Origin of the sequence: Actinomadura verrucosospora, from assembly GCF_039540335.1 — a bacterium.
Classification (GTDB): Bacteria; Actinomycetota; Actinomycetes; order Streptosporangiales; family Streptosporangiaceae; genus Spirillospora; species Spirillospora verrucosospora.
Genome location: NZ_BAABEV010000005.1, coordinates 283,843 through 325,233, shown reverse-complemented (window position 1 = coordinate 325,233; position 41,391 = coordinate 283,843). Strand labels below are relative to the sequence as shown.

At 69.8% G+C, this 41,391-nt stretch carries 38 protein-coding genes, 3 pseudogenes and 1 other annotated feature (1 of these 42 only partly in view); of the genes and pseudogenes, 21 read left to right on the top strand and 20 right to left on the bottom strand.

Annotation, left to right across the window (positions count from 1 at the left end):
- Positions 1-124: 124 nt before the first annotated feature.
- Positions 125-363 (bottom strand): annotated as a pseudogene (locus ABD944_RS08820) (IS3 family transposase); the annotation flags it as partial.
- Positions 179-310 (bottom strand) — a sequence feature (AL1L pseudoknot). (Overlaps the previous pseudogene by 132 nt.)
- 176 nt (positions 364-539) lie before the next feature.
- On the opposite strand from ABD944_RS08820, the gene ABD944_RS08815 reads away from it, so the two are divergent.
- Both ABD944_RS08815 and ABD944_RS08810 read left to right on the top strand, forming a co-directional pair.
- Complete coding sequence (locus tag ABD944_RS08815; RefSeq protein ID WP_345174182.1) at positions 540-1,739, top strand: PI-PLC domain-containing protein; 1,200 nt, start codon at positions 540-542, stop codon at positions 1,737-1,739.
- Positions 1,740-2,077: 338 nt separating this feature from the next.
- On the top strand, positions 2,078-2,473 hold the full coding sequence (locus tag ABD944_RS08810; protein ID WP_345174181.1) for a hypothetical protein: 396 nt from the start codon (positions 2,078-2,080) through the stop codon (positions 2,471-2,473).
- A 317-nt stretch (positions 2,474-2,790) separates the two neighbouring features.
- Here ABD944_RS08810 and ABD944_RS08805 read toward each other — a convergent pair whose 3' ends face one another.
- A complete protein-coding gene (locus ABD944_RS08805) occupies positions 2,791-3,840 on the bottom strand; it encodes a CPBP family glutamic-type intramembrane protease (protein ID WP_345174180.1) in 1,050 nt (349 codons plus the stop codon).
- 263 nt (positions 3,841-4,103) lie between these two features.
- On the opposite strand from ABD944_RS08805, the pseudogene ABD944_RS42410 reads away from it, so the two are divergent.
- Positions 4,104-4,551, top strand: a pseudogene (locus ABD944_RS42410) (transposase); the annotation flags it as partial.
- 634 nt (positions 4,552-5,185) lie between these two features.
- Positions 5,186-5,314, top strand: a pseudogene (locus tag ABD944_RS08800) (IS3 family transposase); the annotation flags it as partial.
- 16 nt (positions 5,315-5,330) lie between these two features.
- Here the strand turns inward: ABD944_RS08800 and ABD944_RS08795 are convergent.
- Positions 5,331-6,065: a helix-turn-helix transcriptional regulator gene (locus ABD944_RS08795; RefSeq protein WP_345174179.1), complete on the bottom strand. Its 735-nt coding sequence runs from the start codon at positions 6,063-6,065 to the stop codon at positions 5,331-5,333.
- Positions 6,066-6,127: 62 nt separating this feature from the next.
- Between ABD944_RS08795 and ABD944_RS08790 the strand changes: the two genes are divergently transcribed.
- Positions 6,128-7,483 carry an MFS transporter gene (locus ABD944_RS08790; protein ID WP_345174178.1) on the top strand — a complete coding sequence of 452 codons (1,356 nt, stop codon included), beginning with the start codon at positions 6,128-6,130 and terminating at the stop codon, positions 7,481-7,483.
- Positions 7,484-8,245: 762 nt separating this feature from the next.
- Positions 8,246-8,512 carry a hypothetical protein gene (locus ABD944_RS08785; protein WP_345174176.1) on the top strand — a complete coding sequence of 89 codons (267 nt, stop codon included), beginning with the start codon at positions 8,246-8,248 and terminating at the stop codon, positions 8,510-8,512.
- 213 nt (positions 8,513-8,725) lie between these two features.
- On the opposite strand, the gene ABD944_RS08780 is transcribed toward ABD944_RS08785, so the two are convergent.
- Together ABD944_RS08780 and ABD944_RS08775 are read right to left on the bottom strand one after the other, a co-directional pair.
- Positions 8,726-9,376, bottom strand: a complete 651-nt coding sequence (locus tag ABD944_RS08780) for a response regulator transcription factor (protein ID WP_345174174.1) — start codon at positions 9,374-9,376, stop codon at positions 8,726-8,728.
- Entirely contained in the window at positions 9,364-10,617 is a 1,254-nt protein-coding gene (locus ABD944_RS08775; RefSeq protein ID WP_345174172.1) for a sensor histidine kinase, read from the bottom strand. Before ABD944_RS08775 ends, ABD944_RS08780 begins: the two co-directional genes overlap by 13 nt.
- A 415-nt stretch (positions 10,618-11,032) precedes the next feature.
- On the opposite strand from ABD944_RS08775, the gene ABD944_RS08770 reads away from it, so the two are divergent.
- Positions 11,033-11,566, top strand: coding sequence for an SDR family oxidoreductase (locus ABD944_RS08770; RefSeq protein WP_345174196.1), 534 nt, complete (start codon positions 11,033-11,035; stop codon positions 11,564-11,566).
- A 36-nt stretch (positions 11,567-11,602) separates the two neighbouring features.
- Here the strand turns inward: ABD944_RS08770 and ABD944_RS08765 are convergent, their stop codons facing one another.
- Positions 11,603-11,842: a hypothetical protein gene (locus ABD944_RS08765; protein ID WP_345174171.1), complete on the bottom strand. Its 240-nt coding sequence runs from the start codon at positions 11,840-11,842 to the stop codon at positions 11,603-11,605.
- A gap of 80 nt (positions 11,843-11,922) precedes the next feature.
- Between ABD944_RS08765 and ABD944_RS08760 the strand changes: the two genes are divergently transcribed.
- The gene (locus ABD944_RS08760) at positions 11,923-12,324 is read left to right on the top strand and encodes a pyridoxamine 5'-phosphate oxidase family protein (RefSeq protein WP_446678595.1); all 402 of its coding nucleotides are present in this window, start codon (positions 11,923-11,925) and stop codon (positions 12,322-12,324) included.
- Positions 12,325-12,790: 466 nt separating this feature from the next.
- On the opposite strand, the gene ABD944_RS08755 is transcribed toward ABD944_RS08760, so the two are convergent.
- Positions 12,791-14,263 (bottom strand): MFS transporter, encoded by a 1,473-nt coding sequence (locus tag ABD944_RS08755; protein ID WP_345174170.1) that lies wholly within the window; start codon positions 14,261-14,263, stop codon positions 12,791-12,793.
- Positions 14,264-14,414: 151 nt separating this feature from the next.
- Between ABD944_RS08755 and ABD944_RS08750 the strand changes: the two genes are divergently transcribed.
- Positions 14,415-15,077 carry a TetR/AcrR family transcriptional regulator gene (locus tag ABD944_RS08750; protein WP_345174168.1) on the top strand — a complete coding sequence of 221 codons (663 nt, stop codon included), beginning with the start codon at positions 14,415-14,417 and terminating at the stop codon, positions 15,075-15,077.
- Positions 15,078-15,089: 12 nt separating this feature from the next.
- Here ABD944_RS08750 and ABD944_RS08745 read toward each other — a convergent pair whose 3' ends face one another.
- Positions 15,090-15,215, bottom strand: a complete 126-nt coding sequence (locus tag ABD944_RS08745; protein WP_345174167.1) for a hypothetical protein — start codon at positions 15,213-15,215, stop codon at positions 15,090-15,092.
- Between the two features lie 88 nt (positions 15,216-15,303).
- On the opposite strand from ABD944_RS08745, the gene ABD944_RS08740 reads away from it, so the two are divergent.
- Entirely contained in the window at positions 15,304-15,540 is a 237-nt protein-coding gene (locus tag ABD944_RS08740; protein ID WP_345174166.1) for a hypothetical protein, read from the top strand.
- A gap of 85 nt (positions 15,541-15,625) precedes the next feature.
- Positions 15,626-16,069 carry a group II truncated hemoglobin gene (locus tag ABD944_RS08735; protein ID WP_345174164.1) on the top strand — a complete coding sequence of 148 codons (444 nt, stop codon included), beginning with the start codon at positions 15,626-15,628 and terminating at the stop codon, positions 16,067-16,069.
- A gap of 360 nt (positions 16,070-16,429) precedes the next feature.
- Here the strand turns inward: ABD944_RS08735 and ABD944_RS08730 are convergent, their stop codons facing one another.
- Both ABD944_RS08730 and ABD944_RS08725 read right to left on the bottom strand, forming a co-directional pair.
- Complete coding sequence (locus ABD944_RS08730; RefSeq protein WP_345174162.1) at positions 16,430-16,597, bottom strand: LLM class flavin-dependent oxidoreductase; 168 nt, start codon at positions 16,595-16,597, stop codon at positions 16,430-16,432.
- Positions 16,594-16,800, bottom strand: a complete 207-nt coding sequence (locus ABD944_RS08725; RefSeq protein ID WP_345174159.1) for a hypothetical protein — start codon at positions 16,798-16,800, stop codon at positions 16,594-16,596. Before ABD944_RS08725 ends, ABD944_RS08730 begins: the two co-directional genes overlap by 4 nt.
- A 376-nt stretch (positions 16,801-17,176) precedes the next feature.
- Between ABD944_RS08725 and ABD944_RS08720 the strand changes: the two genes are divergently transcribed.
- The gene (locus tag ABD944_RS08720; protein ID WP_345174157.1) at positions 17,177-18,049 is read left to right on the top strand and encodes a helix-turn-helix domain-containing protein; all 873 of its coding nucleotides are present in this window, start codon (positions 17,177-17,179) and stop codon (positions 18,047-18,049) included.
- Positions 18,021-18,974, top strand: coding sequence for an SDR family NAD(P)-dependent oxidoreductase (locus ABD944_RS08715; protein WP_345174155.1), 954 nt, complete (start codon positions 18,021-18,023; stop codon positions 18,972-18,974). Before ABD944_RS08720 ends, ABD944_RS08715 begins: the two co-directional genes overlap by 29 nt.
- Before the next feature lie 408 nt (positions 18,975-19,382).
- Here the strand turns inward: ABD944_RS08715 and ABD944_RS08710 are convergent, their stop codons facing one another.
- The 4 genes from ABD944_RS08710 to ABD944_RS08695 are packed head-to-tail and all read right to left on the bottom strand — an operon-like array spanning position 19,383 to position 24,785.
- Entirely contained in the window at positions 19,383-20,780 is a 1,398-nt protein-coding gene (locus ABD944_RS08710) for an aldehyde dehydrogenase family protein (protein WP_345174153.1), read from the bottom strand.
- Positions 20,777-21,634 (bottom strand): arginase family protein, encoded by an 858-nt coding sequence (locus tag ABD944_RS08705; RefSeq protein WP_345174151.1) that lies wholly within the window; start codon positions 21,632-21,634, stop codon positions 20,777-20,779. The genes ABD944_RS08710 and ABD944_RS08705 overlap by 4 nt, the downstream gene beginning before the upstream one ends.
- Positions 21,631-23,073 (bottom strand): diaminopimelate decarboxylase family protein, encoded by a 1,443-nt coding sequence (locus tag ABD944_RS08700; RefSeq protein ID WP_345174149.1) that lies wholly within the window; start codon positions 23,071-23,073, stop codon positions 21,631-21,633. The genes ABD944_RS08705 and ABD944_RS08700 overlap by 4 nt, the downstream gene beginning before the upstream one ends.
- Positions 23,073-24,785: a thiamine pyrophosphate-binding protein gene (locus ABD944_RS08695; protein ID WP_345174147.1), complete on the bottom strand. Its 1,713-nt coding sequence runs from the start codon at positions 24,783-24,785 to the stop codon at positions 23,073-23,075. The genes ABD944_RS08700 and ABD944_RS08695 overlap by 1 nt, the downstream gene beginning before the upstream one ends.
- Before the next feature lie 122 nt (positions 24,786-24,907).
- On the opposite strand from ABD944_RS08695, the gene ABD944_RS08690 reads away from it, so the two are divergent.
- A complete protein-coding gene (locus tag ABD944_RS08690) occupies positions 24,908-26,866 on the top strand; it encodes a primary-amine oxidase (protein ID WP_345174145.1) in 1,959 nt (652 codons plus the stop codon).
- Here the strand turns inward: ABD944_RS08690 and ABD944_RS08685 are convergent.
- From ABD944_RS08685 to ABD944_RS08660, 6 genes are read right to left on the bottom strand one after another with little or no spacing between them, the layout of a single operon-like run.
- On the bottom strand, positions 26,818-27,495 hold the full coding sequence (locus ABD944_RS08685; RefSeq protein WP_345174143.1) for a GntR family transcriptional regulator: 678 nt from the start codon (positions 27,493-27,495) through the stop codon (positions 26,818-26,820). The genes ABD944_RS08690 and ABD944_RS08685 overlap by 49 nt on opposite strands.
- Before the next feature lie 41 nt (positions 27,496-27,536).
- Positions 27,537-29,747, bottom strand: a complete 2,211-nt coding sequence (locus ABD944_RS08680) for a N,N-dimethylformamidase beta subunit family domain-containing protein (RefSeq protein ID WP_345174141.1) — start codon at positions 29,745-29,747, stop codon at positions 27,537-27,539.
- Positions 29,740-30,897, bottom strand: coding sequence for an ABC transporter ATP-binding protein (locus ABD944_RS08675; RefSeq protein ID WP_345174195.1), 1,158 nt, complete (start codon positions 30,895-30,897; stop codon positions 29,740-29,742). Before ABD944_RS08675 ends, ABD944_RS08680 begins: the two co-directional genes overlap by 8 nt.
- Positions 30,898-30,902: 5 nt before the next feature.
- Complete coding sequence (locus ABD944_RS08670) at positions 30,903-31,697, bottom strand: ABC transporter permease (RefSeq protein WP_345174140.1); 795 nt, start codon at positions 31,695-31,697, stop codon at positions 30,903-30,905.
- Positions 31,694-32,533, bottom strand: coding sequence for an ABC transporter permease (locus ABD944_RS08665; RefSeq protein ID WP_345174138.1), 840 nt, complete (start codon positions 32,531-32,533; stop codon positions 31,694-31,696). Before ABD944_RS08665 ends, ABD944_RS08670 begins: the two co-directional genes overlap by 4 nt.
- Positions 32,530-33,576, bottom strand: coding sequence for an ABC transporter substrate-binding protein (locus ABD944_RS08660; RefSeq protein WP_345174137.1), 1,047 nt, complete (start codon positions 33,574-33,576; stop codon positions 32,530-32,532). The genes ABD944_RS08665 and ABD944_RS08660 overlap by 4 nt, the downstream gene beginning before the upstream one ends.
- Before the next feature lie 193 nt (positions 33,577-33,769).
- Between ABD944_RS08660 and ABD944_RS08655 the strand changes: the two genes are divergently transcribed.
- From ABD944_RS08655 to ABD944_RS08625, 7 genes are all read left to right on the top strand, one after another.
- The gene (locus ABD944_RS08655; RefSeq protein WP_345174134.1) at positions 33,770-34,480 is read left to right on the top strand and encodes an SDR family NAD(P)-dependent oxidoreductase; all 711 of its coding nucleotides are present in this window, start codon (positions 33,770-33,772) and stop codon (positions 34,478-34,480) included.
- Complete coding sequence (locus ABD944_RS08650) at positions 34,480-35,265, top strand: SDR family NAD(P)-dependent oxidoreductase (RefSeq protein ID WP_345174133.1); 786 nt, start codon at positions 34,480-34,482, stop codon at positions 35,263-35,265. The genes ABD944_RS08655 and ABD944_RS08650 overlap by 1 nt, the downstream gene beginning before the upstream one ends.
- A 125-nt stretch (positions 35,266-35,390) precedes the next feature.
- Entirely contained in the window at positions 35,391-36,956 is a 1,566-nt protein-coding gene (locus ABD944_RS08645) for an amidohydrolase (RefSeq protein ID WP_345174132.1), read from the top strand.
- A 23-nt stretch (positions 36,957-36,979) separates the two neighbouring features.
- Positions 36,980-38,605: a phytoene desaturase family protein gene (locus ABD944_RS08640; RefSeq protein ID WP_345174131.1), complete on the top strand. Its 1,626-nt coding sequence runs from the start codon at positions 36,980-36,982 to the stop codon at positions 38,603-38,605.
- Entirely contained in the window at positions 38,602-39,012 is a 411-nt protein-coding gene (locus ABD944_RS08635) for a Rid family hydrolase (protein ID WP_345174129.1), read from the top strand. The genes ABD944_RS08640 and ABD944_RS08635 overlap by 4 nt, the downstream gene beginning before the upstream one ends.
- Positions 39,009-40,607, top strand: a complete 1,599-nt coding sequence (locus ABD944_RS08630) for an FAD-dependent monooxygenase (protein WP_345174128.1) — start codon at positions 39,009-39,011, stop codon at positions 40,605-40,607. The genes ABD944_RS08635 and ABD944_RS08630 overlap by 4 nt, the downstream gene beginning before the upstream one ends.
- A gap of 1 nt (position 40,608) precedes the next feature.
- Positions 40,609-41,391, top strand: partial view of an MBL fold metallo-hydrolase gene (locus tag ABD944_RS08625; RefSeq protein ID WP_345174126.1) — the 5' portion only. It continues 180 nt past the right edge of the window; the window shows 783 of its 963 coding nt (coding positions 1-783); the start codon lies at positions 40,609-40,611; the stop codon falls past the right edge of the window.

Here is a 41,391-nt window from a genome sequence, read left to right as displayed (position 1 = left end):
CGGTGCGCTGGCCGTAGAGCCGATCACCGGGGACGAGGACACCGATGAGAACCGGCTCTACCCCCGCCACGAATTTAGCCCGGTGTGCGGTCGGCCGGAACTGATGCATCGCCCGGCGCGACAGCTCACGGACCGCCCGGGCCGAGGCCGGACGCGACTTGGCGGCGTAATAGGTGGACGGTGCGATCTTGGTGCCGTGCGCAGACAGCACCCGGCAGATCGGCTCGACCCCGAACACCTTGCGGAACGCGTCGATGAACGCGATCAGTACGTGTGTGGCCGGTCGAGCTCGGCCGCGAAGAAACCCGCAGCGGCCCTCAGGATCTCGTTCGCCCGCCGCAGCTCGGCGTTCTCCCGCTTGAGCTCGCTTCCTCGGAGGGGGTTCGCGGGCGCACGTGAGAAGCATCCGGTGCCGGAGTCGTTGGACCCGCGAACCCTGGGGCCCGGCTCCCTGGCACTGGGGCCGGGCTCTCGGGCGGGTGGGAGGTTGGGCCGGTGGGCCCTGGACGCCGGGAGCGGGCGGTCTCATCCTCAGAAGCATGATCTCTCGGGATTCGGGGGCGTCGGCGATCGAGTACGGCGCGCTTCTTCTGGTTGTCGCCGTGGCCGTCACCGGCCTTGTCGAAACGGTCGGCGAGAGGCCCGCCCGGGCATGCCAGGCGGCGCTGTGCCGGATGTTCGGCGGGGACTGCGGAAGGCCGCGGACGGTGAGCGGGAGCGCCGGTGGAGCGTCCCCGCGTCCCTTGATGGCGCCCCGTGCTCCGAGGGCCGGGGCGGCGCGGGATGCGGTGCCGGGGGTGCCGCTGACGGCCAAGGCTCCGATCCCGCCGCGGGTGTGCGCGCCGAACCCTGGCGCGAAGTGGGTCGACGGGCTCAACGCGCACAACGACTACCAGAACCGCCGGCCGCTCAAGAGCGCGCTGAGCAACGGGGCCACGAGTGTGGAGGTGGATCTGGCGTTCGATCCCTCCGGCCGCCTCATGGTGACCCATGAGGCGATCGGCGATCCCGAGGGGAGGGAGTTCCGCGCCACGTACGTCAAGCCGCTCATCGACCGGGCGAAGAAGAACGGCGGGCAGATCTATCCGGGGCAGAACGGGAAGTTCCAGCTCTTCGTGGAGGTCAAGTCCAAGAATGGCGTGAAGCAGCGCAAAGAAGCCTACGAGAAGATCGTCAAGGCGGTGAAGGACCTTCCCGACAGCGTGGAGGTCGTCCTTCCGGTGAGTCTCATCGTGGGCCTTCCCGGCCAGAACCCGGTGGAGAATCCGCCGCCGCACATCACGTTCTCGCAGGGGTTCACGGCGTGCACGTCGACCGCCGAGCGGGGATGTGAGAACGGCGAGAGGTGCAAGGTCCCGGACCACCTCGACCCCGTGACTCCCAAGGATCCCCACCTCACCGCGTACGCGGAGCACGTCACCGTGCTCAACGGCAGTTTCAGCGACTGCGTCTCCTCGAACGGCTCCCTCACCGAGGACGAGAAGCGCAAGTACCAGAAACTGGTTGATCGTGCGCATGCCGCGGGCCTCAAGGTGCGCCTCTATGAGGGCCCGGACGGTTCGAAGCGCGGGCTGTCATCGGGGAAGTTCTTCCAGTGCGCCATCGTGGCCTGCAACAACGATCAGCGGCACGACTGGTGGAACCTGCAGATAGCGGCCGGTGCCGACTACCTGGTGACCAACCACCTCGGGACCGGCGCCGACTGGCTGACGCACTGCGGATCTCCCAAGAAGAAGTGATCCGGAAGAGACGGCCTCCGTCCAGAAAGATCTTTCCGGCGAGCCGCTGCGCTGGGACGGATACTCGCCGATCTCAGGTGAGCGCTTTCCAGCTTGATCGTGCTGGTCACAAGGTGGATGCGGTGGGCTGAGGTGGCCGGTGACGCGGCGAGGCCCCTGGTAGGAGCGAAGTCGACCAAAACAACCGCCCCTGCCAGGAGCCTCTGATGTTGTTCTACCGTGCTGCGCTGGATCTGTCGCCCGCTACCCGTGCCTTCGTGGCCGAGCTGATCGCCGGCCACCGCGACCGGATCGGCTAGCGCTGGCGTGCATTGAACCCCGGCCGCCAGGCGCTGCTGGTGCTGGTGCACCTGTGCTGCAACGAGACCTTCGCGGTGCTGCCGGGCTCGACGCACGATCTCACCGCCGCCCGCACGCACGGCATCAGCGACCCGCTCACCAGCTGGGCGATTGCCTGCTACGCCGACGCCGCTCATCGAATTCATTCCAATGAAGCGGATGCTTGGCAACTCTATGAGAGATGGGCTGCTCGAGTAAATAGTGTCACAGGAGACCCTCTTCGTGTGATCGCGGCTTTGGGGTATATTTTTACTGTGGAACTGAAAATGCTGGGGAGATTTTGCCTCGATGATCCTTGGCGGCGAAGGTTTGCAAATGTTGTCTTCTTGTCAATTTTCGTGGTGTTGTTTGGGCTCGGGGCTCAGTCTGCGCGAGTTGCTGTGCACATGACTTGACTTGCGCTGCCCCTGAGCCAGATCCCGCCGAAACCGACACGGTTGACCGTCTCCGAGCCTCGGTGGTGGCGACGCTGATCGTTTCGGAACTCGTCACGGGACGCTGTCACTCTTACCGGACACCACGATTGCCTCACCGGGCGACGATGGCGGGCGCCAGGGGCTCGGCCAGGTGGAGGCCGTTCTCGCGAGGCGAGGTAGCGGAGTCGCGTCCTGCATTGTCGGCCTGATCATCGGCGGCATCGCCGCCCTACTCGCCTGAATTCGGTGGCGTGCAGTCTGGCTGCCGACCACGACCTGCTTTGCACCACGATCCTTCACAGTCGACCGTCACCCTCCGACGGCTCTCTCCCGTGAAGTGGGGCAAAGCCCGTTCTGTCTGGCTGGGCGACGTCAAGGCGGGGGCCGAGGCCGCGCCGGCCCACCCGTCGGCACACGGTGAAACCGGCGAGTGCGAGCAGCAGGAACGCAGGAACGAGCAGGGAGGCGCTCGGTGTCGTGTCCACCGGCCAGCCGGTGTCGCGTCGGTCGCCGTCCAGCAGGATCCGGCTGGCGGTCAGGAACGTGACGTGCGTGCCGATGGAGGTCCACAAAGAGGCCTGGCGCAGCGCTGTCCGGGCCGCGACCAAGGTCAGCCCGAACACCACCAGCAAGATCGCGTAGTCTGCGGGGTTCTGCCCGTTCGGCGCGATGCCGATCGGGTCGGCCTTGACGCCGATCAGATGCGCTGTCGCTGATCCGGCCACGGTCGAGGCGCCCGGGACCAGGAGGAACACCATTGTGGTGCCGAACGCCGCGCCCGCGCCTCCCAGCTGTCCGCGCAAGGACGCCCAGGTGTAGCCGCGCAGCGTCGTCTCTTCCGGCCACGCTTCGAGCAGGAACGCCACCACCGCGTTGGAGACGAGGAACCAGCCGAGAGTGACGATGTCGGGCGACGACCAGCGCATCATCCCCGCCGCCGTCCCCGCACTCAGGACGAGGGCCGCCGCCGTCGCGGTCACGGCGACACCGGTCAGCAACGCCCGCGCGCTCGCTCTCGCGCCGCCGTACCCCAGCCACTCCGCGCGACGACGATCGCTGCAAGCAGCGAAGGCGACGAGCGGTACGGCGATGGCGCTGACGAGCGCGGCCGGAACGAGCCGCCCCGGGAAACCGTCGAGCCCGGCGCTGTCGGTGAGCGCCGACCCGACGGTGGTACCGACGCCGAGCGCCGTCGCCATGACGAGCCCGCCGAACAGAGCCCGCCCAAGGACACGCGCGAAAGAAAAAGGAGCATCGGCCAATTGAGTATCCTCGAACAATCGTCCAACTGCACGCTTGGAAAGGCGAGGCGACCAGAACACCGGCACCTCGTGCTCCATCCTCATGCCGCCGGTCCGCCGCCGGCGTCGTCGCGACTGATGAATCACTCGTACATCCTTCGATGTACCACTCGGCCCGAGCGAGAACATTGGATGTCGTCGCGGATCTCCCAGCGGATGCGCAGGCCGCGGAACCAGGGAGTGTCTAATGAACGGCGGATCCGATGATCAAGGAGCCGCCCGGTGACTGACATCGGCGTCGAAGAGAGTCCGCTGAGCAGCCGGTCCAGGCGCCGCAGGGTGCGGTGCCGGACGAGCAGCTGATCGCGATGCTGGGGGATCGTGCTCGGCCCCAGGGGCTGCAGTCGACCGGTGGGGGCGGGCTGTTGCAGCGGCTGACCAAGCGGGTGCTGGAGTCCGCGCTGGAAGGCGAGATCACGGCCACGTCGGCTACGACAAGCACGACGCTGCCGGACGGGGGAGCGACAACAGCCATAACGGGACGCCAGTCAGGACCGTGCTCACCGACGTCGCCTGGTCGAGGTCAAAGTGCCCCGGGACATCGCCGGCAGGTTCGAGCCACAACTGGTCCGCAAGCGGCAGCGCCAGTTGACCGGGGTGGGATGAGATGGTGCTGTCGCTGTCCGGCGAAGGGCCTGACGCATGCGGAGATCAGCGCGCACCTGGCCGAGGTCTATGGCGCGAGTGTGTCCAAGCAGACTATCTCCACCATCACCGACAAAGGTGATGGTGGGCATGGCCGAATGGCAGAACCGGACATCGAACGCCGAACTCTGACACGCACTGGATTCCCTGCGCAGCAGAATCAGCAAGGGCTCGACCCCGACCGATCTCATGGGCAACCCCGCGCATCCGGCGTCCCGGATCTCCATTGACCGCCGAGCTGACCGATCAACCGCGAGCCCTTTTCGTGCCGGGGCTGAGGTAGCCAGGAACAGACCGACAACGCTGAGCGCGAAACGGCCGGTTAGCCTCATCACCATCGGCTTTGGAACGGCACGCGTTCCTCTCCTGCAGTCATGGAGCCACGGGAGCTTTGAGAACCTTGTCGGCCCGCTCTGAATCGGCGTTCTCCGTCCGCATCGCTTCCGCTGTCTTCGCTTGATCAAGTAGTGCCCGCGGCCTTAGCGCTGATCGCAATGACTGTCCGAGACGCTCAGCCGGCCTGGCTGAGCTGATGTCGAGGCCTGCCCGCGCTCGCTGTATAAGGAAGACGGCTGACCTGGAGTCACGGGAGGACCTGCAGTCGAGTTGCTCGTGCGCACGGCACCAAGATCGCACTGTCCACCTACTTTGCCGCCAAGTCGCGTCTGGCCTCGCCCTGGGCGATCCGTGACGAGTGGCTCAAGACCGAGATCACCCGCATCTACACCGACTGCTACCGGTCTATGGCGCTCGCAAGATCTGGCGGCACCTTCAGCGCGAGGGCCATGTCGTGGCGCGTTGCACGGTGGAACGGCTGATGCGCGAGCTGGGTCTGCAATGTGCCCGCCGCGGCCGCAGGATCCGCACCACCGTCCAACTGGATCGGAACGTCAAACTCTGAGCAGGTAGCGCTTGGGTGTGGTGCCGACCGTGCGGCGGAAGGCGGCTAGGAACGCGCTCGCCGTGGCGTACCCCACGCTGTGGGCCACCCGCGATACCGGCTGCCCCTCGGCCAGCAGCGGCAGGGCGGCACGCAGCCGTACCTGCGTGCGCCAATGGTCGAAGCTCATGCCCGTGTCGCGCACGAACAGCCGCGTCAACGTCCGCCGGCTCACCCCCGCCGCGCGGGCGTGAGCCTCCAGGCTGCGCGGGTCTGCCGGGTCTGCCAGCAGGGCTGCCGCGACTACCTGGACGCGCTCGTCGGTCGGTTGCGGCACGTTGATGGGTCGGGTGGGCAGAGGACGCAGCAGGTCGGGCACTACCGCCTCGGCACGCGACCGTGCTTCGTCGGTGAGGTCGGCGCGGTCCAGATACCCGATGAGCTCGGCCAGCAGTCCGTCGACGCCGACCGCCGTCGGTTCGGACCAGTCCACCGGGCAGTGGTCAGGCGCGAGATAGAGGCTGCACAGGACCGCGTCGCGGGTCGCGCCGGTGGTGTGGGTTACGCCAGCGGGCAGCCATAGCGCCCTGGTAGGCGGCAGGACCCAGTACACCTCGTCCACACCGACGCTCAGGACGCCGCGGCGGGTCCAGGCGAGTTGGTGGTAGGTGTGCTCGTGCGGGGGGATCCACTCTCCGGAGGCCAGCGGGAAGTGACCGACGGTGATCGCGCCCATGTCCTCCATGCGACACAGTCTGGCCCCATCGCGGATTGTGGCCAAATGCGGCGGAAAATAGCGTCGTTCAGATGCCGATGATCGTGTTGTGCCTTGTCCAGTTCATGCTCGTGCTCGACGACACCGTCGTGAACGTCGCCCTGCCCAGCATCCGCGATGACCTGGGCTTCGGCGCGTCCGGGTTGCCGTGGGTCGTCAACGCCTACTTCCTGGCCTTCGGCGGGCTGCTTCTGCTGTGCGGCCGGATGGCGGACCTGCTGGGCCGCCGCCGCGTCTTCCTCATCGGTGTCGCCCTGTTCGGGGCGGCCAGCCTGGCGTGCGGGCTCGCGCAACAGCCATGGCAGCTCGTGGCCGGGCGGTTCGTGCAGGGCACGGGCTCGGCTATGGCCGGTCCGGCGGCGATGTCGATGATCACGTTGCTGCATCCGGGGCCGAAAGAGCGGGCCAAGGCACTGGGCATCTGGGGCGGCATCGCGGCCCTGGGCGCAACCTCGGGCCTGGTGATCTCCGGGGCGCTGACCGACCTGGTGTCCTGGCGCTGGATCTTCCTGATCAACCTGCCCGTCGTCGCTGTGGCGCTGGCGCTACTTCCCCGCCTGGTCCCCGAGTCCCGCGCCCCCGGGCGGCACCGCCTCGACGTTCCCGGCGCGGTCCTGGTCACCGGTGCCGCGGTGACGCTGGTGTACGGGCTGCTGCGCGCGGGTGAGACCGGCTGGACCGATCCGGTCGTCGGTGGCGTCGTCGTGTTGTCCGCCGCTTTGGCAGTGGCGTTCCTGGCGGCAGAGTCGCGGGCGGTCGCGCCGCTGGTGCCGACGGCGTTCCTGGCTTCGCGGACGCGGGCGGTGGCCAACGGCGCGACCCTGCTGTTCTCGATGGCGATGTACGCGATGTCGTTCCTGCTGATGATCCAGGTGCAGACCGTCTTGGGGTACAGCCCGCTCCTGGCCGGCATCGCCTACCTGCCCTACGGCGCCGGCATCCTGTCGGGCATGTGGCTGTCCTCCCGAGTCTCACCCAGAATCGGGACGCGCTGGACGCTCCTGCTGGCGTTCCTGGTCAACATCGCCGGCCTGCTGCTGCTATCCGGCCTGGTGGCGGGCGACTCCTACCCCGTCCACGTTCTGCCCGGCATGCTCGTGTTGAGCGTGGGCAACGGGCTGGGCCTGCCCGTCATGGCCACGGCCGCGGTCGACGGCACCACCGAGGACGACGCCGGTCTCGGCTCGGCCCTGTTCACCTCTGTCCAGCAGATCGGCGGAGCCGTCGGAGTGGCCGCGCTCGCCATGATGGGCTACTCGAGCGGGATCATGGCGGGCGCGGTCTGCATGGCGCTCGGCGCCGTGCTCATCGTCGCGCTATTGCCGCCGCAGGCCGGCGGCTCGCGGCAGCCCGCCGACATGGAGGCGGCAGCCGAAGCGCGCCGATAACCGCTCCACGGCCAAGACGACCTCGGCGAGGCCGCCGCTCTCCCCGCGTTCAGGATGCGGCGGGAACCGACGCACCGCGGGCTCGCCGCTCGCCGGTCTCCGCCACCTCAGAGCGTCACTGAAACTCGTCGATATCACGCCCGCAACGAGGCCGTCCAGCACGTGACGGCGGTCACCGCGGTCTGCATGGGACTGCTGCTCAGCGAGGCTTCCCTCACAGGCGGTGCTCCCCATGACCTGCTTGCGGCTCGCACCTGGCGGGCGGTCAAGGAGCGGGTCGCGGGGGCGCAGACGGACATTGCCGCGGATCTGCTCATCCCGCCCAGGCTGGCGCACGCGCACGTGCTGGGCAGCTCCGGATGGGAACGGCTACTCGACCTGGCGCACTCGGACGATCCGGTGGCTCTCATCGCCGCCGAATTCGCCGAGGAGGAACTGACGCTGGAATCCGACCACGGGATCCACCGGGTCACCGGGAGGTTCAGCAACCCGGTCCCGGTCGCGGCCCGCGTCACCACCCTCCTCGGACGGCACCCGCGCTCACAGCCAAGGTGCTGGTCATCTCGGCTACCAGGGCGACCTGCAGCACGGTCTTGGCGATCCCGGCCAGCAGCACGTCCGGCCAACCAGCGACGCGCCCTCGGCTCGTTCAGCAGTTTCGTGGCGAAGGTGTGGCGGACGCGGTAGCCCTTCACCGCCGCCTCGGTACCCAGCGCGATGAGCTTGTGGGACTTGCCGGTGCCGGAGTCACCGATCCGCAGAGTGGCTGGCTCTCCATTCACCTTGGCCTACGCCAACCCGCGCGCCAACGCCGACTTCGCCCGAAGCCGGATCGCCACCCACCTCACCGCCGCTCGCACCGCGCTGGCCGAAGCCACCGGCATGCTGGGCAGCGCCGCCACGAGCGCGGACCTAACCGAGCAGCGCCTTCTCGCCGCCCGAAAGCGCAGCTCGCAGGCGGCCTCGACCGCTCCCGGCTCCGGCCGACTCCCCACCCCCGCACCGCCGAACCCGGGACGAAGGCGCTGACGCGACGACCGCCCTGACATCGCATCTGCTCCGGACAACAGCCGACCGACCAGCGCGAGCCCCACCCATGCCATTGGCCCTGCGCATGACGGCCACCGCCTTCGACTCCCAGCGCGGCAAAGCCCGGTGGAGAGCGACTGTCCGAAGGTGCCGCATTCCCCACCAAATGGCGATCAGTACCGTTGTCGACTCGGCATACGGGAAGGCCGCGTACTAAGCGGTCGCAAGGCCCAAGAAGCGCAACACCGCCAGGACGCGGCGGTGGTCGGCGTCGGCCTTGGGCAGGTCGAGCTTGGTGAAGATGCTGTTGATGTGCTTGGCGACAGCGCTCTCGCTCACCACCAGCTCGGCGGCGACGCCGGAGTTGGACCGGCCGCCCGCCATCAGCTCCAGCACCTCCCGCTCGCGCGGTGTCAGCCGGTCGAGCGGATCGCTGTGTCGGCGCACCAGCAGCTGGGCGACGACCTGCGGGTCGAGCGCGGTGCCGCCGGCCGCCACCCGGCGTACCGCCTCGGCGAACTCCTCGACGTCGGCGACCCGTTGCTTGAGCAGATAGCCGACGCCCGAAGTGTTGGCGGCGAGCAGATCGGCGGCGTACCGCTCCTCCACGTACTGCGACAGCAGGAGCACGGCGGTACGCGGATACTGGCGGCGGATCACCAGCGCGGCACGTACTCCCTCGTCGGTGAAGCCGGGCGGCATCCGCACGTCGACCACGGCGATGTCGGGACGGTGCTCCTCGACGGCCGCCAGCAGCCCTTCTGCGTCGGTGACCTGCGCGCACATCTCGAAGCCGGCCGATTCCAGCACCTTGACCACGCCGATGCGCAGCAAGAGGGAATCCTCGGCGATCACGGCGCGCACGGCAGCTCCACGGTGATGACGGTCGGGCCCCCGGCGGGGCTGTGGCAGGAGAACGTGCCGTCGACGGACGCGACGCGCTTGGCGAGCCCGGCGTGCCCGGTGCCGCCGGCCGCTGCGAGATCCGCGCCGCCCGCGCCGTCGTCCGCGACGACCACCAACAGTGTCTCCCCGATCCGCTCCACGGTCACATCCGCCCGGGTCGCCTGGGCGTGTTTGACCACGTTCGTCAGGGCCTCGGAAACCACGAAGTACGCGACGGCCTCGACCGTGGGTGACGGGCGCCGCGGCAGGTCCACCGCCACGCGCACCGGGATCGGGAGGCGGGCGGCGATCCCGGACAGCGCGGCGTCGAGACCGCGATCCTCAAGGACGGCCGGATGCAGGCCACGCACCAGGCTGTTCAGTTCGGCGATCGCCTCCTTCGCCTCGCGGTGCGCCTCGTCGATCACCTTGCGGGCATCGGCCGGCAGGTCGCCGAGGGTGGCCCTGGCCAGCCCCAGGTTGACGGCGAGTGAGACGAGGCGCTGCTGCGCGCCGTCGTGCAGGTCGCGCTCGATCCGCCGCCGCTCGGCGTCGGCGGCGTCGAGCACGCCGGCCCGGCTCTCGGCGAGGTCGGCGACCCGGCGGGTCAGCTTCTCCGTGCGGCTGGGGCCGAGCAGGACCTCGGCCGCCCGGGTGTCCAGCCGCACCAGAGCGCTGGTCAGCCGGGGCCCGAGGAACAGCAGGGCGAGGCCGCCGGCGGTGATGTACGCGGCCTGCGTGGTGTACCCGAGGTCGGTGATCCGCCATTGCGGGGGCAGCGCCCAGATCCACACGTAGAGGGAGGCGGCCACGAGAGCGGCGGCCCAGACGGCGAGGACGGCGAGGTCCAGGACGGCCAGCAGGGGCCCCGCGACGGCGTGGTAGCAGACCTGCCGCCACAGGGCCCGCGTGGTCAGCCGGCGTACCACCGACCTCCAGTTGCGTCCGGGCCCGGGTGCGGCGGGGCGGGGGAGGTCCTCGCCGACGAGCGCCCGGTAGCGCCGCCGCTGCCCGGCGGTCAGCAGGGGTGTCACCACGAGCGTGAGCAGCACGGGCAGCGCGATCACGGCCGGCGCCCCCGCCATCGCGCCGGCCAGCCAGAGCCACAGTGGCACCACGGCGAGGTGGAGCGGCAGGCCGGCGGCGACGAGCGCGGTCCGGTGTCCCGTCCCGCGGAACGGCCGGCCCAGCACCAGCTGCAGCCACGTCGTGAGTTGCATGCGTCAAACGGTAAAGCCGCAGGCCATCCCCATGCCATGACGCTGCCGCCCGCTTCGGGGGTGTACTTTGCTCCAGCCAAGGTCGGAACCCTGCGTGACTGACGGCGCCCCAGTGCACGCCGGAGGCTGGAGTACGTGAAGGGGACAGCCGACGGGGAGCGGGGGAAGGGGATGCGTCAACTGGCGTCGTGCGATGAAGAAGGGGCCAGCGCCGAGATGATCCCGTGCTACGAAGAGGCGGAGGAGCCGCGCCCGGCGCGGGGCATGCGGCGGGCCGCGGGGGCTGCTGGTCGCCTGCGGGCTCGGCCTGCTGCCGTGGCTGCCCCAAGTTCTCGCAGGTCACAGCGTTGTCCATGGCGCGAGCTCGTGTGTCTCGATGACCGCTTCGTAGTCTCGGGAGCCAGTCGGGGAGCCAATCCGTACGCTTCGCAGTTTCCCGAAACGCTCACACAGGCCGGTCGATCATTGTGACTGCGTCGTCCCCGGACTCCGTCGACGTCGAGGCCTTCGTCACGCTGGCCGCGGCCGGCTCGACGCGGTCGTATGCGGCCGGTATCGAGCCGCCGCAAGACTGGCCGAGATCGATGCGGCGTCGTGGGATCGCATGCAGGCCGTCAACCTGCGCGGACCCGCCCTGATCGCGAAAGCGGCTCTGGCCTGGTGGACCAGGCAGCGCTCGGGCTCGCTGGTCAACATCGGGTCCCGCACCTGGCTCGGGGGCGGCCACCCCGGCTACGCCGCTTCGAAGGCCGGCCTGGTCGGCCTCACCAGGTCCCTGGCCCTGACCCCGATCGGAGTCCGCTCCAAAGCGGTCGCCTTCCTGGTCTCCGACCAGTCGCCCGCATCACCGGCGTGGTCCTCCACGTCTGTGCCGGCTCCCAACTCCCCCTCTTCCTCACCTGACGACCCGGCCGGAGGCGGGTCGTCCAGGAGTCGGGGTCGTGCATGAACGGCAGCAGTCGGCGTTGACCAGGCCCGTAGGCGATCACATGGGGCGAGCTTCGCCGCAGGACACGGTCACCCCGCCGAGGTGGGTGAACTCGGCGGTGACCGGGCGATCCGGTTCCAGGGGGACGGCGTCGGTCATCCCGCCGGTGAGGACCATCCAGCCCTCTTCCAGGGCCAGTCCTCGCTCGGCGAGGGAGTTGGCGGCGAGCGCGAGTGCCCGTGCCGGGTGGCCCTGGAGGGCCGCGCCTGTCGCGGTGTCGACCACTGTGCTCCCCACGCTGACTACGCAGGTTTCGAGGGCGAGGTCCCCGCCGGCTCGCCTACACCGGTCTCGACCGCACCCCGCGGGTTGTGCCGGTGGGGTACAACTGGGACGGCGCCCGCATCACGGTCGCCAGCGCTGTCAGCTCGGCGAGGACCAAGGCTCTGCGGGCGACCCCCAACGTCGCGCTGATCATCGACAGCGAGGACTTCCCGCCGAAGGTGCTCCTGCTCCGCGGCACCGCGCAGGTCGACGTCGTCGCCGGCGTGCCGGACATCTTCCTCCGGGCATCGAGGAGGCGGATGTCGGACGACCAATGGCCCGATTGGAAGACAGGCGTGCACGCTCTGTACGACCAGATGGCGGTCATCACGATCACGCCCACATGGGTCAAGCTGCTCGACTTCGAAACCACCATCCCCAAGGCCGAACACGACATGATGCACGCTCGCAGCCACGATGCATCAGCCACCGAAGGGGCTATCTACCAAGGCTGACATCAGGCCGCCGCCGGCCATAGTCGGCGCCCGGCGGCGACCTGATGACCGGTGACACCAGTCCGACCAAGGCGAAGGCCCCGACCTCTGGCGTACCAACACCAGACTCCCCGCAGCGCACCCTTGATGGGCTCGCCCCAATCTGTGCTGGACGCCGGTCATCGACCAGTTCGCTTCCTGGCTGGCACTCAGCCCCATCCAGGGCTGCCCGAAAGGTGCCTCCACTGCTTCCTAACCACCTACGGCCCGACCGGGGTCGCCTCCAAGGTGCGACGGGCGGCGGAGTTGGCGCGGCTGTGGATCCGACCCGACGAGTCCGACCGTCGAGCCCCGGCGAACCACCGTTTCAGACCCCGGCGGCAGGAGAAGCGAATGACGTCAGGCCCTCGATTCGGGGGCACGTCCGCGAGCCGGTCGCCTGCGTCGACTGCGGCAGGGGGCGCATACGTGCGGCTCGCCATGCCGACTACCTCGACGCGGTGGAGTCGGCCTGGGATCGGTGCGGGCGGTCGGAGGAATCGCGAAGGTTGAGCGCGACGAGGAGGGTGAGGACGATCCCTCCGGCGATGACGAGAACGGCGGTGCGTATGCCTTCGGCGGTGGCGACGCGCAGTTCTTCACCGCTGAGCCCCTCGGTACCGGCGTTCGCGACGAGAACAAGTGCGGCAAGGCCGACGACGGCGCCGACCCCGGAACTGGTGGAGGCCATACCGGAGGCGACCCCCTGCCGGTGGTCGGCCACCCCCGTACCGGCGGCGATGAACATCAGGGTGAACACGACACCGTCCCCCAGGCTGACCGCGACGAGACCCGGCACGAGCGCGACATAGGAGCCGTCGGCCGACAGGGCTAGGCCGACGCCGACCGCCCCGGCCGCACCGATCGCGAGCGCGGCGACGAGAGTACGCCTCAGCCCGAAGCGCGTCACCGTCTGACCGGCGAACGTCGAACCCGCCACCACCACCGCGGTGGGGAGCAGGAAGGCCGCGCCGGTCTGCAGAGGGTCATAGCCGCGGACGTCCTGGAAGTAGATGGACAGGAAATACAGGAGGGCTCCGAATGTCGCCGTGAACATGAAAGCGACTATCAATGCCACGCCCAGAACCCGGTTGGCGAGAAGCTTCACGGGGACAAGGGGGTCGGGACTGCGCCGCTCGACAAGGGCGAACACCGCGAATAGCAGGAGCCCCGCGGCCGCCATGCCGACGGTCCAGGGCGAGTCCCAGCCGAGAGCCGGTCCCTGGACCAGGGAGAACATCAGCAGCGTGACCGCGCCGGTGGAGCCCAGAGCACCCGGCAGATCGAACACCCGTCCCACCGTCCGCGACCCGTCCGGTGCGAGAAGCCGAAAGGCCGCGATGAGCGCTCCACCCGCCAGGGGGACGTTGACGAAGAACACCGCCTCCCACCCGAGCATGCGGGTGAGCGCTCCGCCGAGCAGCACACCGATCACCAGCCCAGCCGCGCCGGAGCCGCCCCAGACGCCCAGCGCGCGGTTGCGGTCGCGCCCCTCCGCGAAGGCGGTGTTGATGATCGCCAGCGTGCTGGGAAAGACCAGTGCCCCGCCGAGCCCCTGAACCGCTCGGGCCGCCAGTTGCGGCGCCGGTCCGGTCGCGAGCCCGCCGGCCAGCGAGGCCACCGCGTACAGCGCGAGCCCGGTGACCAGCATCCGGCGCCTGCCGAGCAGGTCGGCGGCGCGCCCGCCCAGCAGCAGGAATCCGCTGGAGGCGACGGCGTAAGCGCTGACCACCAACTGCAGTGTCTGCGCCGAGTACCCGAGCTCGCGGCCGATATCCGGCAGCGCGACGACGACGATGTACTGATCGAGAGAAACGATCAGCATCGCGAACGACAGCAAGGCCAGCGCAGCCGTCTTGGAGCGACCAGGACGCCGAGCGTTCCGGTCGCGGACTCGTGGTCGATCAAAGGTGTCATGCATGGCGGCACTCCCGTGGTCCGCTCTGGTCGCCCACGATCACGGGTGGTGACGCGGTGCGGTCGATCCCCTGTACTGTACGCACCAGTTCAGTTGAACTCAACCGTACAGTTCATATTTCGGTAGGCTGGACGTCGACGACGAAGGAGCGACGATGCCAGCACCCTCTCAGCGCAGCGAGTCTCCGCGCGTTCTCACCGGGGACCGGGCGGCGCGCAAGCGACAGGTGATCATTCAGGCGGCCCGGTCGGCATTCGTCCGGGATGGGTTCGATGCGGCGATGGACGCCATCGCCGCCGAGGCGGGTGTTTCCAAGGTCACCGTCTACAACCACTACGGCAGCAAGGAGACCCTCTTCATCGCCGTCATCGGCGACGCCCTGCAGGAAGCCCTCGCCGACGCCATCTCAGGCACCGCGCAGCGGCTGGGAGAGTCCGATGACCTGCGGAGCGCACTCAAATGGACCGCCCGGGCCTGGGTGGACAGCATGACCTCCCCCGACATGGTGGCCCTGCGCCGCCTCGTCGCCGGCGAAGTCCGCCGATTCCCGGAACTCGGCGAAGCCTGGCGCCATCACGGCCCCGACCGCGCTCGCCCTGCCCTGGTGGCGGCGTTCGAACGCCTCATCGCCGCCGGTCGGCTGACCATGCCGGACGTGGAGACCGCCATCCTCCAGCTCTATTCGCTCGTCCTCTATCCGCATCTGGTCCACGGCACCTACGGAACGACGCTCGACCCGCACACGACCGAACGACTGATCGACTCCGGAGTCGACATGTTCCTGGCTTACTACGCCTACCGCGCCGCCACAGCCTGAGCACGTCGACGGTCACGGGCTCCTCCCGAACAGCACACTCAACGCCTGCGGGTCGCAGCCGGGCGCGGGCGGCGGAGGCGCCGCCTTCTCCCGCTGCTCGGCGGCGCGGGCGTGACGGGCCAGGACACCGGCGATCACCTGGTCTTGTCCGGTTCGGATCTATCCACCAGCGCTCCTCACCGGTGCCGCCCGCGGCGGCGATGCGGGCCGTGTGCTCGGAGCGGCGGTGCGCCCGGATCACGCCGGTGAGCTGGTCGATCTCAAGCGCGTACTCGACGGCGGTGCTGTCGGGGACGTCGGTGTCGGACCAGCCGATCGGGTCGACCTTGGCCACGGTGAGGCCGACCTGCATCGCGAGCTCCTTGTACTCGGTGTTGTGGTCGCGGACCTGACCGCCCGCGCCACTGCGATGCTCGAAGGATCTAGCCGCTTGGACGACTACATCACCGACCCGGCCCCTTGACCACAACCGGCACTGGGCCTCGACAGGCCGGCGGCCGCCTGCGATAAACGAACCCGACCGTCGTCAAGCAAGTAATGGTGTAATCATGGAAACCCTTTTCGAGCACGCCGGCGGGCACGAAGGCCTCCGCAGGTTCATCGACCTGTTCTATTCCAGCCTCCTGGCCGACCCCCTGCTCCAGCCCCTCTTCGGCGAGGGCCAGCCGACCCACGTCGATCGCCTGACCGCCTTCACCGCCGAGACTTTCGGCGGCCCCGACACCTTCACGCGCGAGATGGGCGGCTTCTCCCACCTCATCGACGTCCACCGCCACCTGAAGATCACCGAGGAGCAGCGGCTCCGGTTCGTCGAGCTGTACATGGCGGCCGCCGACGCCGCCGGGCTCCCCGCCGACGCCCCCTTCCGGCAGGCGCTGCGCGAGCACGTGGAGTTCGGCACCGAGGTCGCCATGCGCAACTCCCACGCCCGTACCGACGACGAACTGCACCCGCTGCGCGAGGTCCCCCGCTGGGACTGGCCCACCCCCTGACAGCCGGCGGCCATGGGCATCCGGCACACGCCTGGTTATCGTGACCGCATGCCAGGTTGACGCTAGAGACACCGTGGTTCTCCGCGGCCCCCGCGCCCCGCCGCCTTCGTCCGCACCTCGATCCGGACGAAGACCAGTAGCAGGGAAGAGCCATGGAGATCAGGAGAATAAGATTGCAATTTCGCCAGGCGCGGCGTTTGCTCGGATCGCCCTGTTACTCAGGGCAGCCGATCGACTTAGTTCGTGGCAGACCTGGCACGTCGATTCCGAGTGCCGTCCCTCGGACCTCATCGCCACCCATCATGGTGTGCCTGGTGAACTCGCCGCTGAAATCGAGCGGGGTGCCGTCCTGCCAGGCGCTCAGAATCGCCTTCCCCGCGAGGACCGCTCGCGCATCCGGGCGGCCGGCCTGCTCCAGGTCGAGCCGTACCGGTTCTCGATGTGCGACCTGACCTGCGAGCCCAGCCCGAGCCGGAACCGGCCCTTGCTGAGCAGTTGCAGGTCGTAGGCCATGTTGGCCAGGTTCATCGGGCTGCGGGGATCGCGATCGCGACGGTGGTCATCAGGTCGGGCGGCGGTAGGTCCGACGAGCCGGCCGCGACGATCAGCGGCAGGAACACATCGTGCGGGCCCTCGAACGTGAACAGGCCGTCCACCCCGGCGGCGATCAGCGTGCGGGTGCGCTGCGCCGCCTCGTCCGGCGGCCCGTTCAGTTGCACATCCAGCTTCACTGGCCGATCTCCATTCCGCGCAGAGCCGAGTGTTCACCGGTGAGGGTCGAGGACGCCGCAACAAGCTTCGCCCCCAAGCGAGCCGGCGGGAAGAGGCCGGGCTCGCCCCTCGGGTGGAGTTGAACGCCTCGCCGGCAACGTTGTCCGACGCGCACCCGGTTCCGCCCATCGGCTGGACCACGCCCAAGGTGCGGCAGGCCGCCGCCGTCCCTGACCTGCTCTTCGGCGTGCCAAGAGTGGGCCTGATCCGGCCAGCGGACTCCGTGATGGCACGGTGGTCCCCGATGTCGGCCGTAAATACGCTGAGTCCCGTTGTGAGGTGACCAGCGTACGGAGGGACATGTTCTCCCACGGACACGCCGATGATCCTGTGGCGATGCGACGCGATCTGGTCAAGCAGTTGGCCCTCCTCCTCATCGACTGGGAGCACCGGCAGGGGCGGGCGGTGGACCGCGCGGACCTGGCCCGGCGGATCAACGTCTCCCGGAGCAGCCTCTACGCCTACCTGAACGGCACGACGCTGCCGTCCACCGCCGTCTTCGACCAGCTGCTCACCGCGCTGGGCGCGGATGCCGAGCGGCAGCGCCGGCTGAGCACGCTGCGCGACGACATCGAGGCGGCGCCGCAGCGCGGAGCGCGCGGTGCCGTGCCTCCCGCACCGCGCCAGCTCCCGTGCGTGACGGAACGGTTCGCCGGGCGCGGCGCCGAACTCGACCGGCTTGCGCACCTCCTGGACAAGCCCGGCGGCGTGGCGACGGTCATCGTCGCCATCGATGGAGCGCCCGGGGTCGGGAAGACCACGTTGGCCTTGTGGTGGGCGCACCAACTGAAGGAGCGCTACCCGGACGGCCAACTCCACGTCGACCTGCACGGTTTCGAGCAGGATGGACCGCTCGACCCGGGCGAGGCGCTGCATCGGTTCTTGCATGCTCTGGGCGCCGCCCCGGAGGCGATTCCGGACGACCTGGACGGCAAGAGCGCGCTCTACCGCACCCTGCTGGCCGACCGGAAGATGCTGGTCGTGCTGGACGACGCGAGGTCGTCCGACCAGGTCCGGCCGCTGCTGCCCGGCGCCGGCCACTGCCTGGTGATCGTCACCAGCCGGGACCGGCTCGACGGCAACCGGTCGGCGGCCCGTCCTGACGGCCCCCCGCCCAGTCTGAGCATCCCTCGGTGCGCTCGCGCACACGAACGCGAATACTGCCCGCAGGTAAAGCGTGGTGGCGCAGGTCACACTGTCGCCGCGTAACGGGGACCGGGTTGTCGGTGTCTGGTGGCCGACAGACACATCGAAGGAACGGAACGTCATCATGAGCAAGGTATGGTTCGTCACCGGTTCGTCCCGTGGTCTGGGCCGCAACTTCGTCGAGGCCGCACTGTCCCGCGGTGACAGGGTCGCTGCGACCGCTCGGAACACCGGGAGCCTTGAAGGGCTGGTCGCCACTTATGGCGACGCGGTGCTGCCGGTCGCGCTGGACGTGACCGACAGGGCCGCGGTCTTCGCGGGGGTGAAGCGGGCCGCGGAGCACTTCGGCCGCCTGGACGTCATCGTCAACAACGCCGGGTACGCCCAGGTCGGCGCGGTCGAGGAGCTGACCGAGCAGGATCTGCGCGACCAGATGGAGACCAACCTTTTCGGCGCAGTGTGGGTCGTCCAGGCCGCGTTGCCCTACCTGCGTGAGCAAGGCTCGGGGCACATCATTCAGTTGTCTTCGGCCGCTGGCCTCATCGCGATGCCGCTCGGCGGCGCCTACCACGCCTCCAAGTGGGCGGTGGAGGGCCTGAACGAAGCTCTCGCGAGTGAGGTCGCCGGCTTCGGCGTCAAGGTGACCTTGGTCGAGCCCGGCGGGTTCGCCACCAGGTCCGGTAAGAACCCCGACCCTCTCGCCAACGGTCACATGGCCGAGCCCGACCCGGCCTACGAGAGCCTCCGCCGGCACCTCGCCCAGGTCGCGGGCAAGCAGCCCGCCGGCGATCCGGCCGCCGCTGCCCGTACCCTCCTCAAGATCGTCGATTCCGACGCCCCGCCCCTGCGGGTGCTGTTCGGCCAGGGCTTCTATCCGATGATCCAGCAGGCCTACGCCGACCGGCTCAAAACCTGGGCCGACGGCCAGGACCTTTCGGCCGAAGCCCACGGCAACCTCGATCAACCGGCCGCTGACCCCCGGCACTGATCCCACGAGACCTGAGCCGCGTCGTTCCAGTCGGCCTGCCGCGCTCTCCGGCTGACGTTCGACGCATCCCTGCCGCTCTGCGCGGCAAGTTCGTCGTCGACGCGATGAACTACTGATGGGAGACCGACGGCATCCGCGACGACCTCACCGACCCGCGCACCTCCTCCAGCGAGACCGTGCGGGCATTCCTGTCCGAATCCGTGTGATCAAGGCGTTCAACCACACGGGCTACCACGATCTCGAGAACGAAGCCCGTCCCGCCGCGACGCCCGGACGCAAAGCACTCGCCATCTCGGGCGGCGATCCTGCCGACGGCGCCGTTCAGGTGGGGGCGGAGGTGGGCGGGTTCGAGCACGCGAGGAGGACAAAGCTGGTTGGCGCCGCACGAGGCCAGGGGTGGGGGAGTGGTCACTGGGTGTTCAGCATGACGCTCCTGGTCTCGGTGTAGAGGTCGATGGCCGCGGCCCCCATCTCGCGTCCCCAGCCGGAGGACTTGAAGCCGCCCCAGGGGGCCGCGGCGTCGGGCGGGTTGGGCATGTTGATCCACACCGTGCCGGCCTCCAGCGCCGCAGCCGTCCGGTGGGCCCGGCCGACGTCGCGGGTCCACACCGAGGCGGACAGGCCGTAGCGGGAGTCGTTCGCGCGAGCGGTGACCTCGTCGGCGTCGTCGAACGGGAGGACGGCCACGACGGGGCCGAATATTTCCTCACGCGCGATCCGCATGGTGTCGGTGACGTCGGTGAAGACCGCAGGGGTCAGGAAATGGCCGTCGGAGAGATGGTCAGGGCGCTCCCCACCGGCCACCAGGGTCGCCCCGTCCTCGAGGCCGCTGCGGACATATCTCTCTACCCGGGTGAGGTGGTCAGCGGACACCAGAGGCCCGAGGTCGGTCTCGGGCGACATGCCGTCGCCCAGCCGCATGGCAGAGACAGCCGCAGCCAGGCCATCGGCGAACTCGTCGACGATCCTGCGCTGGACGTAGACACGGGAGTACGCCGCGCACACCTGGCCGGAGTTCAAGAAGGCGCCCTGCACGATTCCGGTCACGGCCTCGGTCACCGGCGTGTCGTCGAAGACGACTACCGGTGTCTTGCCGCCCAGTTCGAGCGAGACGCGCTTGAAGTGGTCGGCGCTCGCGCGGACGATCTCGCGGCCGACGTCGGTCGAGCCGGTGAACGAGATCTTGGCGATGCCGGGGTGGCTCACCATCGCCCTGCCCACCTCCGGGCCTCCGGACACGACGGTGACGACGCCCGTCGGCACGCCGGCCTCGGCCATCAGGTCCACCAGCCGCATCGTGGTGAGCGGGGTCTGCTCCGCCGCCTTGATGACGCAGGTGTTGCCGCAGGCCAGCGCCGGAGCCAGTTTCCACGCCGCGATCATCAGCGGGAAGTTCCACGGGGTGATGAGGCCGCAGACTCCGACCGGTTCGCGCGTCGTGTAGTTGAGCACGCCGGGAATGGACACCGGGTTGGTCTCGCCGGTGATCTTGGTGACCCAGCCCGCGAAGTAGCGGAAGTGCTCGGCGGTCGCGGCGACGGAGACGTGTCGAGCGATGCCGAGGGGCTGTCCCTGGTCACGGGTCTCGAGCTCGGCGAGCTCAGCGGCGTGGGCCTCGACGAGCTCGGCGATCCGCCAGAGCACCCGGGCCCGCGCGGCGGGTGTCATGATGCGCCAGGCGCTACCGTGCCTCAGCGCCTCGGTCGCGGCGTCCACCGCGTTGTCCAGGTCGTTCTCAGAGGTGAGGGCCACGTCTGCAAGGTGCTCGCCGGTGGCGGGGTTGAAGGTCGCGAACGTGGAGTTCATGCCACACCGCCCGGGGCGTCGACGCCGAGGAGGGTGCAGACGCAGTCGGCTTCGAACTCGGTCACCCGACGCCGCCACCCCAGGTCGTCCGGGCTGTGCAGCGCGGTCATCTCGACCCCGATGACGTCCGAGGCGTCGGCGATCCCCCGGAGCACCGTGAGGACCTGTTCGTAGTCGAAGCCCCGGTCGCGGCCGTACCAGATGGGGTTGACGCTCACGTCGAGCACGTCCGGGTCGATGTGCACGTAGACGGGAGCACCGCCGATCGCAGCCACGACCCTCTCGGCCGTGTTCTCGGCGACCGGGACCATGGTGAGCGCGCTCGCCTCCGCTTGGCGCTGGCCCGCGATGTCGAAGTCGTCGTCGAGCGAGCGGGCACCGACGAGGATGGCCTGCTCGAGCGGGAACTCCCCGTGCCCGGTGTCCCACACGCCGCAGGCACCGGAGAGGCTCATGCAGCCCAGGAAGCCGCCGCTGGTGGTGACCGGGGTGTCGAAGTCGGAGTGGGAGTCGAACCACACGACCTTGGCCTCGGGGCGGGCTGCGTGGACGGCGGGAAAGGTGCCGATCGCGATGGAGCAGTCGGTCGACAGAACAACCGAGCGCCGGCCACTGGTCAGCGCGGTCCGGACGTGGTCGGCCGCCTGTTGGAAGACGGCCACGGAGTCGCGCAGGTCGTCCTCCCAGTCGGTCTTGCGGTACGGGCCGTCGCGGCCCTCCACACGTTCGGCGACGATCCCGCGCTCCGCGAGCGCGTCGCTCAGCAGGTTGACCCCGCGCCGGTCACGCGGGGTCTCCTCGGAGATGCGGACGGCGAAGGCGCGAGCACTGACCTCATCCTGCAGCACTGTCATGGGTGGTCTCCCGGGGTGATGGAGTGGGTGTCGGGTTCGAGTGGGGGGAGCAGCTCGCGGGAGAAGACGTCCGCGGCCTCCTCGCGACGACGGGCGAGCACCGGCTTCGGTCCGCGGACGAGGACGGTGGCGGGTCGGGGGATCGCGTTGAACTGGGTCGAGGCCGTCTCGCAGTAGGCGCCCTGGTTGAGGACCAGCAGGAGATCCCCCGGTGTTACGTCGGGAAGTTCGATGTCCTCGGCGATGGAGTCGTACGAGCACGTGGGGCCGACGACTTCGACCGGCGTCGGATGCGGGGCCGGCGACGTGGCCCCGACAACGACGATGCCGTGACCTGCCCGGGTCAGCGACCGGGTCATGAACATGGTGGCCGCGGAGTCGACGGTGACGAAGCGGCGGCTGCTGAACCAGTCGACGTCCTTGACGTCCTGGACCCGCGTCAGCAGGGTGACCGCGTCACCTACGTGAAAGCCGCCGGACTCCAGTTGTACGACGACGTCGGGCCAGCCGCCCTCGTGGAGCCCTGCGGCCAGGGCCTGCGCGTGCTCACGCACGTCCGGCAGGTCGCGCAGCTCGGCATCGGTTGCGTTGCCCGGGGTGCTGAGCAGGACACGTCTACCCTGGCGCAGGCCGCCCCCCAGGTTGATGCGCCGGGTCGTGATATCCCGCGCTGCCTTGAGGTGCGCCGCGAACGCGGCGAGTTCGCGGGCGCATTCCCGGACGTGCATGACTTGGCGCTGCGCATCGAAGTCGGCGCGGTAGCCGGCGAACCCGGCGTGGTGGGAGAGCCCGACATAGTCGAGCCATTGGTCTTCCGCGATCCGGGTGACGAGGGTCTCGGCGGCTCCGGTCGGGATGCTCGACCCGAACTTGGCCTCCGCCACCCGCAGCGTGCGCTCGTACGCGGGGTCCTGGGCCAGCAGGCGGCTGTACCGCAACTTGGCGCGCACCACGCATGGCACGACGCGACCGTGGCGTCGTCCGGCCTCGGAGAGTCGCTCGGCCTCGGCGAGGGAGTCGACGTTGACCTGGTGCACGCCGATCCGGGCGACGAGGTCGAGGTACGTCGCCGACTTGCCATTGCCGTTGACGATGATGTTCGCGGCCGGGATACCTGCGTCGAGTGCCGCCATCACTTCGAACTCCGAGCTCGCGTCGATGAGGGCACCGCTGCGGCAGAGGGTGGTGATGACGGCCCGGTTGTTGTTCGCCTTCATCGAGAACGCGATCTCGACCCGCTGGTCGATGGCGTCGTACGCCGCGCGCAGGGCGCCGTGGTTGTGCTCGAGCTGGCGCTCGGAGACGACCCAGGTCGGTGTGCCGAACTCCGCGGCGATGTCGGCCAGCGGGGTCTCCTCTATGTGCGTGACGCCGCTGCCCGACGGGGGAACGGTGGCCGGAAGAAGGCTCAAGGCGGAGTCGTAGGTCAGGCGCGTCATCAGACCCCCACGTGGCGCATCATGTCGAAGGGAGGCAGGGTGTCGACCGGGACGACGACGTCAACGAGCGTCGGTCCATCGGTTGAGAGTGCGGCGACGAGGGCAGGTCGCAGATCCTCCGCGGCCTCGACGCGGTGCCCGGACACCCCCACGGCCTCGGCCAGCAGGTCGTGACGGACGTCCACGAAGTCCAGGTCGCGAGAGGTGCCCTCGTTGAGGTCGTGCCAGAGCCGCTGGTAGGCGAAGGCCCCGTTGTTCAGCACGATGCAGGTGACGTCGCAGTCGTGGCGCCGGGCCGTCTCGAGCTCGCCCCAGCCGAAACCGAACCCGCCATCGCCGACCAGGGCGACCACCCGACGGCCCGGGTGGGCCCTGGCAAGCCCGATCGCGCCGGGGAAGCCGAAGCCCAGCGTCCCGGCGGCGCGCCCGTAGACGATCTGGTCGAAGTGCTCGCCCTGGGCGAGATAGCTCAACGCCCAGACGCTGCTGTACGCGGCGTCGCACACGACCAGGTCCTCGGGCCGGAGCAGGGCGCCGAGCTCACGGAACAGCCGGGCCGGGTGGAGGCCGACGTCCACGGGATCCGCGGCCACGGCCTGCTGGCGGGCCCGCACCTGGTCCCAGCGTGCCGGCAGGTCCATCCAGGGGGCGCGCGGGGTCGTCGCGAGCCGCTCGAGGAACTGGGGCAGCGTCTTCTCGACGAGGTCACGCACCAGAGTCACGTCCTGCGCGGCGAATCGTGAGCCGACGTCCTCGACGTCGACCCGGACCACCCTGCATGCGGGGCCGGGCAGCCGGCCGAGGTCGGTGGTGGCCCCGTCCATGGCCGAGCCGAGAACCACGACCACGTCGGCGGAACGCAGGGCCTCGTTGGCCACCCAGCCGGACCCGTCCTCGCGGTACGACATGAAGCCGGCGACCCCGGCGTACAGCGGGTGCCGCTCGGGGAAGCAGCCACGACCCATCGCGGTCGTGCAGACGGGGGCTCCGAGCCGCTCGGCGAGCTCGGTGACACCGGCACCGACGCCGGCCTGGCGCGCACCGTTGCCGACGAGGAGGACGGGCCGAGCAGCCGCTTCGATGAGGGTGACCGCCTGGTCGAGAGTGGACGCCGCGGCCACGGGGGAGGCTGCCACGGCCGGCTCATCGACCGGTTGTGCCCGGTGCGCATCGGCCTTCATCACGTCGTTGGGAAGCTCGACCAGGACCGGGCCTCGAGGGGCGGTCATGGCGACGTCGATGGCCTGCTGGAGCGTCGGCTCGACATCCTCCGGCCGGGCGGCTCGTGCCGCGAACTTCACCAACGGTGTGACGATGCCGACCTGGTCGGTCTCCTGGAAGGCGCCCGTCCCGTGGAGGTGCGTCTCCACGCCGCTGACGAGCGCGATGACCGGGCTCTGTGCGGCCTTCGCCTCGAGCAGGGCGATCGGAAGGTTCATCGCGCCGGGCCCGTGGATGCCGGTGGCGACGGTCGGTCGCCCGGTGGCGCGGGCGACGGCGTCCGCCGCGAAGCCGGCGCTGCGTTCGTCGCGCATGACCGTCGCCGTGACCGGGCTGTCCCCGAGGGCCTCGAACAGCCACTCCGGAGAGTCCTGGCCGAACACGTGGGTCACGCCGTTGCGCTCGAGGATCTCGGCCACGAGGTGCCCGCCGTGACGCGTGGGCGCGGGGGGCGGGGCTGCGGGTTCGGCTGGTCGCGTCTCGGAACTCATGGCCAGAGACACTAGCCCAAGCCTTGGCAACTTGGATACATTGATGCGAGATTCAGTGTCCGAACTGCGCGAATGCGAGACCGGATGCCGAAAATGTATCCAACGCACCGGAGGAGGTCATCGTGACCGTTCACGACGCGGCGCAGCCCCATCCGCTCGACCCGCTGACGGAGGACGAACTGCGTGAGGTCACCCGGACGCTGCTCGAGACGGGCCTGCTGACCGCCTCGGTGCGCGTGGCCTACGTCGGACTCGACGAGCCGACGCGCGGCGAGTTCGAGGCCGAGGTTCGCCCCGAGCGCCGGGCACGGGTTGTGCTGCACGAGACCACGCGGGTGGAGGACCGCGATGTGCTGGTGTCGGTCACCGACGCGGAAGTGCTCAGCGATCGCATCCTCGACGCGGCAACGGAGGGACAGTCGCCGGTGCTCGACGAGGAGTACGAGCTCGCGGAGCGCGTCCTGGCCGAGGACGACCGGTGGGTGACGGCACTGGCCCGCCGGGGCCTGCGACCCGACCAGGTGCGCGCGGCGGCCCTGTCCGCCGGCGTCTTCGACGATCTTGAGGAGGAGGAGGGGCGACGGATCCTGCGTGCGCTGGCGTTCCAGCAGCGGCATCCCGACGACCACGCCTGGGCGCATCCGGTGGACGGCCTGGTCGCCTTCGTCGACATCGTCGCGCGCCGGGTCACCGAGGTACTGGACGAGGGCGCCGTCGACGTCCCCGACGGCGACGACGGGAATTACCATCTCCGCGAGGAGCCGCCGCGCAGTTCACAACGTCCTTTGCTGATCACTCAGCCCGAAGGCCCGAGCTTCACCCTGGCCGGCCGGCACCTGCAGTGGGAGAACTGGGACCTGCGGCTCGGGTTCGACGCCCGCGAGGGACTGATCCTGCACCAGGTCGGGTTCCGCGACGAGGGCCGGTTGCGACCCGTGCTGCACCGCGCGTCCATCAGCGAGATGGTCGTCCCCTACGGCGACCCCTCGCCGGTCCGGTCCTGGCAGAACTACTTCGACACCGGCGAGTACCTGGTGGGCCGCTACGCGAACTCACTCGAGCTGGGCTGCGACTGCCTCGGGGAGATCACTTACCTCGACGCGGTCGTGGCGGACGCGCAGGGCGAGCCGCACGTCATCAAGAACGCGATCTGTCTCCACGAGGAGGATTACGGGGTGCTGTGGAAGCACAGCGACCCGTGGGCCCTGTCGAGCGAGACGCGCAGGAACCGGCGGATGGTCGTCTCCTTCTTCACCACCGTCGGGAACTACGACTACGGCTTCTACTTCTACCTTTACCTGGACGGGACGATCGCGTTCGAGGCCAAGGCGACCGGCATCGTGTTCACGTCGGCCGTGCGGGACCCGGACTGCCGCCACACGGCACAGATCGCACCGGGCCTGGGCGCGCCGTTCCACCAGCACCTGTTCTGCGCGCGTCTCCACATGGCGGTCGACGGGCCGACCAACCGGGTCGAGGAGGTCGAGGCCGTGCGGATGCCGGTCGGCCCCGGCAACCCTCGTGGCAACGCCTTCACCCGGTCCCGGACTCCGCTGACGCGGGAGTCCGAGGCGCAGCGGTTCGCCGACGCCTCCACCGGCAGGACCTGGCACGTGGTGAACCCGAACTCCCTCAACCGGGTGGGCGAGCCGGTGGCCTACGCCCTGCACCCCGAAGGCCAACCGACGCTCCTCGCCGACCCGTCGTCGTCCATCGCCCGGCGAGCGGCCTTCGCGACGCGGCACCTGTGGGTGACCCGCGCGGCGCCCGGCGAGAAGTACGCGGCCGGAGACTTCGTCAACAGGCACCCGGGCGGTGCCGGGCTCCCGGCGTACGCCGCGGCCGACCGCGACATCGACGGCCGGGACATCGTGGTGTGGCACACCTTCGGACTGACGCACTTCCCGCGCACCGAGGACTGGCCGGTGATGCCGGTGGACCACACCGGGTTCACGCTCAGGCCCGCCGGGTTCTTCGACAGGAACCCCACCTTGGACGTCCCGTCGGGACGCGGGCGGCGCGCCGCCGAGGGTCAGTCGTCCGAAGAGGGCTCCTGCGGTTGCCCGGTGGCGGAGAGGTGACGGATCAGCGCGACCCGGGTGTAGCGGATGTGCTGGCGCAGCAGGGTGCCGGCCCGCTCACCGTCGCGGTGGCGCAGGGCGTCGATCAACAAGTTGTGTTCGGCGATCACGACCTCACGGTCGATGGGCGTCGCCACCCCCATGTAGGCGCGCCGGAAGTGCTGCGAGGAGTTCCAGAAGTCCTGGACCAGGCGCTGCAGGCGCGGCATGCCGGCAGCCTTGATGCTGGCGAGGTGGAACGCCCGGTCGCTCGACAGGGCGCGCTCCAGATCGCGGCTGCCGTGCTCCGGCATCACGGCCTGCTCGAACTCGCGGCAGTGCTCCTCGAGTTCGGCGATGTCGGCATCGGTCAGGTTGACCGCGCTGTGCTCGATCGCGAGCGGCTCGAGGCGTTCGCGCATGAGGTAGACCTCGACGAACTCCTGGAGGTCCATGTCGGCTACGCGGGCCGAGACGTTGGGGGAGAGCCGGACCAGTCCCTCGCTCTCCAGATTCCTCAGCGCGTCCCGTACCGGGATGCGGCTGACGCCGAGCGCCTCGGCGACCCATTCCTGGCCGATCCGTGCGCCGGCGGCGAGACGGCCCTCGAGGATGGCTGTGCGGAGAGCCCGCGTGGCGTAGGTGGCCATCGTCTCGCCCGGCTCGCGGGGAGGGAACTCGGCCGACTCACTCACAGGGCCTCACCGGCGGCGCGCTGACGAAAGTCGTCGAGGACGTTCCGGGTGATCCGGGCGACCCCGTTGTCGTAGTCCTGGTGGGAGAGACTGGCGATCCAGTTGACGGAGCCGGTGCTGAAGACTCCGCCCCCTGCCGCCGTTTCGAAGTAGACGACATCGGAGCGGACCTCGGCGGACTCGGACCCGCCTTGACCGGGCTTCATGGCCGGGACCTCTTCGATCGCACGCTGCATCATGTCACTATGTCGGCCCCGCGAGGTGGCCAGCACGAACGTGCCGGGCGGGGTCCCGAGCGACACGTCGGTCCGGTCGATCTCCGCCCCGGCCGCGCCGGACATGTTCTGGCCGTAGTCGCCCAGCGGAGCCTCGATGTCCACTCCGGCGACGATGAACCCGACGCGCGGGTCCTGGGCGTCGGGTTCGAACCGGTAGGACGCCGAGTCGCCGCCCTGAGCGGTGAAGCCGACGCCGACCAGCCGCTGGGGCGCGCGCCCGCGGTGACGCCACAGGCCACCACGCTCACCGTTGGTGTGGTGCTCCTCGCCGGGCTCGCTGCTCCAGGCACGCGTACCGGCCAGGCCGCGCCGCAGCTCGATCACATCGGGCCGGTCGGACAGCACGGTCGTCACCCAGTAGAAGCCGTTGCCGCCGAGGTACATCAGCGACCCGCCGCCGTCGAGATAACCCGACAGTGCGTCGAGCATCTGCTCGGTCACGTACTCGGGGTGGGAGCCGGTGAGCACTGTGGAGTAGCCGTTCAGCAGGTCGGCGCCTTCGCGGTGCAGGTCCTCGTCGGTCACGACGTCCACGTCGATGCCGGCCACGGTCAGCCAGTCCACCAGGTAGAGGTCGGCACTGAGGCACCAGCCTCCTCCACCGCTCAGGGACCACGGATAGCTCGGTTCCATCGACAGCACCGGACGCAGTCGCGATACGTGGGCGGTCCCACTGCCGTCGCGGTGGCGGTTGTAGAGCGACAGACCGAGATCGCCACGCTCGGTGAGGATCGCGTCGACCTCGTGGAGCTCCCCGACGGGTCTGCCGGTCAGCTCCACCGCCCGGGTGAGGTCGAGGCGGTAGTTGGAGTAGGCGAGATAGGTGTAGGTGGGCACCAGCAGAACGGTATCGCTCGTGGGCCTGCCCGGCGCGGGCCGGACGAAGAACAGCACGTGTCGTTCGGCCGTCCCCGACCGCAACCGGGCGGCGTAGACGCCACTCGGTGTGTCCGCCGGTACCTGCCAGGAGAAGTCCACCTCCCAGCCGCAGTCGGCCAGGTCGTCGTCGTGGAAGTGCGCCGCGGCGTAGTGGCTCGGCTCTTCGGCCGGGGACATCGCAGTGCCGTCCCAGAGGTGACCGGTGACGGCCCGCAGAGGCGTGTTGACCAGGCGTCCGTGCGCCTCGTGGCCGGAGGCGTCGACGACGCGCGCACTGTCCGGGTCGCGCCCCAGATCCCACGAACCGATCAAGGTCAGGCCCGCGGCGGAGGCCGGATCGCCCGACAGGGAATCGAATTCGTCGACCGCTGCGGCGCCGGCCCACAGCCGGGGAGCCTCCAGCTTCCCGTTGAAGCTGCCGACGGCACGGCCCGACGTGTCGACGCCCAAGCGGCCGACCAGCAGGTCGCCCTTGATCTGCCAGGCCGGCCCAGTGGCCCCCTCGCCGGTCGCGCGCGCGACGTCGTCGACGCCCGCGTAGGTTCTGAGCCGACGGCAGACGACGGCCACGGTGCCACTGCTGCGGTCGACGCTTGCGGTCAGCAGGTGCCAGTGGTGCAGCAGCAGGGGAGCGCCGGTGCTCACGACCAGGTCGCCGCAGCGGACGGTGGCCGCCCCGGTGGCGTCGAGCAGCAGCGCCGGGCCTCCCGGGAGCGCGACGACGCCCTGGTCTTGACCGGTGGACAGCGTGGGGTAAACCCAACACTGGAGCGTCAGGGCGGCCGCGGTCGTTACGGCGATGGGCGCCGTCATCGCCGAGCCAGGGCGGGTCGGCTGCACCCGGCCGGCGTACTCGCCGTCGATGTCGGCCCCGACCGGAAGGCAGTCGAGAACGTCGGGCGTGCCGTCCGTGCGGGGGCCGCCGCGCGTGATTCGGACGATCTCCGCGTGGTAGCTGGAAGCGCAGCTGACGTGGAACGCGACGGTCCCTCCCGGCGTGACCGACCACACCGACGGGTAGCCGAGGATCTCCTGGGCGGGTTCAGCCATGGACCCGGCCCTCTTCCAGGTCGGTGAACAAGACGTCGTCACCGACCCGCCAGGTCAGCCGTACGCGGTCGCCGACCGCGAGATCCCGGCGCGTGTCCGCGGCCGAGCGCACGTGGCGGTGCTCGCCGGAGCTCAGCTGGACGTAGTACTTGACGCTCGCGCCCAGGTACATCACGTTGGTCAGCAGCCCGGAGATCGTGTTGTGCCCGGGGGCGGATTCCTGTCCGTGGTCGGGCTCGACCCGCATCCGCTCAGGACGGACCATGAGCGCGACCTGGCCACCGGGCCGAAGGGGATGACCGGTGCCGTCCGGCGACGTCGCAGTAAGGCCGGTGATGCCGTACGGGGAGACGATCACGCGTCCGTCCCGGTGCTCGGAGACCGAGCCGCGGAACACGTTGGACTCGCCCATGAACTCGGCGACGTAGAGCGAACTCGGGGACTCGTAGAGCTCCTCCGCGGTGCCGAGCTGGCTGATCTCCCCGTTCCGGTAGACGGCGATGCTGTCGCTCATCGCCAGGGCCTCCTCCTGGTCATGGGTCACGTACACGATGGTGACGCCCAGCTCGCGATGGAGCCGCACGATCTCGATCTGGAGTGCCTCACGCAGGTTCTTGTCCAGAGCGCCCATGGGCTCGTCCATCAGCAGCAGGCGAGGTTCGAAGGCGATGGCCCGCGCGAGCGCGACGCGCTGCTGCTGGCCGCCGGACAGCTCGTGCGGTCGGCGCGACCCGTAACCGTCGAGGTGCACCCGCTCGAGTACCTCGGCGGCCCGCCGTCGTCGCTCGGCCTTGGGGACGCCGCGCACCTCCAGTGGGAACGCCACGTTGTCGGTGACGTTCATGTGCGGGAACAACGCGTAGTTCTGGAACACCATACCGATCTCTCGCCGGTGCGGCGGGACCGAGGTGATGTCGCGTCCGTCGAGGGTCACGCTGCCGCGATCGGGCGGTACGAATCCCGTGATCGCGTTGAGCGTGGTGCTCTTCCCGGAGCCCGACGCGCCCAACAGGGTGAGGAAGGTCCCCGGTGCGACGTCGAGGTCGATGTTCCGCAGGGCCGTGACGTTCCCGAAGGTCGTCCCGACTCCCGTCAGCCGCAGGTGGCCGCCGCTGGTCGAGACCACGGCCGGACTGGTGCGTCTCTGCATGGACGTCACGTTCGTCTCCTCGTACGCAGGAATGAGCCGATGCCCAGCGCGAGAAGCGCCACCGTGGTGACGAGCATCAGGAGGGTCGCAGCGGCGGCCACCGTGGGGTCGAGGCCGGTCCGCAACTGGTTGAAGATGACGACGGGCAGCGTGCGCACGGTCGGGCTGGTGATGAAGCCGGCCACCACCACGTCGTCCCATGAGGTGATGAAGGCGAAGATCGCGCTCGCCGCCAGGCCCGAGGCCAGCTGGGGGAGCGTGATCCGCCGGAAGACCGTGACGGGGCGCGCGCCGAGTCCCGCCGCCGCGCGCTCCAGGTCGGGGTCGATCGTGCGGAGGCTCGTCGAGATCGAGACGACCGAAAGCGGCAGCGCGAGCGCTGTGTGAGCCGCGACCAGGCCCAGGGTCGTGCCGGCGATGCCGAGCCGGACGTAGGCGAAGTAGCAGCCCACGCCCACGATGACGACGGGCACGATCATCGGGCTCATCATCAGCACGTTCAGGGTGCGCTGTCCGGCGAACGAGCCCCGCACGAGCGTGAGCGAGAGCAGCGCGCCCAGCAGGGTGGCGGCCAGCGCGGTCCACAGCGCGACCGAGACGCTGGTGGCAGTGGCGGCACGCCACTCGGGGTCGGTCAGCAGCATCTGGAACCAACCCATCTGGAAGCCCCTGGGCGGCCAGCTGAGCCGGGAGCTCTCGGTGAACGCCATCGGAACGATGACCAGGGTCGGGATCACCATGAACGCGGCGACCAGGAAGGTCCACGTGCGCAGGGCGACGGTGCCGGCAGAGATCCTCATGACTTGCTCCGTCCGGTCGGGTCGAGCGACACCGCCCGGCTGGCGAGGGCCAGCACGCCGAGCGTGGCGCCGAGCAGGACCATGCCCAGAGCGCTGCCGACGCCGAAGTTCAGCAGCCTCGTGGTCTGCTCGACGATGAGCTGGCTGACCATCACGTCGGCGGGGTCGCCCAGGATGGCGGGGGTCAGGTAGAACCCGAGCGAGATGACGAAGACCAGCACACAGCCCGAGAAGACGGCCGGCACCGTCAGCGGCAGGAACACCTTCCGGAAGGCGGCGAACGGCCGGGCCCCGAGGATGTGGGCGGCCGGCACGAGCGTCGCGTCGACGCGCCGCATCCCGGCGTACAGGGTCAGCACCATGATCGGGAGCAGCACGTGCACCATGCCGATGACGGTGCCGATGTCGTTGCGCATCATTTGGACGGGCTCGGTGGTGAGGCCTGCGGACCGCAGTGTCGAGTTGACGACACCGGTGTCCTGCAGCCACACGGTCCAGGCATAGGTGCGGACCAGGATGCTCGACCAGAAGGGCAGCAGGACGAAGAACGTCAGGACCATGGCGGTGTGGCCCTTCGCGCGGTTCATGACGTACGCGTATGGATAGCCGATCACCAGGCACAGGACCGTGACGACGACCGCGATCCGGAACGTCGTCAGGTACGAGCGAAGGAAGACGGGGGACTTGCCGAAGAACTTGTAGTTCTCCGGCCCCGGGTCGGTGAGGCTGATGTGGAGCATGTCGAGCAGCGGCCAGAAGAAGGCGACCCCGAGGAAGGCGACCGCAGGGACGGCCAGCCAGTTCCAGCCGACCCTGCGTGCTGACCGTCTGGTCACTTCTGGAGCCACTCGACGAACTGGTGGGACACGGTCTCGTACTGCTTCGCGTTGAACGCGTCGTCGAAGCGGTAGGACGTGCCGCCCTTGCCGGCGGGCAGGTAGCCGTAGGTCGGCGCTTTCGGGTCCGGGGTCGCACCGGTGGTGGCCGGCGCGACCGGGTAGATCTTCGAGAGGTCCGCGTTGTGCTCGACCGAGGTGATGTAGGCGGCCAGCTTCATCGCCTGCTCCGTGTTGGGAGCGCCCTTGAGGACGACGAGGTAGTCACCGCCGAGGCCGTAGCCGTCCCAGACGACGTGGAGTGGCGAGCCGTTCTTCACGGCGGCGTACACCTGGCTCGCGAAGGTGAGGCCCATGCTGGCCTCACCACTGCTGAGTGCCTCGATGGTCTCGGTGGGGCTCGCCGACCAGATGATGCTGTCCTTGATGGTTCTGAGCTTGGCAAGCGCCCGGTTGACGTCGAGCGGATACAGGTCCTTGGGCGCCACCCCGTCGGCGAGGAGCGCGCCCTCGAGCAACCCGGTGCCCACCGGCTCCTTCCAGACCACCCGCTTGCCCGGAAAAGTCCTGATGTCGAAGAAGTCCTTCCAGGACGTGGGAGTGCCCTTGAGGGACTTGTCGTTGAAGGCCAGCACCGCGGCCCAGGTGTGCAGCGGCACACGGTACTTGTCGCCGTCGGCGCATGTGATGACCGCGCAGTCGAGCGGCTGCAGCAGGGCCTGGGTCTTGGCGTCGGCTCCGAAATCGCCCGCCACGTCGAGGAGGTCCCAGGTGACGCGGCCGGAGTCGACCATCGCCTTGATCTTCGCGTAGTCGGTGGATCCGACGTCCTGGACGACCGAGACGCCCGTCTCCTTGGCATAGGGCTTGAGCCAGGCGGCCTCCTGCGCGTCCTGGAGGTTGCCGCCGTTGGAGACGAAGGTGACGGCGGACCCACCGGCCGACTGGGGGCCCGTGCTCCCGCAGCTGGAGAGGGCGACGGAGGCGGCGGCGATAGAGGCGAGAGGGATGAGGCGCCGAGCGCGGAGGGGCCAGGTGAGCATGGACGGTCCTTCCCATGAAATGTATCCAGAAGATAGGAGTCGCGTGGGCTGAGTGTCAATGATTCAGGGACGATTCACCTTGCTCTATGTAATATGTATCCAAGATCGCTCTGGAGTCGTTGGCGGGCAGGTGGGAGTGGGAACCATGGCGGGTGAAACGGCGGACGCGGCCGATGCTCGGGGAGTGGCCCTCGTGAGTGGCGCTGCCGGGGGCATCGGGGCTGCGACCGCGCGGCTGCTCGGTGCCCGGGGGCACCGGCTCCTGCTCGCGGACCGGGCGGACTGCACCGCGGTCGTCGAGGAACTCCGCGAGGCCGGCTGCAGCGCGAGCGGGCATCGGGTCGACGTCCGGGATCACGAGGCGGTCGAGGACCTCGTCGCGCTCGCAGCGGAGTCTCCGGCCGGCCTCGGCGTTGTGGTCGCCAGCCACGGTGTCCCGGGCCCGGACGCCACCCTCGATCAGACGTCGCCGGACGAGGCGGCCGAGGTCCTCGCGGTCAACCTCGCCGGCAGCCTCAACCTGTCCCGCGCGGCCGCGCGGCAGATGGCGAGCCAGCGGTGGGGACGGATCGTCCTCGTGGCCTCGGTGGCGGGTAAGGAAGGCAACCCGCGCAGCGTCGCCTACAGCGCGTCGAAGGCCGGTGTGATCGGGCTGGCGAAGGCATTGGCGCGGGAGTTGGGCCCGATGGGTGTGCTCGTCAACTGTGTGACCCCTGGCGTGATCGAGACCGAGATGACGAAGCGAGCCGAGGGGCTCATGGACTACGTGCTGCAGCGGACACCGCTCGGGCGACTGGGGCAGCCGGCGGAGGTGGCCGAGGCGATCGCCTGGTTGTGCTCCCCTGCCTGCACGTTCACGTCGGGAGCCGTGCTCGACGTGTCGGGTGGACGGGCGTCCTACTGATGAGCGGGAGCAGCGTGCCGGCCGCCGACACGAGAAGCCTGGACGAACGGATCGCGGTCGTGACCGGTGGTGCACGGGGGATGGGGCTGGCCTTCGTCAAGCGACTCGCGGCGCTCGGCGCCCGCGTGGTCTCGATCGACCGCACGCACGACCCCGTCCCACCTTCCGGCGGCGTCGCAGAAGCCGACGTGTGGAGGGTCGACTGCGACCTGACGGTCGCCGACGAGGTCGAGGCCGTCCTCGAACGCGTCGCTGAGGCATGGGGGCCCGTCGACGTTTGCGTCTGCAACGCCGGGGGCGGCACCGGCGAGATGTGGGAGAACTCGCCGACGCGGACCGGATGGCCGGCGTTCTCCGGTGCCTACCAGACCAACATGGCCACCGTCGTGAACATCTGCGGGCCGCTCGCCGCGGGGATGGCGGCGCGCGGTCGCGGCAAGATCGTGACGGTCTCGTCGGTCGCGGCGCTGCGGCCACGGGCGGATGGCGGCTACGCCCACTACGCGGCCGCGAAGGCGGCGGTGATCGCGTACACCAGGTCGCTCGCACGCGAGGTCGCGCCGTACGGCGTCAACGCCAACGTGATCGTCCCCGGGGCGGTCGGCACCGAACGCGTGCTCGCCAAGATCCGTGCCGTCGGGATGGAGGAGGCGCTGTCGACCATCCCCCTTGGGCGGCTGTGCAGCCCCGAGGAGTGCGCGGACGTGCTGGAGTTCCTGGTGACCGGCCCGTCGGACTACCTGACCGGGGTCGTTCTGCCGGTGGACGGTGGGATGAGCCTGTGAGGGCGAAACTGGTCTGGTCGGACAGTGCGGCAGTGGTCTGTGCTCCGAACCAGTCGCCGCTCTAGCGTCCTCGTATGCCCAGCGAGACCCCTTCCGAGACCCTGGTTCGCGCAACCGTACGGACGATGAGCACCGCGCACCCGGAGGGCTCCGCGCTGCTGTGCCGGAACGGTCGCGTGGCCGCCGTGGGGGAGTGGGACCAGGTGCGCGGGCTCGCCTCGGCTCGGGCCGAGCTCCTGGATCTGCGCGGGGCCACGGTGCTCCCGGGATTCACCGACAGCCACAACCACATGCTCTGGACCGGGATGCGGCACGGAGCCCTGGACCTGTCCGGGAGCCGGAGCATCGCCGAGATCGGCGACCGCCTGAGAAAGTACGCCGCGCAGCATCCGGACCTGCTCTGGATCACCTCGAGCGAGGGATGGTTCGTCGAGGACCTGGCCGAACGCCGGATGCCCGACCGTGAGGAACTCGACGCGTACTGCCCCGACGTGCCGGTCTACCTGCCCCGCCTGGGGCACGCCGCCTCGGTCAACTCGCGGGCGTTGCAGGCCGCCGGCCTCCACGCGGGCAGTCCGGACGTGGCCGGCGGCCACATCGTCCGTCGTCCCGACGGCGAGCCCTCAGGTGAACTCCAGGAGGCGCCTGCGATGCGCCTCGTCTCGCGACTGGTGCCCGAACCCTCGCGACGCGAGGTGCTGCGGGCGCTCACGGACGTGCAGCAGGAGTACCACCGTCGCGGTGTCACCGCTGTGATCGACCCGGCCCTGACCGCCCCGGAGCGGGCGGCGTACGCCGCGGCGCGCGACCGTGGTGCGCTCACCGTCCGTACAACGATGATGCCGGTCCTGGAGCCGGACCTGTCCGACGACGATGTGGCCGGTTGGCTGGCCGGGCTCGCGGGCCCCACTGGCAGTGGTGACTCCTGGCTGAGGTACGGCGCGATCAAGGTCTTCCTCGACGGCGTCGTCTCGATGGGCACCGCCTGGGTGCGCGACCCTTATCCCGGCACCTGTGACCACGGCACCCGCATCGTGGCGGCCGACCGGCTAGCGCTGATCGTGCAGGAGTGTGTCCGGGCCGGCTGGTCGCTGGGCATCCACGCGATCGGTGGACTGGCCGTCGACGCGGCACTGGCCGCACTGGCCGCTGCCCCGCGCACCCGGGTGGCCGGGCTGCGCTGCTCCCTGATCCATGCCTACCTCGGACCCACCGCCGGCAACATGCGTACCGCCGCCGCCCTCGGGATGGGGCTGGCCGCCCAGCCGCAGATGCACACCTGGATCGCCCCGCGTCTCGCCGAGATGTGGGGGCGTGAGGTGGCGGACGCCGCATCCCCGCTGCGCTCCTGGCTCGACGCCGGAGTGGTGGTGGCCGGTGGCTCCGACTCGCCGCTGACCCCGACAGACCCGATCGCGGGCATCCACGACGCCGTCACCCGGCTGGTCGCCGGAAGGGGCGTGGCCGGAGCGGAGCAGCGCGTCGACGTGGCCACCGCCCTCGCCATGTACACCACCTCGGCCGCGTGGCTCGCCTTCGCGGACCACGAGCGCGGCGCCCTCGTGCCGGGGCGGCTGGCCGACTGGGTCGCGCTCGACAGGGATCCACTGGCCACCCGTCCCGAGGACCTTCGCTCGATCCGGGTCCTCCAGACCCGCGTCGGCGACCGCACCGTCTACGACAACCGCTGACGCCCGAAGAGAGGAACCTCCCCGTGGGCTACGAGAAGGAGTACGACGGCATCATCATCGGTGCCGGGCACAACGGACTCATCACCCAGGCCTACCTGGCCCGGACCGGCCTGAGCACACTGTCGATCGACAAGGGCCAACATGCCGGTGGCGGCCTGCAGACCCCCGAGGACAACGCCCTGCCGGGCTTCTTCCATGGCACCCATGCGGTGTCGCTCAAGGGCGTGACGTCATCGCCCTGGTTCAAGGACCTTCAGCTCGCCGACTGGGGGGTGCGGTTCGTCGCCCCGGACCCCTCGATCACGAGCATCCAGCGCGACGGGCGCGCCATCGTCTGGTACGCCTCCCCGGAGCGGACCGCGGAGTCGATCGCCCAGTTCTCCGAGCGCGACGCCCGCACCTGGCGCACCATCGCCGGGGAGCACCAGGACGTGGTGCGCGAGCTCGTCGGCCCCGAGATGTCTTCTCCCGCGGTCGGCTCCGAGAAGCGGGACCGAATCCTCCGGGGCTCCGAGCTGGGCCGGCGCTACCTGAAGTACGCGCCGCTGTCGCCGCGCCAGTTCATCGAGGACACCTTCGAGAGCGACGCGGTCAAGGCGATGCTCCTGTACTACTGCGTCATCCGCGAGGTCGACGTCAACGTCCCCGACCAGGGCAACGTGGTCCCGACCTTCCTGGCCTCCCAGGTCCCGGGCGAGATCGCGGTCGGCGGCTCGTACTCGCTGGCGCGGGCGCTCAAGCACGACGTCTACGCGCACGGTGGCCACATCATGGAGCAGACCACCCCGCGCCGCATCGTCGTCGAGGGCGGGCGCGCGGTCGGTGTCGAGCTGGAAGACGGGTCGCTCATCCGCGCCCGCCAGTTCGTGGCCAGCAGCCTCAACCCGCACCAGACCTTCCTCCAGTTGCTCGGTGACGACTCGCCTGCCGAGCTCACCCAGAAGACCCAGGACTTCAAGTATCAGAAGGTGGGGCAGATCTTCGGGGTCAACGTCGCCCTCAAGGACGCCCCCGACTACACCGCCGCCGCCGCCAACCCGGACATCAACAAGGCACGGCTGACGTTCCTCGGCCTGGACGACCCGGCCGACGTGCTGCGGCTCTACGACAACGCCGACCGGGGCATCGTGTCCGACCAGGTGATGCTGATCGGTGGCTGTCCCACCGTGCACGACCCGTCGCAGGCGCCACCGGGACACCACGCGGCGTACATGTGGCAGAAAACGCCGTACGCGCTAGGGGGTGACCCCGCCAACTGGGACACCCACAAGGAACGACAGTTGGAGACGGTCCTGGACTTCTGGCGCGGGTACGCCCCCAACCTGGGTGGGGCGAACCTGCTCGGCGCGTTCGCCGGCACGCCGCTGGACACCGAGCGCCGGTTCCCCAGCATGCAGCGCGGCGACCTGTTCCACGGCTGGTTCGGTCCCGGTCAGCGCGGCGTCGACCGTCCGTTCCCCGGTATGAGGGGGCACGCCGTGCCCGGCGTCGAGAGGCTCTACCTGGCCGGCTCCAGCGCGCACCCCGGCGGGAACATCACCGGCTTCCCGGGCTACCTCGCCGCCTCGCAGATCGCCGACGAGGTGGGAATCTCGCGCTGGTGGGGCGTGCGTAACATCTGGGCCGAGCTGGCCGGGGGCGAGCGGTGAGCGGGCCGGAGCCGATCGCCGTAGCGACGCCCGCGCTGCCGGCGGGTCCGACCGAGCGGTTCGCCTACTCCTACGCCGTCCGGCATGGGCGTGACCTGTTCGTCTCCGGTCTCGTCCCGTTCGACCCGGAGGGCCGGATCGTCGGGATGGACGACCCGGAGGCCCAGGCCGAGCAGGTCTTCGCGAACCTGGCCGCGATCATGGCGGCGGCCCAGGGCAGCGTGGACGACGTGGTCGAGACGACCACGTACTGCATCGACCGGAACCACCTGCTCGCCATCAACGAGGCCCGGGTGCGTTGCTTCACCGGGGCGGTGAAGCCGACGAGCACGCTCCTGGTCGTCGCCGGCCTGGCCCGTCCGGAGTTCCTCGTGGAGATCTCCGCACGGGCGGTGCTCCGGTCGTGACGGCGTCGCTGAGGACCGACGTCCTCGTCGTCGGCAGGGGGCCGGTCGGGATGACGCTCGCGCTGCTCCTTGCCCGGTACGGCGTGGCCAGCACGGTGGTCGATCCTGCCGACCGTGAGATCAGGCTCAGCTCCAAGGCCGTGCTCATGCACGGGGAGTCGCTCGAGATCCTGGCCAAGGTGGGCGTCGGTGACGCGATCGGGCGGACCGGTGTCAGGCTGAGTGGATCCCGGGTCTTCGTCGGCACGAAGGAGCTCCGCCACGACCGGTTCCCCGTCCCCGACCCGGCCGGCTACGCGATGGCGGTCAACTTCCCGCAGAGCGAGACCGAGCGTCTGCTGCTCGACGCGGTGGACGAGGAACCGCTGGTCGACCTGCGTCTCGGACTCACCTTCCGGGGTCTCGTGCAGCACGAGACCCACGTGGCGGCGGAGCTCGTGGACGAACGTGGCGACCCGGTGCACGTCGACGCCGGCTACGTCGCGGGCTGCGACGGGGCCAGGTCCACCGTGCGCAAGGAGTTGGACGTCCGATTCGAGGGCCACGCCCACGACGACCACTACCTGATCGTCGACGTGCGGGCGGACCTGCCGTTCCCCGACGAGCGCCGATTCGTCTTCCATCCCCCGGCCGGGGCCGGCCGCACGGCACTGATCCACCCCCAGCCGTTCTCGCTGTGGCACCTCGACTTCCAGGTCGGGCACCCGCCCGACCTGGAGTCCGAGGCCAGAGACGGGACGCTCGACCGCCGAATCCGAGCCGTCATCGGGGACCACGACTACGAGGTGACCTGGTCCACGTCCTACGTCTTCAAACAGCTCATGGCGTCACGGTTCTCGGTCGGGCGCTGCTTCCTCGTAGGTGATGCGGCGCACCTCTACGCCCCGTATGGCGCACGTGGCCTCAACTCCGGTCTGGCCGACGCCGACAACCTCGCCTGGAAACTCGGCATGGTCGTCACCGGGCAGGCCGCGCCGGCCCTGCTGGCGACCTATGGCGAAGAGCGGCACGCCGTCGCCCGGCACCACTTCTCCGTCACCTCCGACACGGCCGCGTTCATGGCACCCACGACCAGGCGCGGACGCTGGCGGCGCGACCTCACGCTCGCACTCGCCACGCGGGTGCCGGCGGCCCGACGCTGGGTCGACGCGGGTCACTTCTACCGGCCCGAACCGGTCGCGATGTCCTCGCTCACTGTCCCGGACCCGATCGAGTCCCGGGCAGCCGTCAGGTCCGGAGAGCTGATGCCGGACCTGCCCGCCAGCCTCGCGCGCGAAGGCCACCCGCTACGGCTGCGGGCGGCGTACGGGCTGCACCCGATGGTCGTCGACGTCCCGCAGCCGGCCGGCGACCACGACGACGTGGAGGTGACTGTGCACCACCTCGGCGGCGGGCTGGGGCCGACCAGGTTGCCCGTGCGCGGGCGAGTGGCCCGCGAACGCGTCCTCGGTGCCTGCCAGGGCGGAGCCGCCCTCCTGGTCCGTCCCGACGGCTTCGTTTCGCGACGTCTGGACCGTGGGCCCTCTGGAGCCGACGGCGACGTCGTCGCCGAACTCGCCGACACGGCCTGCAGCCTCTACGGAAAGGAAGCCTGACATGCCCCAGAAGCCTTTCGCCTCCAGCGCGGACACGACCGCGAAGACCGAGACGCTCGAAGTCGTGGCCGACGGCGTCTACGCCCTCACTGCCGAGGGCGACCCGAACGTCGGCGCCATCGAGGGAGAGGACTTCCTGGTGTGCTTCGACGCCCGAGCCACGCCCAGCGCCGCCGCCGACTGGCTCGAGCGGCTGCGGCACCACACCGACAAGCCGGTGCGCTACCTGGTCCTCTCGCACTACCACGCCGTCCGCACCCTCGGTGCCGCCGCGTTCGAGGCCGACGTCATCGTCGCGCACGACCGGACCCGCCACCTCGTCGCGGAACGCGGTCGCGAGGACTGGGCCAGCGAGTTCACCCGGATGCCGCGGCTGGCCAAGGACCCCGAGACCGTACCCGGACTCACCTGGCCCGACCTGACCTTCTCCGAGCGACTCACCATCCCGCTGGGCGGAGAGCGCGGCGACCTGGTCCTCTGCCACCTGGGCCGGGGTCACACCGAGGGCGACATCGTGGCATGGCTGCCCGGGCAGCGGGTGCTCTTCTCGGGCGACCTCGTCGAGTCACGCGCCGCCCTGTACACCGGCGACGCCTTCCACCGCAACTGGGTGAGCACGTTGGACGAGGTGGCCTCGCTGGAGGCCGCGGTGCTCGTCGGCGGCCGGGGCGCCGTCAGCCGCGGACGGGACGCCGTCGACGAAGCGGTCGAGCAGACCCGCCACTTCCTCCAGGTGATGCTGCGTGAGGTGGGCGGCGTGCACCGGGCAGCGGGTTCGCTGCGA

Bases quoted from the DNA above. Each gene is read 5' to 3' on its own strand.
- ABD944_RS08815 (WP_345174182.1), top strand. From the start codon at position 540: ATGATCTCTCGGGATTCGGGGGCGTCGGCGATCGAGTACGGCGCGCTT.
- ABD944_RS08805 (WP_345174180.1), bottom strand. From the start codon at position 3,840: ATGAGGATGGAGCACGAGGTGCCGGTGTTCTGGTCGCCTCGCCTTTCC.
- ABD944_RS08795 (WP_345174179.1), bottom strand. From the start codon at position 6,065: ATGGAGGACATGGGCGCGATCACCGTCGGTCACTTCCCGCTGGCCTCC.
- ABD944_RS08790 (WP_345174178.1), top strand. From the start codon at position 6,128: ATGCCGATGATCGTGTTGTGCCTTGTCCAGTTCATGCTCGTGCTCGAC.
- ABD944_RS08775 (WP_345174172.1), bottom strand. From the start codon at position 10,617: ATGCAACTCACGACGTGGCTGCAGCTGGTGCTGGGCCGGCCGTTCCGC.
- ABD944_RS08755 (WP_345174170.1), bottom strand. From the start codon at position 14,263: ATGCATGACACCTTTGATCGACCACGAGTCCGCGACCGGAACGCTCGG.
- ABD944_RS08750 (WP_345174168.1), top strand. From the start codon at position 14,415: ATGCCAGCACCCTCTCAGCGCAGCGAGTCTCCGCGCGTTCTCACCGGG.
- ABD944_RS08735 (WP_345174164.1), top strand. From the start codon at position 15,626: ATGGAAACCCTTTTCGAGCACGCCGGCGGGCACGAAGGCCTCCGCAGG.
- ABD944_RS08730 (WP_345174162.1), bottom strand. From the start codon at position 16,597: ATGAACCTGGCCAACATGGCCTACGACCTGCAACTGCTCAGCAAGGGC.
- ABD944_RS08720 (WP_345174157.1), top strand. From the start codon at position 17,177: ATGCGACGCGATCTGGTCAAGCAGTTGGCCCTCCTCCTCATCGACTGG.
- ABD944_RS08710 (WP_345174153.1), bottom strand. From the start codon at position 20,780: ATGAACTCCACGTTCGCGACCTTCAACCCCGCCACCGGCGAGCACCTT.
- ABD944_RS08705 (WP_345174151.1), bottom strand. From the start codon at position 21,634: ATGACAGTGCTGCAGGATGAGGTCAGTGCTCGCGCCTTCGCCGTCCGC.
- ABD944_RS08700 (WP_345174149.1), bottom strand. From the start codon at position 23,073: ATGACGCGCCTGACCTACGACTCCGCCTTGAGCCTTCTTCCGGCCACC.
- ABD944_RS08695 (WP_345174147.1), bottom strand. From the start codon at position 24,785: ATGAGTTCCGAGACGCGACCAGCCGAACCCGCAGCCCCGCCCCCCGCG.
- ABD944_RS08685 (WP_345174143.1), bottom strand. From the start codon at position 27,495: ATGGCCACCTACGCCACGCGGGCTCTCCGCACAGCCATCCTCGAGGGC.
- ABD944_RS08680 (WP_345174141.1), bottom strand. From the start codon at position 29,747: ATGGCTGAACCCGCCCAGGAGATCCTCGGCTACCCGTCGGTGTGGTCG.
- ABD944_RS08675 (WP_345174195.1), bottom strand. From the start codon at position 30,897: ATGCAGAGACGCACCAGTCCGGCCGTGGTCTCGACCAGCGGCGGCCAC.
- ABD944_RS08670 (WP_345174140.1), bottom strand. From the start codon at position 31,697: ATGAGGATCTCTGCCGGCACCGTCGCCCTGCGCACGTGGACCTTCCTG.
- ABD944_RS08660 (WP_345174137.1), bottom strand. From the start codon at position 33,576: ATGCTCACCTGGCCCCTCCGCGCTCGGCGCCTCATCCCTCTCGCCTCT.
- ABD944_RS08650 (WP_345174133.1), top strand. From the start codon at position 34,480: ATGAGCGGGAGCAGCGTGCCGGCCGCCGACACGAGAAGCCTGGACGAA.
- ABD944_RS08645 (WP_345174132.1), top strand. From the start codon at position 35,391: ATGAGCACCGCGCACCCGGAGGGCTCCGCGCTGCTGTGCCGGAACGGT.